The sequence below is a fragment of the Cellvibrio sp. genome (assembly GCF_039207905.1).
Classification (GTDB): Bacteria; Pseudomonadota; Gammaproteobacteria; order Pseudomonadales; family Cellvibrionaceae; genus Cellvibrio.
This window is the reverse complement of sequence record NZ_JBCECX010000009.1, coordinates 115343-166759: the sequence shown is the minus strand read 5'-3', so window position 1 is coordinate 166759 and position 51417 is coordinate 115343. Positions and strand designations below refer to the sequence as shown.

General features: G+C 46.9%; 51 protein-coding genes (1 of these 51 running past the window's edge). 22 read left to right on the top strand and 29 right to left on the bottom strand.

From position 1 onward, the window contains the following. On the top strand, positions 1–499 hold a 499-nt coding region (locus tag AAGC78_RS07590), incomplete at its 5' end, for a glycoside hydrolase family 43 protein (protein ID WP_435783459.1). A 73-nt stretch (positions 500–572) separates the two neighbouring features. Here the strand turns inward: AAGC78_RS07590 and AAGC78_RS07585 are convergent. From AAGC78_RS07585 to AAGC78_RS07550, 8 genes are all read right to left on the bottom strand, one after another. Then, complete coding sequence (locus AAGC78_RS07585) at positions 573–641, bottom strand: hypothetical protein (RefSeq protein WP_435783460.1); 69 nt, start codon at positions 639–641, stop codon at positions 573–575. A 29-nt stretch (positions 642–670) separates the two neighbouring features. Further along, a complete protein-coding gene (locus tag AAGC78_RS07580) occupies positions 671–931 on the bottom strand; it encodes a hypothetical protein (protein WP_435783458.1) in 261 nt (86 codons plus the stop codon). A 118-nt stretch (positions 932–1049) separates the two neighbouring features. Next, complete coding sequence (locus AAGC78_RS07575; protein ID WP_435783457.1) at positions 1050–1370, bottom strand: type II toxin-antitoxin system prevent-host-death family antitoxin; 321 nt, start codon at positions 1368–1370, stop codon at positions 1050–1052. A gap of 120 nt (positions 1371–1490) precedes the next feature. Beyond that, the gene (locus AAGC78_RS07570) at positions 1491–2987 is read right to left on the bottom strand and encodes an FGGY family carbohydrate kinase (RefSeq protein WP_435783456.1); all 1497 of its coding nucleotides are present in this window, start codon (positions 2985–2987) and stop codon (positions 1491–1493) included. Positions 2988–3049: 62 nt separating this feature from the next. Beyond that, on the bottom strand, positions 3050–3391 hold the full coding sequence (locus tag AAGC78_RS07565) for a DUF1820 family protein (protein WP_435783455.1): 342 nt from the start codon (positions 3389–3391) through the stop codon (positions 3050–3052). 172 nt (positions 3392–3563) lie between these two features. Next, the gene (locus AAGC78_RS07560) at positions 3564–5141 is read right to left on the bottom strand and encodes a DHA2 family efflux MFS transporter permease subunit (protein ID WP_435783454.1); all 1578 of its coding nucleotides are present in this window, start codon (positions 5139–5141) and stop codon (positions 3564–3566) included. Between the two features lie 56 nt (positions 5142–5197). Then, entirely contained in the window at positions 5198–6229 is a 1032-nt protein-coding gene (locus AAGC78_RS07555; RefSeq protein WP_435783453.1) for an HlyD family secretion protein, read from the bottom strand. Next, entirely contained in the window at positions 6226–6780 is a 555-nt protein-coding gene (locus AAGC78_RS07550) for a MarR family winged helix-turn-helix transcriptional regulator (RefSeq protein WP_435783452.1), read from the bottom strand. The genes AAGC78_RS07555 and AAGC78_RS07550 overlap by 4 nt, the downstream gene beginning before the upstream one ends. A gap of 227 nt (positions 6781–7007) precedes the next feature. Between AAGC78_RS07550 and AAGC78_RS07545 the strand changes: the two genes are divergently transcribed. Then, positions 7008–8384 (top strand): DEAD/DEAH box helicase, encoded by a 1377-nt coding sequence (locus tag AAGC78_RS07545; protein ID WP_435783451.1) that lies wholly within the window; start codon positions 7008–7010, stop codon positions 8382–8384. Positions 8385–8459: 75 nt separating this feature from the next. Here AAGC78_RS07545 and AAGC78_RS07540 read toward each other — a convergent pair whose 3' ends face one another. Together AAGC78_RS07540 and AAGC78_RS07535 are read right to left on the bottom strand one after the other, a co-directional pair. Next, a complete protein-coding gene (locus AAGC78_RS07540) occupies positions 8460–8789 on the bottom strand; it encodes a DUF6172 family protein (RefSeq protein WP_435783450.1) in 330 nt (109 codons plus the stop codon). A 75-nt stretch (positions 8790–8864) separates the two neighbouring features. Then, positions 8865–9290, bottom strand: coding sequence for a hypothetical protein (locus AAGC78_RS07535; protein WP_435783449.1), 426 nt, complete (start codon positions 9288–9290; stop codon positions 8865–8867). A 183-nt stretch (positions 9291–9473) separates the two neighbouring features. Between AAGC78_RS07535 and miaB the strand changes: the two genes are divergently transcribed. Then, on the top strand, positions 9474–10850 hold the full coding sequence (gene miaB, locus AAGC78_RS07530; RefSeq protein ID WP_435783448.1) for a tRNA (N6-isopentenyl adenosine(37)-C2)-methylthiotransferase MiaB: 1377 nt from the start codon (positions 9474–9476) through the stop codon (positions 10848–10850). Between the two features lie 92 nt (positions 10851–10942). On the opposite strand, the gene AAGC78_RS07525 is transcribed toward miaB, so the two are convergent. The 11 genes from AAGC78_RS07525 to AAGC78_RS07475 all read right to left on the bottom strand — a co-directional run bounded on the left by AAGC78_RS07525 (position 10943) and on the right by AAGC78_RS07475 (position 19650). Then, positions 10943–11149, bottom strand: coding sequence for a hypothetical protein (locus AAGC78_RS07525; RefSeq protein ID WP_435783447.1), 207 nt, complete (start codon positions 11147–11149; stop codon positions 10943–10945). Between the two features lie 178 nt (positions 11150–11327). After that, a complete protein-coding gene (locus AAGC78_RS07520; protein WP_435783446.1) occupies positions 11328–13256 on the bottom strand; it encodes a response regulator in 1929 nt (642 codons plus the stop codon). A gap of 76 nt (positions 13257–13332) precedes the next feature. Continuing rightward, positions 13333–13776 carry a response regulator gene (locus tag AAGC78_RS07515; protein ID WP_435783445.1) on the bottom strand — a complete coding sequence of 148 codons (444 nt, stop codon included), beginning with the start codon at positions 13774–13776 and terminating at the stop codon, positions 13333–13335. A 42-nt stretch (positions 13777–13818) separates the two neighbouring features. Continuing rightward, positions 13819–15348: a sensor histidine kinase gene (locus tag AAGC78_RS07510; protein WP_435783444.1), complete on the bottom strand. Its 1530-nt coding sequence runs from the start codon at positions 15346–15348 to the stop codon at positions 13819–13821. After that, positions 15345–15569 (bottom strand): histidine kinase dimerization/phospho-acceptor domain-containing protein, encoded by a 225-nt coding sequence (locus tag AAGC78_RS07505; protein WP_435783443.1) that lies wholly within the window; start codon positions 15567–15569, stop codon positions 15345–15347. Before AAGC78_RS07505 ends, AAGC78_RS07510 begins: the two co-directional genes overlap by 4 nt. A 9-nt stretch (positions 15570–15578) precedes the next feature. Next, the gene (locus AAGC78_RS07500; protein WP_435783442.1) at positions 15579–16901 is read right to left on the bottom strand and encodes a sigma-54-dependent transcriptional regulator; all 1323 of its coding nucleotides are present in this window, start codon (positions 16899–16901) and stop codon (positions 15579–15581) included. Between the two features lie 118 nt (positions 16902–17019). Next, positions 17020–17262, bottom strand: a complete 243-nt coding sequence (locus tag AAGC78_RS07495; protein ID WP_435783441.1) for a hypothetical protein — start codon at positions 17260–17262, stop codon at positions 17020–17022. Then, positions 17228–17734 carry a hypothetical protein gene (locus AAGC78_RS07490; protein WP_435783440.1) on the bottom strand — a complete coding sequence of 169 codons (507 nt, stop codon included), beginning with the start codon at positions 17732–17734 and terminating at the stop codon, positions 17228–17230. Before AAGC78_RS07490 ends, AAGC78_RS07495 begins: the two co-directional genes overlap by 35 nt. Positions 17735–17746: 12 nt before the next feature. Then, entirely contained in the window at positions 17747–18034 is a 288-nt protein-coding gene (locus tag AAGC78_RS07485) for a glycine zipper domain-containing protein (protein WP_435783439.1), read from the bottom strand. A gap of 91 nt (positions 18035–18125) precedes the next feature. Beyond that, positions 18126–18287 carry a DUF1328 domain-containing protein gene (locus AAGC78_RS07480; protein ID WP_435783438.1) on the bottom strand — a complete coding sequence of 54 codons (162 nt, stop codon included), beginning with the start codon at positions 18285–18287 and terminating at the stop codon, positions 18126–18128. A 250-nt stretch (positions 18288–18537) separates the two neighbouring features. After that, positions 18538–19650, bottom strand: a complete 1113-nt coding sequence (locus AAGC78_RS07475) for an AI-2E family transporter (RefSeq protein WP_435783437.1) — start codon at positions 19648–19650, stop codon at positions 18538–18540. A gap of 450 nt (positions 19651–20100) precedes the next feature. Between AAGC78_RS07475 and AAGC78_RS07470 the strand changes: the two genes are divergently transcribed. From AAGC78_RS07470 to AAGC78_RS07440, 7 genes are all read left to right on the top strand, one after another. Continuing rightward, on the top strand, positions 20101–20772 hold the full coding sequence (locus tag AAGC78_RS07470; RefSeq protein WP_435783436.1) for a BON domain-containing protein: 672 nt from the start codon (positions 20101–20103) through the stop codon (positions 20770–20772). A gap of 225 nt (positions 20773–20997) precedes the next feature. Further along, entirely contained in the window at positions 20998–22071 is a 1074-nt protein-coding gene (locus AAGC78_RS07465; RefSeq protein WP_435783435.1) for a PhoH family protein, read from the top strand. 2 nt (positions 22072–22073) lie between these two features. Next, positions 22074–22541 (top strand): rRNA maturation RNase YbeY, encoded by a 468-nt coding sequence (gene ybeY / locus AAGC78_RS07460; protein WP_435783434.1) that lies wholly within the window; start codon positions 22074–22076, stop codon positions 22539–22541. 21 nt (positions 22542–22562) lie between these two features. Beyond that, positions 22563–23438, top strand: coding sequence for an HlyC/CorC family transporter (locus AAGC78_RS07455; RefSeq protein ID WP_435783433.1), 876 nt, complete (start codon positions 22563–22565; stop codon positions 23436–23438). A 75-nt stretch (positions 23439–23513) separates the two neighbouring features. Continuing rightward, entirely contained in the window at positions 23514–25067 is a 1554-nt protein-coding gene (gene lnt, locus AAGC78_RS07450) for an apolipoprotein N-acyltransferase (RefSeq protein ID WP_435783432.1), read from the top strand. 88 nt (positions 25068–25155) lie between these two features. Continuing rightward, positions 25156–26121, top strand: coding sequence for a bifunctional transcriptional activator/DNA repair enzyme AdaA (locus AAGC78_RS07445; RefSeq protein WP_435783431.1), 966 nt, complete (start codon positions 25156–25158; stop codon positions 26119–26121). Between the two features lie 21 nt (positions 26122–26142). After that, the gene (locus tag AAGC78_RS07440) at positions 26143–27078 is read left to right on the top strand and encodes a DNA-3-methyladenine glycosylase family protein (protein ID WP_435783430.1); all 936 of its coding nucleotides are present in this window, start codon (positions 26143–26145) and stop codon (positions 27076–27078) included. A gap of 91 nt (positions 27079–27169) precedes the next feature. Here the strand turns inward: AAGC78_RS07440 and AAGC78_RS07435 are convergent, their stop codons facing one another. Next, positions 27170–27772, bottom strand: a complete 603-nt coding sequence (locus AAGC78_RS07435; RefSeq protein WP_435783429.1) for a DUF4142 domain-containing protein — start codon at positions 27770–27772, stop codon at positions 27170–27172. Positions 27773–28195: 423 nt separating this feature from the next. On the opposite strand from AAGC78_RS07435, the gene AAGC78_RS07430 reads away from it, so the two are divergent. Further along, complete coding sequence (locus AAGC78_RS07430) at positions 28196–30394, top strand: putative bifunctional diguanylate cyclase/phosphodiesterase (protein ID WP_435783428.1); 2199 nt, start codon at positions 28196–28198, stop codon at positions 30392–30394. 57 nt (positions 30395–30451) lie between these two features. On the opposite strand, the gene AAGC78_RS07425 is transcribed toward AAGC78_RS07430, so the two are convergent. Further along, the gene (locus AAGC78_RS07425; RefSeq protein ID WP_435783427.1) at positions 30452–31606 is read right to left on the bottom strand and encodes a YihY/virulence factor BrkB family protein; all 1155 of its coding nucleotides are present in this window, start codon (positions 31604–31606) and stop codon (positions 30452–30454) included. 210 nt (positions 31607–31816) lie between these two features. Between AAGC78_RS07425 and AAGC78_RS07420 the strand changes: the two genes are divergently transcribed. The 4 genes from AAGC78_RS07420 (at position 31817) to AAGC78_RS07405 (ending at position 35938) form a co-directional block, all read left to right on the top strand. Further along, positions 31817–32083 (top strand): DksA/TraR family C4-type zinc finger protein, encoded by a 267-nt coding sequence (locus AAGC78_RS07420; protein ID WP_435783426.1) that lies wholly within the window; start codon positions 31817–31819, stop codon positions 32081–32083. A 128-nt stretch (positions 32084–32211) separates the two neighbouring features. Next, complete coding sequence (locus AAGC78_RS07415; protein ID WP_435783425.1) at positions 32212–32559, top strand: DUF1428 domain-containing protein; 348 nt, start codon at positions 32212–32214, stop codon at positions 32557–32559. Between the two features lie 17 nt (positions 32560–32576). Then, positions 32577–32972 (top strand): MAPEG family protein, encoded by a 396-nt coding sequence (locus tag AAGC78_RS07410; protein WP_435783424.1) that lies wholly within the window; start codon positions 32577–32579, stop codon positions 32970–32972. Positions 32973–33280: 308 nt separating this feature from the next. Then, on the top strand, positions 33281–35938 hold the full coding sequence (locus AAGC78_RS07405) for a CHASE3 domain-containing protein (RefSeq protein ID WP_435783423.1): 2658 nt from the start codon (positions 33281–33283) through the stop codon (positions 35936–35938). 44 nt (positions 35939–35982) lie between these two features. On the opposite strand, the gene treA is transcribed toward AAGC78_RS07405, so the two are convergent. After that, complete coding sequence (treA, locus tag AAGC78_RS07400; protein ID WP_435783422.1) at positions 35983–37590, bottom strand: alpha,alpha-trehalase TreA; 1608 nt, start codon at positions 37588–37590, stop codon at positions 35983–35985. Positions 37591–37607: 17 nt separating this feature from the next. Then, complete coding sequence (locus tag AAGC78_RS07395; protein WP_435783421.1) at positions 37608–38948, bottom strand: PQQ-dependent sugar dehydrogenase; 1341 nt, start codon at positions 38946–38948, stop codon at positions 37608–37610. Between the two features lie 255 nt (positions 38949–39203). Between AAGC78_RS07395 and AAGC78_RS07390 the strand changes: the two genes are divergently transcribed. The 6 genes from AAGC78_RS07390 to AAGC78_RS07365 all read left to right on the top strand — a co-directional run bounded on the left by AAGC78_RS07390 (position 39204) and on the right by AAGC78_RS07365 (position 45705). Then, a complete protein-coding gene (locus AAGC78_RS07390; RefSeq protein WP_435783420.1) occupies positions 39204–40424 on the top strand; it encodes an acetate/propionate family kinase in 1221 nt (406 codons plus the stop codon). Continuing rightward, a complete protein-coding gene (locus tag AAGC78_RS07385; RefSeq protein ID WP_435783419.1) occupies positions 40405–42801 on the top strand; it encodes a phosphoketolase family protein in 2397 nt (798 codons plus the stop codon). The genes AAGC78_RS07390 and AAGC78_RS07385 overlap by 20 nt, the downstream gene beginning before the upstream one ends. Before the next feature lie 59 nt (positions 42802–42860). Continuing rightward, complete coding sequence (locus AAGC78_RS07380; protein ID WP_435783418.1) at positions 42861–43295, top strand: DUF1579 family protein; 435 nt, start codon at positions 42861–42863, stop codon at positions 43293–43295. A gap of 87 nt (positions 43296–43382) precedes the next feature. Next, the gene (locus tag AAGC78_RS07375) at positions 43383–43685 is read left to right on the top strand and encodes a hypothetical protein (RefSeq protein ID WP_435783417.1); all 303 of its coding nucleotides are present in this window, start codon (positions 43383–43385) and stop codon (positions 43683–43685) included. 86 nt (positions 43686–43771) lie between these two features. After that, the gene (locus AAGC78_RS07370) at positions 43772–44191 is read left to right on the top strand and encodes a group II truncated hemoglobin (RefSeq protein ID WP_435783416.1); all 420 of its coding nucleotides are present in this window, start codon (positions 43772–43774) and stop codon (positions 44189–44191) included. Positions 44192–44295: 104 nt separating this feature from the next. Then, positions 44296–45705 (top strand): DHA2 family efflux MFS transporter permease subunit, encoded by a 1410-nt coding sequence (locus AAGC78_RS07365; protein ID WP_435783415.1) that lies wholly within the window; start codon positions 44296–44298, stop codon positions 45703–45705. 245 nt (positions 45706–45950) lie between these two features. Here AAGC78_RS07365 and AAGC78_RS07360 read toward each other — a convergent pair whose 3' ends face one another. Beyond that, positions 45951–48905, bottom strand: coding sequence for a di-heme oxidoredictase family protein (locus AAGC78_RS07360; RefSeq protein ID WP_435783414.1), 2955 nt, complete (start codon positions 48903–48905; stop codon positions 45951–45953). Positions 48906–49661: 756 nt separating this feature from the next. Beyond that, positions 49662–50111 carry a MarR family winged helix-turn-helix transcriptional regulator gene (locus AAGC78_RS07355; RefSeq protein WP_435783413.1) on the bottom strand — a complete coding sequence of 150 codons (450 nt, stop codon included), beginning with the start codon at positions 50109–50111 and terminating at the stop codon, positions 49662–49664. Positions 50112–50241: 130 nt separating this feature from the next. Here AAGC78_RS07355 and AAGC78_RS07350 point away from each other — a divergent pair, with 130 nt between their 5' ends. Further along, a complete protein-coding gene (locus AAGC78_RS07350; RefSeq protein WP_435783412.1) occupies positions 50242–50646 on the top strand; it encodes a nuclear transport factor 2 family protein in 405 nt (134 codons plus the stop codon). A gap of 1 nt (position 50647) precedes the next feature. On the opposite strand, the gene AAGC78_RS07345 is transcribed toward AAGC78_RS07350, so the two are convergent. Further along, a complete protein-coding gene (locus tag AAGC78_RS07345) occupies positions 50648–50914 on the bottom strand; it encodes a hypothetical protein (RefSeq protein WP_435783411.1) in 267 nt (88 codons plus the stop codon). 253 nt (positions 50915–51167) lie between these two features. Then, a protein-coding gene (locus AAGC78_RS07340; protein WP_435783410.1) for a cysteine hydrolase family protein crosses the window boundary here: on the bottom strand, positions 51168–51417 show its 3' end. 455 nt of this gene lie beyond the right edge of the window; the window shows 250 of its 705 coding nt (coding positions 456–705); the start codon falls outside the window, past its right edge; its stop codon occupies positions 51168–51170.

Genomic DNA, 51417 nt, shown 5'->3' with positions numbered 1-51417 from the left:
CAATTCTGCTTATCGCAAAGCAAATACCAGCCAATATTTTGTTGTCTTCCATACCCGCTTCCCCGGTCGCGGTGAGGAACACGAAGTGCGCACGCATGAGTTCTTTTTTAATAGCGACGGCTGGCCGGTAATCGCACCATTACGTTACGCAGCAAAAGTGGATGCGAACGATGCAACCCGCAGCCACTCTGCACTGGAAGCAGTAGCTGCAAATGAGGTTGCGGGAACTTACCAATTAATTAATCACGGCAAAGATATTTCTGCGACGATTAAATCATCAAGCAATATCCAACTCGCCACTGGTGGTAGCATCTCCGGTGCGCAATCCGGTAGTTGGACATTCGATGCAAACACTCGCGCTACCACGCTGGTGTTGGGCGGCACTACTTATCGCGGTGTTGTCTCACGGCAATGGAACCAGGTACGCAATCGTTTTGAAATTACCTTTACTGCTTTGTCGCCAGACGGGACAGCAGTGTGGGGAATTAAATCGAATTAATTGATATTGATTTAGGGGCGCTGCTTACGGCGCCCTTATTTTCCAAATGAAGAATATAGATTGATAATTATTTTTACTCGCCTGCCAATTCCAACGCACTACCAACAAGCTGATCGCTAATGAAATAACCCGATGCAATCAAGTTTTCGATAACGGGTTTTATTGCTGAAATTAAATTTTTTTTTTAGCCAGCAATAAAATTCCGATTGCACCAATTATTTTTAATTGATGCGCTTTTGCTATACCCCGTCCGAGTTTTTCATCGATTAACACAATTGCATTATGTTGCAACGCAAACTCCAAAGCGGTTTGTTCACCAGGATCAAGCTGCTGGAGAGATGTACGGACAAGGGGATCATTAACCGGATGAAGCCAGCCGTTATTTACTGCTAGCTGTACTTGTTGCGCATCCTGTCGCTCGGGCTTGTGCATGCACTCCGCTAATACACTTTGCGTTATGCAAACTTTTTCAAATAGGAGAGGAAGGTTTTTTAAAAACCCAATCCGCGCTAACGAAAGTAATGGGCTTGTATCGGCGACCAATAATTGTTTAGTCGTTAAATTGTTCAAGCTCATCGATTAAGTCATCCTTGGAATAATCAGCAACCGGGATTTTACGTTCCGCCAAAAGATCCATCATCTCGGACGGTGACACACCCGCTATACGTGCAGCCTGAACAAGGCCGACTTTGTGATCAGCAAATAAATGCAATGCCATTGAAACCCGCACCCCGGATTGCAACAACACTTCATCAAAGGGAACCGCCACAAAGACCGGTTGCCCATGCTTGGTGACTAGCGACAAATGACCCAACTCAGCCTCGCGAATCAGCTCGCCAGTGCGGTTGCGCAGGTCACGAATAGTGAACATCTCCATAAAAACCTCAATTGTGCCTACATGTGTTGGCACATTTTGCACTCTTAGGTGGTTAAACTTCAAGCAAAAGAACGTTCTCCAGACTAATGGCCTAGGGCGTTGCTCATAGCGCTTTTATGCTAGCCATTCCTGCATTTCGGCTTGCCATCTGGTGAAGCGGTGCAATAACAGCGGGTTTTGTTGCGGGTTGAATACATCTTCATGCAATGCGGGATTCCAACTTTGGGGTAAACCGGCGGCCATGCAGGCGGCGCCTTGGACGGTTGCGTCGGCGTTGTCGCTGCGGTGGACATTGGAACAAGTAAGGTCGGCGATTTTTTGGCAGACGCTATCGGCTTTGCTGAAGCCGCCGCTAATAATTATTTTTTTCGCATCGCCCAGCTGATTCATTAATTGAACGTTGATGACTATTTGGAAAATTACAGATTCAATCCAGGCGAGGATTTTTTCGTGTGCGGATAAATTATTACTGAAGCGCGATTGCAAATCCGTTCGCCAGTAAGGTGCGCTTAGGCCGCCGACTGCGTTGAGGAAATAACAATCGCCAGCGGGATTTAAATCCAGTGCGCAATCCATTTCGTGCGGAGTAATTTCCAAACCTGTGTGTTGTTGGATAAAACTGATCGCCGCTGCTGCGCCATTTACGGTTGCTTCCCATGCGTAATATTTTTTGCTTGTTGCATCTTCTGGTAACCATAAGGGGCTTACCAGTAATCCTTCCGGTGCATTTAAATTTTCGCTCAGGCGCTGGATAAACGCGCCGGTTCCGATATTAACGTAGCAGGCACCGGGTTCTGGTAAACCACGGGCAAAAAGCGATGCACCTTGATCGCGGGCACTCGCAGTAAATGGAATACTGTGATCGCCAATTTTAAAATTGCCGAAATGACTGTTGTGATATTTGCAAATGGGCAAAACGGCACGCGGAATTCCGAAGGTGTATAACAGCGTTAAATCCCATGTGTTGCGCTGCAAATTCCACAATAAGGTACGCTGGGCGTGACCGGGATCGACATAAGCCTGTTGACCGCTATTTATTTTTTTATCGCACAAATGCCAAAAAATATAACTGACAATCGGGCCAATGCTCAGGCTGTTATTTTGTTGTGCCTGTGCGACAGCATCGCTGTGCTCCAAACACCAATGCATTTTGGTCGCGCCGTAATGTGGCGATAAGCGCAAACCAGTAAGTTGTTGGGTTTGCGTATGGGTCAGTGGAATATTATGCAGATAAGGTTCGCCACGAACATCTTGCCAGCTCAATACCGGAGTTAATACCTCGCCGGTTTTATTATCCCAACACAAGAGCGATGAGCCCTGCCCCGCAAAACTGGCCGCTTTAATTCGCGCGACATCACCCCCAAGCTGCTGGATTTTTTGCAGGCATGTGCGAATGCCGGCAAGAATTTCTTCACCATCTTGTTCGATATGTGGATAAGCAGAATTTTCTATCTGGCGATGTTGCGTCACACATGCGGCAGAGAAACAGCAGATTTGTTCACCCGTAGCCGAATAAACTGCAACGCGCGTGCTTTGACCGCCTTGATCAATTGCTAGAAAGAGATCAGTCGCGAGAAAAGTATTTGAGGGAGTATTTTGCTGTTGGGACATGACACTTGCTCAATAATGTTATTGAGCAAGTGTAGCGGGAAAATGAAATCTATTCGCTCCGGCTATTCACCTAAGTTGGGGTTGGGGACAAACCCGCCATAGGGGAATTGGGCGATTTTATCGCTGCCGCCTTTGATCTCGCTGATTTTAGCAGGACCTTCTTTTTCTACTTCGTCGATACGCACGATGGAGTGCATCGGAATGTAAGAGCGTTTTACGCCAGCGAATTCGGTTTTCAGTTTTTCTTCGGCAGGATCAATCAACAAACCGCTGCGCTCACCAAAGACAAACTCTTCAATCTCGATAAAGCCGTACATTTCGCTTTGGTAAATCGCCGAGCAAAACACTTCGTAAACCTGGGATTGGTTAAGGAAGATCACTTTGTAAACGGGTTTAACAGCCATAACTCTCTCTGATGTTTCGCGTTTGATAAACAGCCCCTAAGACGCGAGACGCGGCTTCTGAGGGCCGCGCAGAATAGCACATGTTTTGCCATTCTCGCCCCGCCCGATTGATTTTCATACAGCGCCATTAGTCGATTGCGTTATTACTGCCCCGGTGCTTTGCGTTAATCATCTAGTCACCGGCCATTTCTGGTGGTGGCGCAGCGCCTTTTTGCGGAGCCTTGAGCAATAACAACAATGGTAAGGCGGCGATAGTGACCCACATCATCAACTGGAAATCCTGCAAGTAAGCCAAAGTGGCCGCCTGCCGTTGGACTTCATTGTTGATCGCCATCAGGCCTTGAGTGGTATTGATATCCCAATGGCCGGTCTCGCCCACTTTTGCCAGTGCCTGATTGTAGGGGCTGATGTAATCCGCAAAGGCGGCGTGGTTTTTCTGGATGTTTTGCTGCAGCTCCGCCATCACCACTGAAATACCGATACTGCTGCCGATATTACGGGTCAGGCTAAACAGCGCGGTGCCCTCGTTGCGGAACCGCCCTTCCAGACTCGCAAAGGCAATCGCCGACAACGGCACGAAGATGAAGCCCAAACCAATACCCTGTACCACGCTGGTGCGGATAATGTCCCAGCTGGTAATGCTAGTGGTGAACAGCGTCATTTCCCACAGCGAGATAATCGTCAGCAGCAGGCCGAAAAACACTTGATGGCGTGGATCAACCTTGCCTGCGATCTTGCCCACAATCACCATCGAGAACATCACCCCCATACCGCGCGGCGCCATTACCAAGCCGACATCCACTACCGGATAACCCATCAGGTTTTGCAGGAATGGCGGCAGCAGCGCCATAGTCGCGAGCAAAATAATGCCGACCACGAACATGAAAATCAGGCCGACGGAGAAATTGCGATCCTTAAATATCGCCGGTTCGATAAACGGTTGTTTGTAGGTAAATATGTGAGTGATAAACCAGTAAAAACCCAACGCCATCAAAATACATTCGGCAATAATTTCCGGGCTATGGAACCAGTTCTGGCTTTCGCCGCGGTCGAGCATCATCTGCAGCGCGCCGATTCCCAAACTCAGGAAGGCGAAGCCGAGTAAATCGAAATGGCGGGTTTTATTGATCACTGTTTCTTTAACCGATGCCATCACGCCGAGGAGTGCAAGAATCCCCAAGGGTACGTTGATGTAAAACACCCAGCGCCAGCTGTAGTGCTCGGTCAGTAATCCGCCCAAGGTTGGCCCGAGGATTGGCCCAAGCACTACGCCCATCCCCCAGACGGCCATCGCCTGACTGTGTTTTTCTTTGGGATAGGTATCAAGCAAAATCGATTGGGACAGCGGCACCAGTGCAGCGCCGAAAATCCCCTGCAATAACCGGAAAGTCACTACTTGCTCCAGGTTTTGCGCCGCGCCGCAGAGCATGGAAGTAATGGTAAAACCGGCGATAGACCAGAGCATCAGGCGTTTACGGCCAAAGCGATCCGACAGGAAACCGGTCAGCGGCAGGAAAATCGCCGCCGCGACAATATAAGAGGTCAACACCCAGGAGATCTGGTCCTGGGTCGCGGACATGCTGCCTTGCATATGCGGCAAGGCGACGTTGGCGATGGTGGTATCCAGCGCCTGGATAATCGTCGCCAACATTACCGAGGCGGTAATCAGCGCGCGATTATTGGCTGAGACGGGGGCTGGAGCTGCTGGAATTGGATCTCCAGCAGCTTGATCAATCGTTGTCTGTGACACAAAAATTTACTCCACAGATAAAACGTAATAGGTAGAACTTACTAGATAAAACTTGGCTAAATAGAAACGCCTAACAGCGAGCGCTTGTAGCCGGTGTCGATCTCGATATCGGTACTCAAACCTGCTTGCAACGCCGGGGCATTTTTATTGGGCTTGATGCTGATACGCACTGGCACACGCTGGGCGATCTTTACCCAGTTACCGGTGGCGTTTTGCGCCGGGATCACTGAAAACTCCGCGCCAGTCGCCGGGCTGATACTTTGCACAACGCCTTCCCATGCAACATCGGGATAGGTATCCACATGCACTTTCACGGTTTGGCCGATGCGCACATGGGTCAAATCTGTCTCGATAAAATTGGCTTCAACCCACAGGTTATCGCTCGCCACCAATGACATAGCTGCACTACCTACCGCTAAAAACTCACCCACTTCTGGCGGCTTGGTAACAATGCCGTCTTTAGGTGCGGTGATGCGGGTGTAATCCAGATTCAACTGCGCTTGCTCAACTTCCGCTTTCGCAGCGCGATAACTCGGGTGTTGCTCCAGCGGTGCTTCGGCATCGCCACCCAAAGATTCGGCGATACGTTTCAGATCGCGTTCAAGGGTTACGACTTGCTGGTCACTCACTCGACGGGTGTGGCTCACTTCGTCATAAGCAGCTTTGGCAACCAACTTGCGCGCGGCCAAATCGGCTTGGCGATGTTGCTCGTTAGCGGCGTAATCGCGATTAGCCATCGCCAGTTGCAACTCGGATTGTTTCTCGTGATAGCTGGCATAAAGCGCGGCGAGCGTGGTGCGCACTTCGCCCTGTTTCGCTTCGGCTTTCGCCAATGCGACTTCGTAGGGTTTGGCATCCAACACCAACAGCAGTTGGCCGGCTTTTACATGCTCGTTTTCAGCAACCAGACGCTCGGCCACTGCGCCAGCAACACGCGGGCGAATATTCACAACATCGGCTTTGGTGTAGGCGTTATCGGTAGTCGCATAACGACCGCCCGCCAGATAGATCAGCAGCCCCAATACGGCGGCGACTGCGGGAATCACGACTAACAAAATCAAACGACGTGATGATTTGGCTTCACTCATTTCTCATTTACCTCTGATGAATCCTGATGTTCAGGAACGTCTTTAAACTCTTCTCCACTCACGGCCCCTTTGCTGATAGCCGTGAGGTTTTCACGCAATTTGTTTAGCCCAAGGAACAATGACGATTGCTGCTCCGGTGTAAAACCCGCCAGTGCGAGGGATTGGAACTCGCACGATGCTTCTTTAATTAGCGTTACTATCGGCGCTGCTTCCGGAGTCAGGTACAGCTGGAACGCGCGGCGATCCTTGGGATCTGGCCTGCGCTCTACCCATCCGTTTTCTGCCAACTGATCCAGCAACCGCGCGAGGCTGATCGGTTGGATCTCCATAAAGTCCGCCAAATCAACCTGACGAATCCCCTGCCAGCGGAACACGCCAAGCAAGGCGCGCGTCTGGGCGAGGGTCAGGTTATGTTGCTCGAAATAACGCGCCGCGATACGGCGAACCAAGCGCAGGTTGTCCGATAACAGAAAGCCCAAGCTCTCATCCTCGGGTTTAATCGCCGGCCATTTGGTAGCCAGCTCATCGGTATTGGGAGTGGAAGAACTCATAAACCATCCTCATAAGCAGTTACATATATAATATACATAGCTTATTAATTTACAAAAGATGGATTTGGTCTTGGCATGTCGCAAAAATGGCCTTTTGGTTATAAATGTGGATTACCTGAAATAGTCGTATTGAATGGCAAACCTGAGTCGGTAATTCGTCGGTTAGCCTGAATCAGTGAATAAACGGTATACTGCGCGCCCTTTCAGCTCTCCCTGTCGATTAGCTTATGAATTTCGCTTCCCTTGGCCTTGCGCCAGAATTGCTCCGCGCCATTAAAGTGATTGGCTTTAAAACCCTGACTCCGGTTCAGGAGCAAGCCATCCCCGCCGCACGCCGCGGTATCGACCTGCTCACTACCGCGCAAACCGGCACCGGCAAAACCGCCGCTTACGCGCTTCCCGTATTGCAGCAGATGCTGGAAAAACCAAAAGATTCGCAAGCAGGCTTTGTGCGCACCCTGATCCTCGCACCTACCCGCGAGCTGGTAGAGCAAATCGCCAAGGCAATGCAGGAGTTTGCGCAGTTCACGCCATTTAAAGTCGCCAGCATTTATGGCGGAGTAAAGGTGACCAGCCAAGGCGCCAAGTTGCGCGCGGGCGTGGATATCCTGGTTGCGACGCCGGGCCGCCTGAAAGAGCACGTCGAGCTGGAAAATGTCAGCCTCGCCAAAGTCGATTTTGTGGTACTGGATGAAGCCGACCGTATGCTGGATATGGGTTTTGTGGTTGAGATGCACGCGATCCTCACCAGTATCACCCGCAAACATCAAACGCTGTTTTTCTCGGCAACCAGCTCACCGCTGGTGACCAACTTGTCCAAGCAGGCGATGAATCGCCCTACCCTGATTACCGTGAGCAAACGCAACTCGGTCGCCGAGACAGTTGACCATGTGCTCTACCCGGTCGATAGCGATCGCAAATACGAGCTGTTTATTCATCTGTTGCGCAGCCAAAACTGGTATCAGGTAATGGTGTTCAGCAGCACCCGCGAAGAAGCCGAGAGTTTAACCAAAGCACTGAAAGTCGATAAAATCGATTCCGCTGTAATCCACAGTGAAAAGACTCAAGGCTCACGTCGCCGTGCGCTCCAAGATTTCAAAGATGGCAAACTGCAAGTATTGGTCGCGACCGAAGTGGCTGCACGTGGATTGGACATTCAAGGCTTGGATTACGTAGTTAACCTCGACCTGCCATTCTTTACCGAGGACTATGTGCACCGCGTTGGCCGCACAGGTCGCGCCGGTAAAAAAGGTGTGGCGATTTCGTTGGTAACGCCAGCGGAAGAGCACAAGATTTCGCTGATCGAAGAAGTGATCGGCACCAAAATCAAACGCGAAAAAATCAAAGGTTTTGAAGTCACCGAACAAGTCGTCAAGTCGGTTAGTAAACCAAAAAGTGGCTTACTGAAACTGGCAGCAAAACCGGCAGGCAGATCCAAAGCAGGCGATCCAAAAAAATCGGCCTTTGCCAAACCCGGTTCATCAAAATCAGCAAGCAAAACCGCTGGAACCACAAAAGCTGCGAGCAAACCAAAACGCGCCGGCTCAAAAGATGCGCGCCCAGCCAGCACATTAGGCCGCTCGACTCGCCCGAAAAAGAAATAATCCCGCACTGACGGGCATTAAAAAAGCCGCTCCCGATTGCTCGGGAGCGGCTTTTTTGTATCTGAAGCAAAGAGATTAATCGTTCAAGTCTTCGTCATCATCAAGACTGTCATCACCTTCTTCACGCGGCTTGCGAATGCCGTGGGCGGCGAGGATTTCAACGTAGAAGCTTTCGCCACCTGCGGTAGCTACTTCATCCATCTTTTTGGTGAGTTCACCAAGACGAACTACTTCAGCAGCTTCTTCTGTTGCACCGAATTTGCAGTCAAACGCCCAGTAATCGACACCTTTGGGCAAGGTTTTGCGGCGCTCGCGTTTTACGTATTTGCGCACATCGTGCTTGATCGCCTCCAGAACGCGGTCGCTGTTTTTACCTTCGATATGGAGCTTGAACGTCTTTTTCATGTTTTACCTGTGATCTCCCACTAGGGGCAGTGCAATTAAGAGTAACGGATTGAACCGGGCGCGCATGGTATCACGCTACGCATCGGCAACCTTACGTTTCGGCAAGAAGCGATAGAGTATCGCGATTCCCACACCAATCACTGCGACAGTCAAGCCCATATCGCCCCAAGAGTGATAACCGAGATAGAACATGAGTTCCATATAGGCCAACAGACTGCCCGCCATACACACCCAACCCAAGCGGGATTGCAGACCGGTGCCGATAAAAATGACCAACGCCAGTGCCAAGGCCGTGTGGGTGGAATAGTCTAACCCGAGCAGCGCCCACAGCTTCAGGTAGTAATCCAGCAGCATTACGCTAAACACCAAAATGGCCGATGCGAATAATTTGACCCAAAACCAACGGTAGCCCCGCATTATTTCAAGGGTTCCGACACCGAGTGTGACGAGCAGTAGGAATGGGATGTAATAGTCGGCGACCAGGGTTAGGAGTTGATTCATAAAGCGTGGCGTCCAGAATGGTAAAGTCCGGCAGGCTAATTCATCGACCACCGAAAGCCAAGGGCTTTCTATAGGCTTTACCCCATAAGATAGCTATAATGCGCGCCTCATTTTTCTGCGTGCTTTTTGATCAACAATTAGCGCCCGCAGCGATTAGCGTCATTCCAAGCAGGTAGTAGTTCGATGTCCACCACCACTGAAGCGCCCATTAAAAAGCTCTATATCAAAACCCATGGCTGCCAGATGAATGAGTATGATTCATCGCGCATGAAGGATTTGCTGGGTGAATCGCACAATATGGTGCCGACCGAAGACCCCGAAGACGCCGACGTAATCCTCATTAATACCTGCTCCATTCGCGAGAAGGCGCAAGAGCGCCTGTTCCATGAATTGGGCCGCTGGAAAAAACTCAAGAAGAAAAATCCCGATCTGGTTATTGGCGTAGGCGGTTGCGTTGCCAGTCAAGAAGGTGCAGCTATTGCCAAACGTGCGCCCTATGTCGATTTGATCTTTGGCCCGCAAACCCTGCATCGCCTGCCGGAAATGATGGAGACCAAGAAAACCAACGGCGTTGTTGTTGTCGATGTGAGCTTCCCCGAAATTGAAAAGTTCGACCGTTTGCCGCAGCCAGATGCCGATGGCGTGAGCGCGTTTGTGTCGATTATGGAAGGCTGCTCCAAGTACTGTACGTTTTGCGTAGTTCCTTACACTCGTGGCGAAGAAGTGAGCCGCCCGGTAACCGATGTAATGGCGGAAATTATTCACTTAGCCGGCCAAGGTGTGCGCGAAGTGAATTTGCTCGGCCAAAACGTAAATGCCTATCGCGGTGACAGCGATGACGGCACGGTTATCGATCTGGCGGAATTGATTACCTATGTCGCTGCAATTGATGGTATTGACCGCATCCGCTTCACTACTTCACATCCAGTTGAATTTACTGATGCGTTGATCGAAGTTTATAACCATGTACCAGAATTAGTGAGCCACCTGCACTTGCCGGTACAAAGTGGATCGGATCGTATTTTGATGGCGATGAAACGCGGACACACTGCGATTGAATACAAATCCAAATTGCGCCGTATTAAAAAGAATCGCCCGAATATCAGTTTCTCATCTGACTTTATTATCGGCTTCCCCGGTGAAACCGATGCAGACTTTGAAGCGACTATGAAGCTGATCCAGGATATGGATTTTGATACTTCGTACAGTTTTATTTACAGCGCCCGCCCCGGCACACCAGCGGCAGATTACCCGGATGACACTCCGGAAGAAGTGAAAAAGCATCGCCTCGCGATATTGCAGGATCGCTTGATCCAGCAAGCCTTGGCAATTAGCCGTCGCATGGTAGGCAACACTGAACGTATTCTGGTGACGGGTTATTCGAAAAAAGATCCTGGGCAACTTTGCGGTCGCACTGAAAATAATCGCGTGGTGAATTTCCGTTCTGACGATGCTGATTTAATTGGCAAGTTTGCTGACATACTGATTGAAGAAGCACTCACCAATTCTTTGCGTGGCACTCTGTTGAGTTCCGAGCTGGATGCTGACTGGATCAAATAATCGGCTGGCTGAAATAAATAGCAGGCAAAAAAAATCCCGCGCTGCAGTACCAGCGCGGGATTTTTTTATTTCCCTGAACTGAGTTTTACAAACTAGCAGTTCTCATCGGTTGCTTTTTCACAAGCATCCTCAACACCGTCCTTGATTTCGTCCGCAGCATCGTCCAATTTATCGCGCGCCGAGTCCGTAGCTTCGTCCACATTTTTACCAACCTTTTCAGCTGGGCCGTCATTTGAATCACAGGCGGCTAAAGGCAGAACTAAAAATACCATAAGAAATAAACGCTTCATCAAGTCCATCTTAAACTCCTTAGCTATTTTCATACTGGTATAAACTATATAGCGGAAAACGTGCCAATTTCGCGTAAAGCAGCATTTACGCGATATGCAGAAAAATAAGAGGGAAATCAGGAGCGACAAAGCGGAATATTTTGCAGAATTTACACAACTTTTTACTATTAAATTACAAGCAGACCAGCTAACGGAGCGCATCTTCCAATTGTGCAAGTGATACCGGCTTTAATAAACAGGCGGACACACCAGCATCGGTTGCACGCTGGCGATCCACTTCTTCACCACTGGCGATAATGATCCGTACATCGGGGTAGGATTCATGAATTTGCGCCGCACACAAATAGCCACTCATATCCGGCAAATTCAAATCGATCAACACTGTGTGGGGATTATGCTCTTTAACATCACGTAAGGCGGCAGCGCCAGTCTGCACACCAATCACTTGCCATCCCAACAGTGTGAGCAAACCTTCCATAGCCGCCAGCGCATCCGCATCATCTTCCACCACAATGAGTGTTTTCACTTTTGCGGAAACCGGTGGCAAACCTTCTGCGCCCGGTAAGAAACGCATCAGGCAATCGTACAAACGCGCTTGATCCAATGGCTTACCCAAATAGGCAGTAAAACCGGATTCAAAACAGCGGTCCATATCACCTTTCATATGCGCCGCAGTCAGTGCAACCAATGGCTGGGTAAAACCTTCTGCACGTAATTGTTGCGCGGCCTCATGGCCATCCATCACCGGCATGTGGATGTCCATCAAAATAAGATCAAATACTTTACCTGCCTCGCTCTCTGTTTGAACGATACGAACGGCATCAGCGCCGTCTTTGGCATACACCACTTCGATACCTGTAAGCTGGACAAAATGTCCGATCAGCAAACGAATATCGCGCAGATCATCAACAACCAATACGCGACCGGAAAGGTGCGGAACAGCTACGGCCGCTTTCGGACCGGACGCAAAATTCAAGCGCAATATTTCAGTGTTGCTGCGTTCGAAATCTTCCACATCCATAGTGAACGCAAATTCACTGCCCTTGCCTTCTTCGCTCGTAACCTTGATGCTACCGCCCAAACGCCCCACCAATTCTTTGCTGATTGTGAGACCTAAACCTGTGCCCGCGCGCGGGTGTACTTGCGCATTTTTGGATTGCACAAACGGCTCAAAAATAACTTGCATGGTTTCCGCGCAAATACCTATGCCGGTGTCGCGCACACTGAAGCGAAGTTTTTCGCGCTGCTCCTCTTCAACCCAATCAATTTTTAGCACTACACCACCCTGGTTAGTGAATTTAATTGCGTTGCCCATCAGGTTTAACAAAATTTGCCGCAGGCGCATGGGATCGGTGCAAAGCGTGACAGGCAATGGTTGGGGAGCATCCACACTCAACTGCAAATTTTTATCTAACGCAGCGCCCTGCATTAAAAAATAAATATCGGTAATGAATTCAGACAGCGAAATGGATTGCCGCTCCAACTCCAGCTTTCCAGCTTCTATTTTGGAGAGATCGAGAATATCGTTGAGCAGCCCCAGCAAATGTTTGCCATTGCGATGGACGATGCGCAAATGGGCAGAGCTTTCAGAGTCTTCATCTTTATTTAATAGCAATTCGGTAAAGCCCAAAATGGCTGATAAAGGTGTGCGCAATTCGTGACTCAGGTGTGCGAGAAATTCACTTTTGGAGCGGTTCTCTGCTTCTGCCTTTAAGCGCTCCACACGCTCACGTTCCACTTCGCGTCGCGCAAGGGCGTAGCGAATCGAGCGCGCAAGATGCTCTGCGGTTAATTTGGATTTAACAAGATAATCAACCGCGCCCGCATGCAAGGCTTGGCGGTCAACTTCGATTTGATGCATGCCGGTGAGTAAAATAACGGGGCCGGAAAAGCCAACTTCATGCGCGTATTTTAAAAGTTCAATACCATCATGCGCACCGAGTTTGTAATCCATCAGACACAGGTCATGCCTGTCTTCACGCAACAGTTGTTGACCGGCCTCATAAGTAGAAGCCCAATCCAGAACACAAGTTTGACTAATATCAGCCAAGAGATCCTGCACGAGGAAAAAATCTTCCTCGTCATCGTCAATAATCAACAACCGTACATTATGCATGTGATAAGGCGCCTGCCTAACGCCCAACGTAACTCTTAACACTAAGTAGCTTTAACAACTAAGGCACTTTCCAAACTTAAGGCAACTCTACAAACTGCACCCAATACTTGCCCAGGGTGCGCATCAATTCTACCAAGGCATCAAAAGTGACAGGTTTGGTGATGTAGGATGCCGCGCCTAAATCGTAACCTTTCATTTTGTCTTCTTCCGCTTTGGATGTGGTCAAAATCACCACCGGAATACGCCGCAACCGCGGATCAGCCTTGATCTGTGCAAGCGCCTCGCGCCCGTCCATTTTCGGCATATTCAAGTCGAGTAAAATCAAACCCGGCATGGGATAACGTGTGCGATCGTGATAATCACCATCGCCCCGCAGATAATTTAATAATTGCACGCCATCTTCAACAAAGTGTAGATCGTTTAACACACGGCTTTCGTGCATGGCCTCTTGAGCCAACAGACGATCATCCGCATCGTCGTCTGCCATCAGGATAATGAGGGTCTTATTGGGAAGATTCATAACTACATCCTTAGAGTTTGTCGGTGAAACGACATCATCTTGCTATGGAGCATCCGCCAGAAGGTTTGTCAGAGGTTCAATTACCGCTTGGGTCATGGGAAGATAAATTGTGAAAACCGCTCCAGCACCAGGTTCACTTTGGGCCGCAATCATACCACCGTGCCGCTCCACAATTTTGCGACACAATGCCAAACCTATACCAGTTCCTGAATATTCATCACGTCCATGTAAGCGCTGGAACAAACTGAAAATCCGTTCCGCGTACTGGGTCTCAAATCCAATTCCCTGATCGGCAAAACGCAAACAACACCAGGCGCGCTGGTCATCCGCCAAGGGTGACAAGACATGCGTCTCGCAAGTGACAGTCACTCTGGGACGATCATCTTTGCGGTGAAACTTTATGCTGTTCACAATCAAGTTCATGAACACTTGCGCCATTTGTGGCGCATCGGCGTCAATTACCGGCAAAGGATCAATGTGTATCTGGGCGTTTTGCTCCTCAATAGAGAAATCCAGATCATCCAGGACACGGTGCATCACTTCGTTTAAATCAACACTGACAAAAGGCCGTTGCTTGGTGGTGACACGGGAAAAGCTTAATAAATCATCAATCAGGATCGACATACGCTCGGATGCAGCTTGCATACGCGCTACGTATCCTGAACCCGCCTCGCCAAGTTCATTACCACATTTTTGTTGCAAGCGATCACCAAAGGCGCGAATTTTACGCAGCGGCTCTTGTAAATCGTGCGACGCAACAAAAGCAAACTCTTCCAGCTCCCGGTTACTACGCTGCAACTCTTCCGAATATTGCAGCAGCGCCTGGGTGCGCACACCCACCTTTTCTTCCAAATCTGCGTTGGCATGTGAGAGCGCGGTATTAAGCTCGGCAAAGCGCGTGGCGTTGCGATACCAAATATAAAAAACACCCAGCGATAGAAAAAGGCCAACGCCGTTTGCCATCAAAAAAGCAATTAAAATAAAACTGCGGCTTTCGGCGGCAATTTTTTTATTACTCTCTAATAACAAGTTTTCATCGCGCTCCATTTCCTCTATCAATCGGGAAATAGTCCGCATTAACTCCAAGCCTTCATCCGTTTTGATCTGGCGAACCGCTGCGCGCACCTCTTCTCTGTTCGTCAGGGCGACAATACGCTGCATCTCACCAATTTTTTGCGTGACATTGGAATAAAGTAATTTGAAACGATCTTGCTGCAACAAAGAATAGGCAGTGGCATCTTCAAGCTTATCAAGCAAGTCATCCACAACAGCGAGGGTCTGGTGATAGGGTTGTAAATACTCAGGATCTTCCGTTAGCAGATATCCCCGTTGACTGGATTCTGCGGCGGCAAGCTCCCGATTTAAATCTTTGATGTAATTGATTGTTTGCAGGGTATTGTTGATGCGGACATTATTTTCAGTGATCACATTAACTGAACGATAAGCCTGAACCGAACTTACCGCAAAAAAAGTAATTGCGGCTGATAACACCATCACCCACACATAATTCGGAAGTTTATTAATACTAAACCTATCCAGCGAATTATCATGCGCCGATGGTGCATCGCTCACTGATCTTCGTCCTCATTAGCGCGCACGAAACGGGTATTCTTCAAGCTATCCAAAATAGTGCTGCATTGGCGACACTCTGCAAGAATCGTTTCAAACACCGCAATCGCCTTGCGCACATCACCTGTGCGCTCCAGCGTGAGCTTGCCCAATTCTGCATTGATCGAAATTGTGTTTAACGGATTGCGCAAGTCATGTACAAACCGGTTTTTTTCACCGTCCATTTCCAGATCCTATATTTCAACGTCGCCGTAACTATTCAGACGGTTGTAAAGGGTTTTCAAACTGATCCCGAGCATCTCGGCAGTTTGTCGTTTATCACCGCCAAAATGTTCCAGCGTTGAGGCTATAAGTTCACGCTCCACTTCTTCAACCGTTTTACCAACGCGAATACCGGCAGATGCCTGCGGTGTTACTTTGGAAAATGGCGAAGATAACTTCTCCGGTAGTACTAAAAGATTTTGATCCTGATCGGCCATGATGTAAGCACGATGGACAACATGGCGCAGCTCACGCACGTTACCTGGCCAATCGTATTCCATCAGGCGTTGTAATGACGCATCGCTAACACCGATGTCACCGCCATATTCCTGATTAAATGCAACCAGAAAATGTTGCACCAATAACGGGATGTCACTTTTGCGCGTGCGCAATGGAGGAATATGGATTGGGAAAACCGCCAGACGGAAATATAAATCTTCACGCAGACAACCTTGTTGCGCCAGATCCTGTTCGGTACGGTTAGTAGCGGACACTACACGTCCTTCGATATCAACGCTGGTCGTTGAACCTAAACGGGTAACCTTTTGGGTTTCCAATACACGCAACAGATTGGTCTGCAGATCAATCGGCATCTCGGTAATTTCATCCAAAAACAGAGTGCCTTTATTCGCCTGCTCAAACACGCCAGCTTTACGATAAGTCGCACCGGTAAATGCGCCCTTCTCGTGACCAAACAATTCGCTGTTAATTAATTCGCGTGAAAATGCCCCACAGTTGGCTGCAACAAAATCGCCTTCAACTTCGCTGGCAAAATGGATAGCTGCAGCCACCATCTCTTTACCGACACCACTCTCACCCATCAACATAACGTTTGCTTTGGTAGTGGCAACACGCTCAATCATTTCGTAGACGCGCTGCATCGGTTCGGACTCGCCAACCAGATAATTGAAATGCAATTTAACTGAGGAGGATTTTTTATCCGATGATTTTTCATCTTCAAAAAGTGATTCCAATTGTTGCAAATCAATCGGTTTAATCAGATAACTGATATTTGAACCATAGAGATTTTTTACAATGGATTTTATTGAAGGATGGCCGGTGATCAGCGTTATTTTTGTATTGCTTTTCGGCGGCAATGCCTCAAGGATATGAAGACCACTACCATCAGGCATGATCAAATCAAGAATCATATGTGTGTATTGATTCTTGCTCACTAATTCACGTGCTTGCGCTACAGAATCAGCAGCAGTAACGCGGTGACCTAATAGTCCCAATAATTGTACAGTCGCTTCCAAAAACCGCTTATCGTCATCAACTAATAAGACTTCAGCCACAATCCAAATCCTCATGCGTGAGAGCTAACTATTATCGAGCCTCATTCTAGCACCAGTCGGAGAGTAGAAAGCAGCATCTATAAAAGAACTTAGCGAAGATTTCACTAATTAGGGTTAATTAAAACAATGTCCAACGCCGAAGCTCTGGAAAGATAATGCGCAACACATAGCGCGCCTTCATTCCGGTATTTCCTGGTAAAAGCCTGATCGCCGCGCCCATGATAAAAGGGGCCACAATAAAGGTAACCAGAAACGATCTAAACCCGGGTACTTCCACTCGAGCTTCTATCTGTTGTTGCAACGCAAGGCCTTGCACCAACAATTCACTATTCTTTAGTTTTACTCTGGTGGCCAAATCCATGCTGTACGCTCCGCACAAAATTATCAACTTGCACGCGTGTATTGGGCAAGCTCATCCGCGCGCGGTATTTAATGAATAACCAACGGCAAACCAGCAACAATAAAAGCTGCTGGGCAAAGACCGTAAAAATGCCCCAACCCAGTTCGCCAGTCAGCGCATATACGCCCCAACCAGTAAATACCGAGAATGAAACCCAAGTCAGCAATATAACCGGCATCATCAATAGCCAGAGCATCAACACTTTAGGAAAAGTGCGGATCGCCAACAACGCTTCCATACGAGCCAAATCGACAATGCCACCTAAAAAGGTAACAAACTGATCCCCTAATTTAAGGGTTTGTTGCATGTCGTCTGACCAACTGGGGTTCTTGCCTGCTGCATTTTCCGCGGCAGGGTTATTCTCAAACAAATCCTCCTGAAGCTTTTCAGCCGCAGGAGGAGTTTCAGTCGGGGTCGGGGTATGAAGACTCATGCCCGTGCGCCACTAGCGGCGATGCAACAAGTAAGACACCAACCAACCAGCTGCGAACGCAATCCCTACTGTTGCCAGAGGGCGAGCGCGAACCGCTTCTTCCGCCTGCTCTTCCAGCTCAATCGCACGAGCTTTACCTTCGTTCAGGCGCACTTTAGCGTTAGCTGCTGTAGCTGATCCAATCGAACCAACCGCATCGTAGATGCTTGAAGTGGCTTCTTTGAACTGGGCAATTGCCTCAGCCATTGTAATGTCATCAACTTTACTGTTTTCTTTATTCACTGAAGTTTGAGTAGCCATGATGTTTCCTCGCGTTTATTGAATAAAATTTCCAAATTGACAATGCATCATTAAAAATTACATTTACCTGATTACCGCAATTACTTAAATACTATAGTCGACGTCTGCCAAAAATGAGGGACAAGACAAATAGCACAATAAAGATAAAGAACAGGATTTGCGCTATACCGGATGCCGCACCTGCAATACCACCAAAACCCAGAAGACCGGCAATAATGGCAACGACGAAAAATACCAAAGAATAATAAAGCATAGGATTCTCCTTCTTGATCGTTTGTTCACTTAAATACACTCAATGACCATGCCAACTTTTAAATTTTTATTCTTAAGACTTAAACCTCGGTCAACACTAATCGAATTGGATCAATATCCTAAAAGAACGCAGAATAAGAGGAAAATAACCTGCAAACAGCCCGATTATTTTCATGGCTGTTCGTTATTTGGGCGGATTTAGAGAGGCAATCAACAGCGGCCTTTGCAAAGATTGCAAAAAAGGGAAATCCTTACACCTCAGGACTGGCGTTATCTATTTTATTGTTCGAGGTATCGCCATCGAGAATATTGATCCAGGCACCAATCAAATCCAGTTGCGATGAGAGTATTTTAAAACAGACGAGCAATGGGATAGCGATCAACAACCCAATCACACCCCATACCCAGCCCCAGGCAAACATCCAAAGCACAACCAGAAGTGGATTCAAATTAAAACGTTGCCCCAATAATTGCGGGGTCACAAACTGTGACTCAATGAAATTCAAGATTAGAAATGCCCCGGGGATCATCATCGCCTGCCCCAAAGATTCGAACTCAACTAACCCAACTCCGGTCAAAATTATGGTCAATACCAACGGACCAACATAAGGGGCGAAATTTAAAATAGCGGCCAGTGCGCCCCACAATAATGGATCTTGCACTCCAAGTGCAGCCATTGCACAAAAAGTCGCTATGCCCAGCCCGATATTGATAATAAACATCAGTAAAACATAGTGGGATATATCATCCCGCACTGTTTGAAAAATAATAACGGCTTTCTTTTTTTCTGAAAAAGATGACTGGGCACGCACAAAATTGCGCATCAAATTATCGCCATATACCAGAAAAAAATAGGTGATAACAAACACCGCAAAGACCTGAACTAAAAACATCGCCGTGGTGCCTGCAACCACTGAAAATGCCGAGAAAAAAACCGTTTCCAACGCGCTGGAAACGGCATTATTTTGCCCATCCGCATCGGCAATCATTTGCGAGCGCAGCATATTAAATCGTGTGGATAACACATCCATTTGCACAGCCAGTTTATCACCCAAGGCGGGCAAATTATCGAGCCATTCTGCCGCTGGCTCCACCAGCAAAACAAAAGAAGCACCCAATGCAAAAATTAAAAATGCCACTACAAAAGCGGCGGCAACAGCTTGCGGTACACCACAACGTGCGATATACCGCACTAATGGGCTTGAGAATAATGCGATAAATGCAGCTACAAATACCGGAAGTAACAAAGTACGGCAAAAGTACATGGTGTAAAGGACTGCAATTATCACCAAAATATTTAATGCCAATGCAATCGCACCTTCTTTACGGCCTGTGGCTGTGCGGATAATCAACGGGCTATTCATTTTTAATCCTTATTTCGAGGCTTTGTCTCGCGCTTTGTTTTAAAGCCTTATTGCTGCATCTATTTACCTATTGTGTGCCTCCTTGCCATTTTCATACCAGCAGCCTCTTATCCCAAAAACACCTTAAATTTCGGCAAAATACGCGATATTTTCCAGCAGCACCTATAAAAAATTACAACTTTTGTATTTATTTCAAGTAAATTTTTTAATTTTCCCCACCGAGAAGATAATACTCACGCGCAATAAAAATGATTTACAGATAAGAGGTTGGCTAAGCACCAGCTATTACGCGGGCTTCGCTCCTAAAGAAATTCAACTGGCATAAAACCCGCAAGCTGATCCATCACCACATTAAAAATGTGGGTGGCTTAGAAAAGAAATTTTTAAGCGCTTATGTTGTTATGAAATTGATGTCGAGACAGCAACAGTCTGGACAAAAAGGAGAACACCATGAAAAAGCCATTATCCAATTCCCTAGTCACATCATTCGCATTGCTTGCGCTATCTGCCTCTATGGCAGTTGCCGCGAACACTGGCAACTCAGGGCCAGTAACAGAAACCTACAGCGAGAAAAAATCCTCGGAGCAGTTTTGGGCTGACTTTAAACAAGACAGCAAACAAACCTGGCGCGATAGCAAAGCAGCCTTTAAAGACGGTTGGATTGAAAGCAAATTAGGGACGGCAATCAGCCTCAACAAATATCTCAGCCCTTATGACATTGATATCAAGGTGGATAACAACCAGGCCACACTGGAAGGGAATGTCTATTCGGATATTGATAAGGAGCTCGCCGGAAATATTGCGCTGGGCGTAGAAGGAATTGATACCGTTTCCAACAACTTGAAAGTGGTGCAAAAACCCACCAATTCCCACACGCAATTACCGCAAGGGCGCAGCTTCGCCCAGTATGTCGATGATGCGACGACTACCGCTGCAATCAAGACTGAATTGCTCGCATCAAAAAACATTAAAGGATTGGAAATTGATGTGGATACGCTGAATGACAAAGTGACTCTTTCAGGCAAAGTCGATACACCCGAACAAAAAGCTTTGGCACAGGCAATCGCGGCAAAACATGACGATGTGAAAGATGTCGTCAATAACTTGCAAGTAAAATCGTAAGTTGACCCGCGCAGCAACTTTCAGGGAGCAAATTTTGCTTCCTGATTTCTTACTGAATTTTGTTAATTTAAAAACACAATAAATACAAAGCCTTAGCGACCACACTTAAACCAATTCCAAATTTATACAGGCATTCAGGTTAGATTCAGATGTAATTTAGGCTTTATCCCACCCGCTGAATGGTTTAGTCTTACTTTTCCTTCGTAAAAAGAGCTTACTAACCACTTGAACACCCAGGTTATAACCCCTCCGGAAATCGCCTCCCAGCCGTTAACGCTGGAACCCAGTGATAGTCGTCGCCTCGCCAGTCTCTGCGGCCTTCTCGGCCAGCACTTACGCCAGATTGAAGAGCGCCTTGAGATAGAAATCCGCAATCGCGGTAGCGAATTCGAGCTTATCGGCCCACCCGCTAAAATCCGTGCCGGCGCCGAATTATTGCGCAACCTTTACCTGACGACTGAGAAAACCGAACTCACTCCCGATGAAGTGCATCTCGCACTGCAAACCTCTGGTATCGAACAACTTATGGAACAACTGGATAACGCTGAAACCCAAGCGCTTGCTGGCGAAGCTATAGCTCCCGCAACCTCAGACAATAGCGGCGATGAGGGTGGCATTACCCTGATCCGCACCAAGAAATGCACGATCAAACCGCGCGGTTTAAACCAACAACGCTATGTGCGTGCGGTACAAAAGCACGACATCAACTTCGGCATAGGCCCAGCCGGTACCGGTAAAACCTATTTGGCGGTTGCCTGCGCGGTAGAAGCGCTGCTGAAAAACGAGATTGAACGCATCCTGTTGGTACGCCCGGCGGTTGAGGCGGGAGAAAAACTCGGCTTCCTGCCCGGCGATCTAGCCCAGAAAGTTGATCCTTATTTACGCCCGCTCTACGACGCCCTGTTTGAAATGCTGGGTTTTGATACCGTTGGCAAGCTGATGGAACGCGGTGTTATTGAAGTTGCGCCCCTCGCCTTTATGCGCGGTCGTACCCTGAATAACTCGTTTGTTATCCTCGATGAAAGCCAAAACACCACCCGCGAGCAGATGAAAATGTTCCTGACCCGTATCGGTTTCGGAACTACAGCCGTGATTACCGGAGACCCAACCCAAATCGATTTGCCGCGCGGTATGGCCTCCGGCCTGCGCCACGCTATTGAAGTGCTCGATAACGTCAACGGCATCAGTTTCACCCATTTCACATCCAAAGATGTGGTGCGCCACCCAATCGTGCAGCGCATTGTTGAGGCCTACGACGCGTTTGAACAGAAACAGCCAAAGCCGGACGATGCACGCTAATCATGGGCTACCAAATTGATATCGAAAGCAACAGCCAAAGCCAGATAATTCCGGCCTTGGCGGAGTTGGAAGGCTGGATTAGCGCCGCATTGCAGAGTCAGGAATTTGAAGACGCCGAAGTCAGTGTGTATATCGTTGACGAGGAAGAAGGTCAGGAACTGAACGCCCAGTACCGCGGTAAAGATTATCCAACCAACGTGCTCTCCTTCCCCGCCGATATTGCCGAGGAAGTAGGTATACCGCTGTTAGGTGACTTGGTGGTATGCGCGCCGGTAGTGGAGCGTGAAGCGCAAGAGCAAGGCAAAACCCTGCAAGCACACTGGGCGCATATGCTCATTCACGGCACCTTGCACCTGGTCGGCTTTGACCATATTGAAGACGACGAAGCAGAAACCATGGAAGCCTTGGAAACCCAAATCGTAACGGGTTTAGGGTATCCTGCCCCTTATCAAGAAATCACTGAAGAATAAAAGACCTTGGGAAATTACATCATGTCGGACGACCATCCGAGTAGTACAACTACTGAAAAAAACGAACGCCCTGAAAAACATGAGCGATCGTGGCTCGATAAATTACTCCACGCGTTCAGTGCGGAACCAAAATCCCGCGACGAGCTGCTGGAAATTATTAAAGATGCTGCCGACAACCAACTGTTGGATCAGGAAGCCTTAAGCATCATCGAAGGTGCATTGGATGTATCCTCCCTGCAAGCACGCGAAATCATGGTGCCGCGCTCCCACATAGTGGCGATTCGCCTTGAAGATTCCCCCAAAGAATATTTGCCGCAACTGATCGAGTCCGGTCACTCGCGCTTTCCTGTCATCGGCGAAAACATCGACGATGTAAAAGGTATTTTGCTGGCAAAAGATTTATTACCGCTTGCACTAAAAGGCACCGACAACTTTAATCTTGAAACCGTTTTGCGCCCAGCAACCATTATTCCGGAGAGTAAACGCGTCAACGTTTTACTGCGCGAATTCCGCGAAAACCGCTATCACATGGCATTGGTGATGGACGAGTATGGCGGCATCACCGGCCTGCTAACGATTGAAGATATCCTTGAAGAAATCGTGGGCGAAATTGAAGACGAAACTGATGAGCAAGAAGAAGCGACTGATTTCATCAAGCGCGTCAGCGAAAATGACTACATCATTAAAGCGCTAACACCGATCGAAGACTTCAACGAATTTTTCAACAAAGAATTCAGCGATGAAGATTTCGATACTATCGGCGGCCTACTCATGCAAGAGTTTGGTCATCTACCCAAGCGCAACGAAGTTGTGCAAATGGACAATATGCAATTCCGCGTGCTCTACGCCGATAATCGCCAAATCCATTTGTTGCGCCTGACGATATTAGCCGATTAAGCTGTAACAAATGTATTTGATAATAATCCCGCCAACCGGCGGGATTTTTTTAACCGGACACATAAGACAAATTCCATGCCCGATAAAATATTGAACCTTTCCCAGCCGCTTGCATTACTCATCGCGCTTATTAGCGGCGCCCTGATCACCTTCAGTTTTGCGCCGTTTAATATCTGGCCGATTGCGATTGTCAGCTTGATCGCCTTCGCACTCCTGCTTAAAGAGCAATCATTCAAAACGATTCTGTGGCGCAGCTTTGCATTTGGTGTGGGCTTTTACGGGGCTGGAATTCATTGGATTTACGTCAGCATCCATAATTTTGGTGGCGCATCACCGATACTCGCGGGATTTTTAGTTTTTATCTTTGCTTGCTTTATGGGCGCCGTTTTTACCGCGCCTTTTTACATTGTTGCGCGCTGGTTTAATCGTCACGCCCTCGGATTAATTATCGCCCTGCCCGCTTGCTGGTTATTGGGTGAATGGGTTCGTACCTGGCTGCTCACCGGATTTCCCTGGTTATTTTTAGGTTATGCGCACTTAACCACACCGCTTGCCGGCTGGGCGCCCATCACCGGTGTAATGGGCATTAGTTTTATTATTGTATTCACCGCTGCTGTATTGGCTGAATGGATCTGGAGAATAAAATCGCTACCGGCAAAAAAATCATTCCTGATTGCAGCCAGTATTTGCAGCGCTCTTTTTTGGATTGCCGGCGCCGGTTTTAAAAATATTACCTGGGCCGAACCTGATGCAGCACCAATAAAAATCGGCATGGTACAGCCTAATATCGACCAAAGCACCAAACTCAGTTTCAATCAAGACACTACCATTGCAGCACTTAATCAACTGCGCGAGTTGAGCACAGACTTGTGGAGCAACGATTGGGTCGTTTGGCCAGAAGCAGCGATTCCAACCTCGCTGACCTATCACGATGCATTGCCCTTTTTGGAAGAGATGAACACCATCGCAAGCCAAAACGACGCAGCCCTATTCACCGGTGTCATCTATGACGATCGCGACAAACAAAAATATTACAACTCAGTTGCGGGACTAGGACAAGGTTACGGTTTTTATCACAAACGCCGCTTGGTACCCTTTGGTGAATATGTGCCACTCGAAGACCAACTGCGCGGCTTGATTGAACTTTTTAATCTGCCCACCTCCTTTATTCATTTGGGGCCACAAGACCAACATGGATTGATCGCCAAAGGCGTGCGTATCACACCAGCAATTTGTTATGAGATTGTGTACCCGGATTTGATCGCCCAGGCAGCAAAAGAAACCCAGGTGTTATTGAGTGTGAACAATCTTGGTTGGTTTCTCGATTCAATCCAGTCAAAACAATTTTTGCAAATGGCACAGATGCGCGCCCTCGAAACTGGCCGCTATCTAGTTTACAACACTAACAATGGCCCCAGCGCAATCATTGATAACCACGGCAACATCCTCAGCCGCAGTTATTCATTCAAGGCGCAAACCTTTACCGGTGTGATTCACGCGGTAAAAGATTGGACCCCTTTTATGGTGTACGGCAGCGGCCCCCTGGCAGTCATCGCCACCCTGCTGTTACTGAGTCTTGCCCTGCCACAATTGCTCAAACGCCCAACTGTGCCCGCAGAAGGGCAATAATTATTTCGAATGTAATAGCAATATTTGGGGTGTAGTGCAGCGGATTTATCGTTAGAGTAAAACCAACACCATCATCCTTTTTATTGCTATGAATACGACAACTTCAAATACCATTGCTGATCCACGCTGGCCGCTACTAGGCGATGCCAGCGCTGATGGACAATTTGTATACGCTGTTATCACCACCGGAATTTATTGTCGCCCCGGTTGCCCATCGCGCCGACCAAATCCTGATAACGTCCGTTTCTTTGATAATCACACCGCAGCAGAAGCGGCAGGTTTCCGCGCATGCAAACGCTGCCATCCACAGCACTTGAGCGCCGATGCATTACAAACACAACGTATTACCACTCTGTGCCGATTTATTGAAAACGCGGCGCACGAACCCAGTCTTGCGGAACTGGCGGAATACTCCGGCATCAGTAGTTATCACTTGCAGCGATTATTTAAAGCCTCAACCGGATTGACACCTAAGGCTTATGCCAAAGCCCATCGCCAACAATTTGAACAGCAACGCAGCGCTACCAACCTGAGGAAACAATCAGCAATGGAAATCTCTTTTGCAGTGGATAAATGTTCCCTCGGCAATATCCTCGTCGCGCAAAGCGAACATGGGATTTGCGCTCTGCTATTAGGTGATGAGCCGCAAATATTAATCGATGATTTACAACAACGCTTCCCAAAAGCCACATTAGTTGCCGGTAATGCTGATCTCAAAAAAAATCTGCAGCAGATTATTAACTTGGTAGAAAAACCGCAGGGCAACATCAGCTTGCCATTGGATATTCGCGGCACACTATTTCAACAGCGCGTTTGGCAAGCGCTGCAACAGATCCCTGCTGGCGAAACCCGTAGCTACAGCGAGATTGCGGAGGCGATTGGATCGCCAAAAGCCGTGCGCGCCGTTGCTGGCGCTTGTGCAGCCAACGCGATTGCCGTCATCATTCCCTGTCATCGCGTGGTGCGCAGCGACGGCAATTTATCCGGCTATCGCTGGGGAACTGAACGAAAAAAAACATTATTGCAGCGTGAAGCGGAACTAACGAAGTCATAAACCTCGAACGAATTAATCACTATGCCGACCATAATCGAAACCAGCATTTCACTGCCGCGCAATTTCCGGCTCGCTGATTTTTTGGCATTTCATCAACGCGATGCGCAAATGCTCGCCGAGGCGGTTACCGAAAAACAATTGCAAAAAGGGATCGTCTGGCAAGCTATGTCCGCCTCCCTCACGTTTAATTTTTCCAACAAAAAACAAGCTGATGTAAGGCTCCATATCGATTCCGGCCGGAAAAAACTGGATGCGGAAAAACTAAACTCCCATGTGCAACATCACGCGAAACACATGCTCGGTTTAAACCAAACAATTAACGAGTTTGAAAAATATGTTGCTGTTCATCCCGAGCTGGAACAATTGATTAACAAGCAATCTGGCCTACGCGTCCCTCAAGCGGCCACCACTTTTGAAGCACTGACTTGGGCGATCATCGGTCAACAAATCAGCGTCAGCGCCGCCGTATCTGTGCGCCGAAAATTTATCCAGCATGCTGGCGTACAACACTCGTCCGGAATTTGGTGCTATCCAAGCGCTGCACAAGTTGCTCTGCAAACAGAAGATGATTTGCGTCCGTTAGGTTTTTCACAAACCAAAGCGCGTACCATTGTTGAGTTAGGCAAGATTATCGAGCGAGGAGAACTTCCACTCGATAATTGGCTGAGTGACTACTGGCAAGGCAAGGCACTCCCAGCACAGGATATTTACAACGCACTTATCCGCGTAAAAGGTATCGGCCCCTGGACAGTTAATTACGCTCTTCTACGCGGATTCGGCTGGCTTGATGGTTCACTACATGGTGATGTTGCCGTGCGCCGCAATCTGCAATGGCTATTAGGTAGATCGGAAAAAATGAGCGAAGCTGAAACGCAGGTGTGGCTCGAGAAGTTATCGCCTTGGCGCGCACTGGTTGCCGCACATTTATGGGCGATGCAAAAGCCGGAAGGATTTTGATCGAACTAACAGTTAGAAATAATAATTAAAAGTAACGTTAAAAGAGCGAGCGCGGCATTAAAGCAGAACCGCCGCGCGCCCCTACAACAATCTAATGCTTTAGTGAATCTGTTGGATAGTTCGGCTCTTCCACAAATTTGGCACTATTGCGAATAACATCTTCGTTCGAACTGGTGGGGATTGCATTACTGCGAAACGTTGACTCCAATTCCTGTGCCATACGCAAGTGATGATTGAGCTTATCCAAAATAAAGAACAGGAACTGTCTTACCTCCTGATCATTTGAACGAGCTGCGGTACGGAAATGATCTATTGCATCTTTATGAAACTGCAATTGATGATTGACGTAATCTTCATCAAATGCGCTTTCACTTTCGACCGACAATAAATACTGTCTGGCCGACTCCAGCAAATGTGCATCGTCAGCAACCGCTAAATGTTTGCGTCGGGCGATTGCCAACAATTCCTGATTAAGCGCTATATGGTCATCAATCATCAATTGCGCAAAAATTTTGATATCAGTTGAGGCGGTTTTCTGTAAAGCCAACTTAGCGGTTTCCACTTCAGCAATGCCTTTGGCTACTGCCTCTTCGATAAACTCTGCAAGATCAAAGTGCTGTCTTTCGCGTGCGCTGGTCAATGCATACCCCGCCGCAAACGCGGCACTAACCAATAATACGTCGGTAGCTTTCATTGTATATACCTCGCGTAAGTAATGTTTATTTAAACCTTGGTTATATTGGGACAAGCAAAAAATCATCCAGTTTTAAAAATAATTAATATGCAGACTTAAGCACTGCTATGACGATTTATACGAACAAAACCGCCATTGATTCACGATATAAAACATAAATGTAATTAAATTGACGCTTAATATTAAATTTAGTTAAGAAGCATTTAGTTGTGGAAAGTGATTAATGCAATAGCCTTATATAATTTTTACCAGACCGTTAAAGCACGGGATACCGTAATGATTTGTAATGGAAAAAACAGTTAAATAGCAGTATTAAAGAATAATGGCATCTATAGCCACATAGTGATCCTGTGTTTTTTTCTTTTCCTATACTCAACTGGTAACGGCGTTTTATCAGGAAAAAACAAATATGAGGACGCATAGATGAAGTGCCCCGCAATATTTCCCAATGAGTCAAAAAGGTTGAAGGCGCTGTCTGATTATGGGCTCGACGATGAGCAGATGCTCAAGAGCCTTGACCCTGTTGTTCATATCGCTTCGCGAATGTTTGATATGCCGGTCTCCGCAGTCAATATGATTGGTAGTGATCATGTTTTTTTTGCGGCAAGTGTAGGCGTAGGCGAAGTTGACATGAGCCGGGATGTTTCATTTTGCGCACATGCCATCACCCAATCTGATGTAATGGTTGTGCCCGACGCGCGATTAGACGAACGCTTTCACGACAATCCGCTAGTCACCGGTGACGCTAACCTGCGCTTTTATGCCGGTGTTCCGTTGATGACTCCCGATGGGCTTGCACTTGGCGCACTGTGTATTATTGATGATCGTCCGCATTTTGATTTTACGCCGGATGACTGCCAACGTTTACAAGAATTGGCAAAGATGGTCTCCGACCGGCTCGAATTGCGGCGCATAGAAGTTTCTGCCGAGCGCACTCGCCCACCTTTTCAAGAGTATGCAGGCAGCTCCCTTACTCCGGTTATCTGGTTCGATGAACATCTGCAAATTGTCGAGTGGAATCAAGCTGCCGCGACTGCCCACGGTTATGAGCTTATCGATAAAGTCGCACTGCATTTTGATCTATTAATTCCTGAACGCGAACGTGAAGGCTTTCGCCAGCTCATTGATCAAGCCATAACAAGTGGCTCGCTTGATAAAGCCGTTATTCCACTTGAAATGAATGGACTGCGTAAAGATGGCAGCGAATTTCGATTTGGTTTTGCTCTGTTTGGTTGGCGCGTTGCTGGCCGTATGCAATTTGAAGCAGTGCTAAAAGATTTAACGCTGCAACAGCGCGAGGAGCAGGAATTACGCCAGCAAGCAAACATTGATGGACTCACCGGTCTTGCCAACAGGGGAAAATTTTATCGCTGCGTAGAAGATACGCTTACCAGCCCTGCACCAGCCGCCATCCTGATGATCGATCTCGATGGCTTTAAAGATATCAATGACACCCTTGGTCACACACTCGGCGATGCCATTTTGCGCGAAGTGGCCCGTCGCCTATCAAGCCTCGCCAGTGCCGACGATGTTGTTGCGCGCATTGGTGGCGATGAGTTCGCCATCATGCTGGCGGATGTGACTGAATCCAATACCGCAATGCAAATCGCCAGCGTAATGATCACTGCAATCGCACAACCGATTAAAGTAGATGGACATGAAGTGCGAGTGGCTGCAAGTTGCGGCGTCGCCCTCGCGCCAACCCAAGCGCAGGAAGCATTGGAATTGGTAAGCGATGCGGACCTAGCATTATTCAAAGCCAAAAGCATCGGACGCGGGCGTTTATTTTTATTTGTTCCCGCATTGCGGATGGAAGCAATGGCACGTCGGCTTTACGGTTTGGAATTGCATCGCGCTGTCGATAAAGGCGAATTCATGCTGTTTTATCAACCGCAAATCAATATGGCCAACGGCGCAATTATCGGCGCCGAAGCATTAATTCGTTGGCATCACCCCGAACGCGGAATTTTATCTCCCGCCGCATTTTTACCTGCGCTTGAAGGCGGCCCACTAGCCGCAACCGTCGGCACCTGGATTATTAACGAAGCCTGTTCACAGGCAGCTTACTGGCGACGCAACGGCGTACCCGAATTTCGCATCGGGGTAAATTTATGCAGCGCGCAATTCCGCGTAGGCGATTTAGCCGCAGAAGTGATGGAAACACTGGAGCGCCATGGATTACCGCCTGCAGCGCTGGAACTCGAAGTAACTGAAAACATTGTGCTCGACAACGACGATATAGTGCTGGATACATTACAGCGTTTGCACGACCAAGGAGTCGGCATAGCCTTCGATGACTTTGGTACCGGCTACGCATCGCTTAGTTTGTTGAAATCCTATCCGCTATCGCGCATTAAAATTGATCAATCTTTTGTACGCGGGATTCTCACCTCCAAACGCGATGCCTCCGTTGTGCGCGCCATTCTCGATATGGCTCGCAATTTTGATTTGGAAAGCATTGCCGAGGGAATTGAGACAGAAGCTGAATACAAATATTTACGACTGGAAAATTGTGACGAAGGGCAAGGTTATCTATTTGGAAAACCAATGTCCGCACCACAATTTGAATTACTGTTGGGAATCGCTGGTGCTAATAAGGAGGCCGTGTCAGCACGAGGATAATATTTTGTGTTGCTTGCAGATGTAAAAAACCCTGTATTTACAGGGTTTTTTGTAGCTTTATTTTTCTTGCTTATTGCTAGTGACCAAAAACTCCAGCCCTACTCCTGGATCTTCTTCACCACTAATTGACATACTTTCTGGGCTTGCCGCTGCACTCGCCTTGTGACCTAACACCAAATCTTTATTTACCGGGTAAATAAGATCCGTCGCTGGTGCATCATGATTTGCTGACGCGGCTCGGCTATTAGTACCCTCATGAGCAGAAAGAGCAGCTTCTGTATTTCTATTCGGGTTCACAGTTGAATCCTCCGTTGCATCCGCATCGCAAGTCGACACAGCAAATTCCAGGGGTTTGATCCGCTCACCGCGGCGGTCAGCATAAATACGCGTGAACTCTGCTCCAAACAATACAATTAAACCCGCGTATGATACCCACAACATAATCAAAATAATGGTGCCGGCAGCGCCGTAAGCAGAGGCAGGATTGCTATGACCAAAATAAAAACCTAACCCGAATTTCGCCAGCACAAATAGCAATGCCGTCACCAGCGCGCCGATCCAGACATCGCGCCAGGGAACTTCCGCATCGGGTAAAAATTTAAAGATAGCGGCAAACAAAAAAGTGACGACGGCAAGTGACAAGGATATATCCAGCAACCGGAACAATACATTAAACGTTTCTGAAAAATAAAATGCTACCCAGTCACTCAATACGGTCAATACCGCCGAAAGAATCAGCGATACCAACAGTAAAAAACCGACAGCAAGAATTAACCCAAACGAAAACAGCCTATCCAATATCATTTTCACAATAACGCGTTTCGGTTCAGGCTTTACCTCCCAAATCTGGTTCAAGGTCTGCTGTAATTGGTAGAACACACCTGTTGCACCAAAAATTAGCGTAGCCAGACCAACAATCGAAGCAAAGGTAAAATCCTGATGCACGCTGGCATTGGCAATTATTGCTTCAATATCTTTGGCTGTATTCCCACCGATCATACCTTCTATTTCAGAACTGATGCGGCGAGTGACCGCCTCCTCGCCATAAAAATAACCAGCGAGGTTGATGATGATCACCAACAATCCGGGTAGAGAAAAAATAGTATAGAAAGCGATTACCGCAGTACTGCGGAACGGTTCCCTATCTAACCATTGATTAAAAGTATCGCGAAAAATAAACGCTAAATCTTTGAGCTGGCCAAACAGCGTCATTTTTATATCCTTTTACAATAAGGATGCTATATAGATGTTGATTTATTGTTTCTCGTCACCCGCATTTTGTATGTGCGTTTGCACACCATTGCGCTTGCTATATATTTGAAAAGATAATAAGTGGCAGCAGCGCTCTAACCTGAACTTTTTATCTGGTTAATAGCCAAAACCTCACACTCATTATTTATCCAATTATATTGGGAGAACATTATGGCAAGCGGCTGGGCGCACGACGGCGCCGTTCAAGACCAAATTGATGCCAGTATTGAAGATGCTGTTAAACAGGCCCGAAGCCGATTGCCGGAGGGACAGAGCTTGACGCACTGTGAAGAGTGCGGAGTAGCAATTCCCGCCGAGCGCCAGAAAATAATTCCGGGCGTCCGCCTCTGCGTTAAATGCCAGCAATTATTGGATGAAGAGGAAATAAATTATTCGCCCATTAACCGACGCGGTAGCAAAGATAGCCAGTTACGCTAAACAAATTCTGCAATATCACAAAATCCGTCCTCCGCAAATAATGCCAAAGAAACCCGCTTTGGTTGTTTAACGCACTTAAGCCACGAAAAAACCATGTTATAAAAACTTACATTTTCGAGGACAGTGCTATGAATTATGTAGATGGTTTTATAGTTGCGGTTGCAAACGATAAAAAAGAGGAATACAAACAATTTGCACTGGATGCCGCCGCAGTCTTTAAGGATTGCGGGGCTATGCGCGTTGTTGAATGCTGGGGGCATGATGTCCCGGAAGGAAAGTACACGTCCTTTCCAATGGCAGTCAAATTGGAAGCCAACGAAACTGTAGTATTTTCCTGGATTATTTGGCCGAACCAGGAAGTGCGGGACAAAGGCATGGAAAAATCTATGGACGACCCACGCATGCAATCCAGCGGAATGCCATTCGATGGAAAGCGGATGATTTTTGGTGGTTTTGAAATGATGATCGACGAATAACCAGCGGATAACAATGAATGAAAACTGCCATCATCGTTTTACTTTGCTTGTGCCTCATGCCCTACCTGCTGGCCTGCGTATCAGGCTACTACCGACAAAAACAGCTGGGTAAAGTCGACAACCAAAATCCACGCCTGCAATACACTCAGCTAGAAGGAATAGGCGCGCGTGCTGTGGCGGCACAGCAAAACTCGTGGGAAGCATTACTAATCTACAGCGCCGCCTTACTTGCCGTAGTTGCATCGGGAGTGATCGTAGAACATTTGGCCCTGGCTGCACTCATTGTTCTGCTCGCTCGCTTGCTCCATGCACTATTTTATCTCACCAATTTGGACAAACTGAGAACACTGTCATTTGCTATCGCATTAGCGCCCTGCTTTTATCTTTTTTACATGGCAATAGGCTATCTATAATCGATAGCCTGCTTCGGAATACTCAATCGTGAACTGAGAAATGCCCAGCATCTCGATGCCTATAGACAATATCCAAGCTTACATTTGTAACCCATCGCCAATCTCATATCCAAATTCAATAACAAATCCCTCGCATCCAGCTAAACTAAAATTGCAGTATAACGAGGCCTTAAAGCGCAATTGATACAAAATCCTTCTAGTAGGCAAAAAGCAACCTTGCTCTTGCTTAACAAGCCAAGTGTTTATTTGTAATTGGAATACTAAAAAATGCAGCTGAAGTTACGGGATGACAAGAAGGGGCATAAATTATGAAGAAAGCACTGCCCATAATAATTCCTTTGGGGTTTATGTTCGGGTTGATCATCTTGGTGCTAAGTGCTGCCTTGCCCTATCGCAACTTTCAATTGTTAAGAAGTGGAGAACAGTGGGTTAATCACACCATGGAGGTACTCCACGCAGCAGATGCACTGAGAATCGCGGTGACTGATGCCGAATCAGGCCAACGGGGATTTCTACTAACCCAGGAGCCAGAATATCTCGCCCCCTATGAACTGGCTCGCGAAAAAATATCCCGACACTTGAAGCATTTGCTCTCACTGACGGAGGATAATTCGACCCAATACCAATACCTCATCAAAATAGAACAGCTGACCAAGGCAAAATTCGAAGAACTGCAACAAACCATTGATCTACAAAATCAGTCAAAACGCGAAGAGGCATTAGCGATAGTATCCAGCGACCGTGGCAATAATTTGATGGAGCAAATACGCAGCCTGCTGGACAGATTTCAAGAGGGGGAGCGCACTTTACTCAATGAGCGTGTCAGGGACACCAATGATCACTTCCAAAATGCGCTCTACAGCTTTCTATTTATCACCTTTGTAAACTTCTTATTATTCTCCGGGCTTTATTTTTTTATTGTCAAAAACTTCAAAGCACAACAAGAGGCTGAGCAAAAGTTGAGGATGGCAAAACAGCAGGCCGAATTAGCGAATAAAGCAAAAAGTGATTTTGTTGCCAATATGAGCCATGAAATTCGCACACCAATGAATGCGGTTTTAGGTATGGCGCAATTGCTGGAGCGAACCGAGCTATCAAAAGGACAAAAAAAATATCTGGATATGATTATTGTCTCGGGAAAATCTCTCCTGAATATCTTGAATGACATTTTGGATTTTTCCAAAATTGAAGCCGGGAAAATGGAAATAGTTGATTTGCAATTTCGTTTGAACGATGTCATTCATTCCCTCGCCACTATTATGAGCATGGCGGCAGATAAGAAAAACCTCGAACTAATTATTCATACAGATCCCAGCATCCCCCCTGTTTTAATGGGTGATTCCCAACGCCTGCAACAAATACTCGTCAACCTCGTCAGTAATGCCATTAAATTTACCGAATCCGGTGAAATAGTGGTATCCGTTAGCTGCAAGGAAACCAATGATGATCAGGTCGCTTTGCAATTTGCAGTAAAAGATAGCGGCATTGGAATGTCGCAAGAACAACAAGATCGTCTTTTTTCGCCCTTTACCCAGGCCGATTCATCGGTGACACGAAAATTCGGAGGTACCGGATTAGGGTTGACAATTTCGCGCCGACTTGCGGAATTAATGAACGGCTCGATTGCGATGACAAGCACACTTGGAGAAGGCAGCGAATTCACTTTGCACATTCCATTCAGCATTTGCAAAGATAAAGCCCTACAAAGCAGCCAACCTGGCCCTGCACAACAATTTCGCCTGCTGGTGATTGATGCAAATGAATCAGCACGCAATGCAATCATGAACAGCATCGCAACATGGCATTGGAAAGCAGACGCCGTCGCCTCATTAAATGAGGGGCTAAAATTGCTACGCAAAATGCAAGCTAACAACGGCGCTTACAGTGCACTGCTGTTGGATTGGCAAACACCGGACATTGCAGAGACCGATACGTTGCTATCAATGCGTTCCATCCTGTCATCAAAGACGCCGATCATTTTGATGGTAAATATGTATGGGCGTGAAAAAATAGAAGATAACGATTTACTCAGCGAAGCCATTAAACCCGATAGCTATTTAAGCAAGCCAGTAACCTCTTCCAGCCTCTTTGACACTCTCAATGAATTATTTGGTTCAACCGAACGGGAGCTGGATCTCTCCCTGCAGGCAACATCAATCAGTCAAGAACTCAGTGGCATTCACTTGCTTCTTGTTGAAGATAATGAATTTAACCAAATTGTTGCACGGGATTTATTGGAACACTCGGGAGCAACTATCGATATTGTCGACAATGGTAAAATGGCAGTAGACCTGCTGCGGGATCACGCACAGAACTACGCAGCCATTTTAATGGATGTGCAAATGCCGGTAATGGATGGATTTACCGCAACCCAAATTATTCGCAACGAATTAAAAATCGACCTACCCATTATTGCCATGACTGCGGGTGTGACGGAATTTGAAAGGAAATCCTGCATTGAATCAGGCATGGATGATTTAATCGCCAAACCAATTGAAGCAGAAAAAATGCTGGAAGTGATTAGCAGGCATACTTCCACAACAAGGCTAACCGCCAACTTGGTGCAACCGACAAAAATAGCGGAAATAGATACCGAAAATGATGGCATTTTTGATATAACCAATCTGCTAAAAATGGGCGAAAATGTGCCGGGTTATCTGAAAAAGACGACGCTGCTTATCGGCAACCTTATTAATAACAGCGAGCTTTCTTTGGAGAATGCACGAATAGCACTAATAGCAGAAGACCATGATGAGGTAGCAAGAATACTGCACACTTTGCGCGGTAGCCTTGGGATCATAGGCGCACGGAGATTTTCTGATGTCGCCTACAAGTTTGAAATGGTGATTAACGATAAGGTAAAAACCAAAGGCTTCGAGCTTATTTTTCCTGAAGTGGAAGCCGAGTTCAGAAAGGCTGCCTCTGCCGCAAAAGAATGGATACAATCAAACGCAGAAATACAATAGCTTTTATAACAAGCGAAACCGCTTTGTTAAATTATTCAACGCGATTATTTTTCTAGCAATTTTAGCAGCACACCATTAGTCCAACCAAAACCATCCTGAACGGGATACTCCCCTCCTCCTGCCTCTAGACCTAAATCGTAAACATTGTATTTTTCCACCATTTTTCCGGTGTTTTTATACACGCGCAGATTTACCGCAATCCAACGCTGCTTAATCGTATCTGCCAATGTGTTTTGTTGATAATTTTGCAAGCCTTTAATAGTGACCCAGTGTAATGGAGCCCAGCCGTTGGGTGCATCCCATTGTTGATGGGTGTCATTTAATGTTGTGGTGACTCCGCCCGGCTTTAAAAATTCCTGTTGGATCATACTGGCAACACGCTTGGCCTGTTGTTGTTCCGCCATATTAAAGAAAAGTGGAAACATAGCAGCGAGCGTTTTATTTTGGGTTGGACGCTTGGCAATAAAATCATAATCATGAAAAAAACCATCGCGCTCATCCCACATATAACGTTGCAATGCTTGCTTTCTTTCCTCTGCTAGCTGGGCGTATTTTTTTGCAAGCAGACTATTTCCTGCTTGCTTGTAAGCTTCAGCTAATACTTGTTCGTGGTGATATAACAACGCATTCAGATCAACAGGAAGTATTTCCGTAGTATGGATTGTGGTCATCTTCGCGTGGTCTTTAAACCAGCGTCCACTAAAATCCCAACCAGATTCTGCAGCTGCGCGAATGTCGCGGTACCGTTCAACAGGTATACGGTGTGCCTTCACCAACTCAATATCTTCGATATAAGACTCAGGGCGCGGTGTTGCTTGATCATCCCAATAACGATTCAAAATAGCGCCGTCAGGTAACAACACTACGCGCCTGTTCGCTGGCATTTCATGGGTTAGTGTCGCAGCTCCATCCATCCAAAAATCGTACTCTTTTTGTAACTGTACAATGTATTTTTCTAAAATTCCTTTTCCACGCTCACTCGCCAGTAACTTCACCATTAGCGAATAAAATGGTGGTTGAGAGCGAGTAAGGTAATAAGTGCGATTACCATTGGGAATAAAACCGAGCGTATCGATGAGATAAGAAAAATTTTCCACCATGTCTTCGATCAGATCTACGCGGCCAGAAGCCTGCAATCCGAGCATGGTGAAATAACTATCCCAATAATAAATTTCGCGAAAACGACCGCCGGGAACCACGTAAGGTTTGGGAATCGGAATCAAAGTGCCGGTATCAACTACCGCACCGGGCTGGCGAACAAGCACATCCCATAGAATATGCATATGCTCGGCAGCGGTTTTGGATGAATCCGTCGTGAAGTTCGAGGTATCCTGCGGAACAATAAAATTGTCGGAAACAAACTCTTTTAAGGTAAATCCGGGCAGGTTTCTACGGTATTCATAACTTGCCAGGATTTCATCGTCAGAATAAAGCGGAATCGCATCTACAAATGTTTTCGAATCACTGAATATTCCCGACATTTGCACCGCGATAAATAGATCGCCAAAGCGTTCATCGGGGCCAGCCAGATTTACTGAGCGCGTATCGGTATTAATTATCGGCCCTTCTGAATTTACAATCACTGTAGGACTACAACCAACACAGAGTATTTGCATAGCAAGGCACACAGAGCAGATGAATTTAATGTTCATACACACGCCCTAATTAGCTAAGGCGCAGTAGCACTGACTCGCCAAATAAGATTGCCAACGTCATCGGCTACCAGCAGCGCACCTTTACTATCAAGGATAACACCAACCGGACGGCCAAACGCATCACCATCTTTGCTTAAAAAATCACTTAGCACATCCACTGGTGGCGCGCCGGAAGGTTTGCCCTCTGCAAAAGGAACAAACACCACTTTATAACCACTGCGCGGTTCACGGTTCCATGAGCCATGCTGGCCGATAAACATGCCGTCAGCGAATCGCGCTGGTAATGTATTGCCCGCAGAATAAGCAAGACCAAGTGATGCGGTGTGCGCACCGAGTGCATAATCAGGTGCAATCGCCTGCTTAACTAACTCAGGATTTTGTGGCTTCACCCGTTCATCAATATGCTGTCCAAAATAACTGTAGGGCCAACCATAAAAGCCACCTTTTTTAACCGAGGTCATATAGTCAGGCACCAAATCATTACCCAACTCATCGCGCTCATTTACGACCGTCCATAATTCTCTAGTGGCAGGATGCCACGCCAAGCCATTGGGATTACGCAAACCGGATGCATAAATACCACGCTTGCCTGTGGCTATATCCACTTCCAAAATTGCAGCCCGTTCTTCCTCTGCAGCCATCCCTGCTTCACCAATATTGCTGTTGGAACCGACGGTCGCATAGAGTGTGCTGCCGTCAGTGTTGGCGATAATATTTTTAGTCCAATGATGATTAATAGGGCCACCAGGTAAATCGACTAGCTTGGTGCCGGGTGAAGTAATTTTGGTATCACCGGTGTTGTAAGTAAAATGAACAATAGCATCAGTATTAGCGACAAAAAGACTATTGCCCACCAATGCCATACCGAATGGCGAATTTAATCCCTCCAGCAACACCGAGCGAAAATCTGCCACACCGTCATTATCACTATCGCGCAATAAAGTAATTCTGTTCGCGCTCTCACCTGTTGAACCCGCCTTCTTCATAAATAAACCCGTGACCCAGCTGCGGAAACCTTTTTTCCCTTCACGCGCAGGCGCGTTGGTTTCGGCAACCAATACATCGCCATTTGGCAATACATATAGCCAGCGTGGATGCTGCAAATCTTTTGCGAAAGCGACAACTTGAGTTCCTGCAACAGCCGTGGGTTTAGCATTTTCAGGCCACCCTTTTGCTGGCGCCACATTCACCGTAGGAATCAGACTGGTCTCAGGTTTGGGTAATTCAGGATTGAGGCCGTAGCCCACTTCCGACGATTCGTTAGCTTGGGCGAATGTCACTGTCGTAAGAATTGAGAATGTCATGCCAAAAAAAACCGGCACAAAACAGTGAATAATTTTTGTTTGATTTTTCATAGAGTTGACCCTGACATCAATGTCGATAATAGACATCGTAATAAGCTTTCCGATTAAAAATAGTATTTGCCGCAAGAAGCCGCCTATTCGGTGCGTTTGCATACATTGGTTCAGAAAATGAGAAAGCGGTTCCATTATTAATGGGTAGCTAAGTTAGGTAGCTAACAAAGCGATGAAGATAACTCACTTATGATTGTCCCGGTCTCATTCGAAAAAATTCTCTCCACACCAATGATTTATCAAGAAAGGTAATGTATGGGATTAGCGAAACAGTTGATATTGGTGGTGAATGGCGGTTCCTCCAGTATTAAGTTTGCGGTGTTTGAATCCGGAAACTATTTACGCAAAATCCTGACCGGCAAGCTGGAAGGCATTGGCTCTGCCGAGGGGCAATTTTCAATCAAAGCGGAGGACAGCGACGCTTCTACCAAAACCATTGCCGCAAAAAATTATGCCGATGCCACCAACATCGTAATGGATTGGCTAAAACAATTTGGCAAGGATCATAAAATTACTGCCATCGGGCATCGCATAGTGCACGGCGGTAACAATTATTCCGAGCCGCAATTTATTGATAAAGAGGTATTGAAAGAGCTGCGCCGCTTAAGCTCACTCGATCCCGATCACTTGCCTGAAGAAATATTACTCGCAGAAACTACCGGGAGATTATTTCCAAATATTCCACAAGTTGCCTGCTTCGATACTGTTTTCCATCGCGATATGCCCACCATTGCCCAGCGCCTGCCGATTCCACGACGCTATTTCGATATGGGAATTAAACGCTACGGTTTTCACGGTTTATCCTGCCAGTATTTAATGAATACCTTAAGTGAATTAGCAGGTACCGAAGCAGCGCGCAATAAAGTGATACTCGCCCACCTCGGCAGTGGCGCCAGTGTCACTGCTGTTTACGGTGGAAAAAGTGTCGATACCAGCATGAGCCTTACGCCCTGCTCCGGCCTGCCGATGAGTTCACGTTCCGGCGATATTGATCCGGGTCTGGTATTACAACTGAAACAATTGGAAGGTATGAAAGCAAAACAATTCCACGATATGGTTAACCATGAATCGGGATTAAAAGGCATTTCCGGCTCCAGCGAAAACATTAATGAATTACTCGCGCAAGAACAGAAAGATACACACGCAGCAGAAGCAGTTGATTATTTTTGCTATCAAACCCGGAAATGGATTTGCGCGCTGGCTGGCGCCATGGGCGGAGTGGATACACTTATCTTCAGCGGTGGGATTGGAGAAAATCTCGCGGAAATTCGTGCACGCATTTGTGAAAATCTGAATTTCATCGGAGTCGCTATAGATCTGGAAAAAAACCAAACTAACAATCTTATTATCTCCTCTCCTAAAAGCCAGGTCACAGTGCGTGTCATCAAGACCGATGAAGAACTCGTCATCGCTAATAATGTTGCTACATTTTTAGATCAGCACAAAGGACTACATCATGAACGATCTCAACGCTGAACATGCTACTAATTCTGGACCACTCGCCCCTGACTTGCTACACAAGATAAATAATTACTGGAACGCAGCCAACTATTTATCGGTAGGACAAATTTACCTCTACGCCAATCCCCTGCTCAAACAGCCCCTTCAAACCGAACACATCAAACCGAGATTATTAGGCCACTGGGGGACAACCCCCGGCCTTAATTTTATTTACGTACATTTAAATCGCGTTATTAAACAATCTGATCTCAATATGATTTTTATTGCCGGACCGGGACATGGTGGGCCAGCATTAGTTGCCAACACTTATCTGGAGGGAACCTACAGCGAAATCTATCCAGATATCCCACAAAATGAATCCGGCTTGCAGCGCTTTTTCAAGCAATTCTCATTTCCCGGTGGAATCCCCAGCCATGTTGCGCCGGAAACTCCCGGTTCAATTCACGAGGGGGGCGAACTCGGTTACGCACTTTCACATGCCTACGGCGCAGCATTTGATAACCCCGATCTTATTGTGGCCTGTGTTATCGGAGATGGCGAAGCGGAAACAGGCCCCTTGGCAACCAGTTGGCACTCGAACAAATTTTTAAATCCCGCGCGCGACGGTGCGGTGCTGCCAATATTGCATCTCAACGGCTTTAAAATCGCTAGCCCGACAATATTAGCGCGCATACCTCATGCAGAACTTGAAGCACTTTTTATCGGCTATGGTTATGCACCCCACTTTGTCGAAGGCGACGATCCTTTGGTAATGCATCAGCAAATGGCAGCAACCTTAGATACAGTGATCGCGAAAATAAAACATATTCAGGATAACGCACGGAATAATAAAGATATGCAACGGCCACTATGGCCAATGATTATTTTACGCTCACCAAAAGGTTGGACTTGCCCGCAAGGTATTGACGGCAAGAAAACCGAAGGTTCATTCCGCGCACATCAAGTTCCTTTGGATGATATGAAGAACGCAGATCATATCGCGGTGCTTGAACAATGGATGCAAAGCTATAAACCACAAGAGCTATTTGACGAATCCGGAAAACTTCATCAAGAGCTTGCAGAACTTGCTCCGCAAGCTAATCGACGGATGGGAGCCAACCCCTATGCAAACGGCGGCTTGCTGCTTCAGGATTTACATCTTCCCAATACGCGCGAATATGCCGTTAAAATTTCTCAACCAGGATCTGTAGATGCTGAGTCTACAAAAATAATGGGCGAGTTCCTGCGCGATGTATTAAAGAAAAATAGCCAGAATAAAAACTTTCGTTTATTCAGCCCCGATGAAAACAATTCCAACCGTTGGCAGGATGCTCTCGATGCGACCGGACGAACCTGGCTTGCAGAGCACTGTGATGATGACGAGAAGTTAGACATCAACGGCCGCATTATGGAAGTGCTGAGTGAGCATCAATGCCAAGGTTGGCTTGAAGGTTATTTGCTTACTGGTCGACACGGATTTTATTCATGCTATGAAGCTTTTATCCACATTGTGGACTCCATGGTAAACCAGCATGCAAAATGGTTGAAAACGGCAAACCACATTAGCTGGCGTAAACCAGTTGCCTCGCTTAATTATTTATTGTCATCGCATGTGTGGCGACAAGATCATAACGGCAGCAACCATCAGGACCCAGGCTTTATTGACCATGTTGTTAATAAAAAAGCAGAAGTTGTGCGCGTTTATTTACCACCAGATGCAAACACCTTGTTGTGGATTACCGAGCATTGCCTGAAGAGTTACAACAAAATTAATGTAGTGGTTTCAGGCAAACATAAAGAACCGCAATGGCTCGATATTGACGCGGCCGCTCAGCATTGCGCTGCGGGTATCGGAGTGTGGGAATGGGCAAGCAATTGCGCCAATGCTGCGCCGGATGTAGTTATCGCCAGCGCAGGCGATGTCGCCACATTGGAAGCCCTTGCTGCAGTGCAATTGCTTTGGACTCATTTTCCTGAGCTGAAAATCCGTTTCGTCAATGTAATAGATTTGATGAAGCTTCAATCTGCCGGCGAACATCCGCACGGGTTAAGCAATAACGATTTTGACCAACTATTTACCAAAGATAAACCGATCATTTTTGCTTATCACGGTTATCCGACATTAATCCACAAACTCACGTACAAACGCACCAACATCAAAAATCTGCATGTACACGGATTTAAAGAAGAAGGTACTACCACTACCCCATTCGATATGACCGTGCTCAATCAACTCGACCGATTTCATATTATGAAAAACGTCGTTGAACGAGTATCTAAACTATCAAAAAGAAAACCTTGGGTAGCAGATTTTGTTAACCGCAAACTTGCGCAGCACAAACGCTATATTGAAGAACACGGTGAGGATTTAGCGGAAATTCAACAATGGAAATGGACAGGTGAAAAACCTTAATCGCAAACCGAACTGTTCCCTGCCCATATTACCGGGGGATAGTCGTAAGGAAATTGTTTATGGCAAAAAATCGAATCGCCCATCTGGAAATATTTATCGGCACTTGGAACACAAATGGCGAAGTGCTCGCTACCAAGACTTCGCCTGCCACAAACTTAATTGCTACAGATACTTATCAATGGTTGCCAGGAAAACATTTTATTATCCACCAGGCCGATGCTCGCTTTGGTGCCTCACCCACCCGCTCCACGGAAGTAATAGGCTACGACCTAAGCAGCAAAAAAATAATTTCACGCTCCTATGATGATCAAGGAGTATCTGAAGTTTTTGATGTCGCACTTGACGGGAAAAGATGGCGCATCAAGGGAAAATCCGTTCGCTTTGATGGCAAGTTCGACGCAAAAGGTAACAAGCTAAGCGGTTTATGGGAATTAAAAGAGCCGCAAAAAGGCTGGCGCCCTTGGATAAACTTAACACTTGTACGTGCCGGATAGCTTTTAGGATTAACCAGTCTTTATTGACTCACATCAAATTAATTCAGCCTGTAACTGCTTTAATGGTGCAAACCAAAGGAGTCAGGCATGAAAGAAAGAATTTACAAAAAAATGGCGGGTACATCCGCCATTTTTATCCCCGCTGATTACGCAAGCTCCTCACCTGTTGAACGCGATGGTTTGGCTTGGACTGATGCCGAGCTGAGTATGCCGTCAAGCCCGCAATCCTTGCGTTGGCAACCACCACTGGAAAGCACTTTGGCATTGGAAGGGCTGGAGGAATATAACCCGGCAAATGACGGTGATGCCCGCTACATCAACAATCTTGGTATTGCGCTTGTTTACATCGGCAAAATTCGCGGTTGGGTAGCGCTGACTGATTACGCCTAAGTATTGGATTGACGAGTGTCACTGTATTCGGCAACGAAATCCTGCAACAATATCGCTTTATTATTTCTAGAATGCAGGCAAAGAAATTGACCGACACATCCCTTTATGGTTTTTCAGATAACTCTTTTCAGGCAGCAGGCGGTTTGGATGGAATCCGCAAGCTGGTTGATGATTTTTATCAAGCAATGGATTCACGGCAGGATGCAGCAATTATCCGTGCAATGCACAAAGAGGATCTTACTGAGTCGCGCGATAAGTTGACGTTATTTCTATCGGGCTGGTTAGGCGGGCCACGGAATTATCATGAAAAATACGGCAATATTAATATTCCCCGCAGCCACGCTCATTTGCGTATTGGCGAAAATGAGCGCGACGCATGGTTAATTTGCATGCAGAGTGCTATCGCAAAACAAAATTATTCGCCAGAATTCTCACGCTATTTAATCGAACAACTTAGCATTCCAGCGGAGCGCATTTTTGCGACTAGCCGTAAACCACTTGCTTAAATCAGTGACAATGTGACGATCTTTGGGATAGTCACATTGTCCTCCTCGTAATAAATACCCTATTATCCTTATGTCTCTTTCTTGAGTAACAGGCATTCAGGTTAATGGAAAACTCGACGGTAAAACGTTATTTGCCATGGGTAGTCGCAATCGCGCTATTCATGGAACATTTGAATGCGACCATCCTCAACACCGCTATTCCGGCGATTGCAGCCAGTCTTGATGTCACGCCCTTAAGCCTCAAAGCGGTCGTAACCAGTTATGTCTTAAGCCTTGCCGTTGGTATTCCCGTTAGCGGCTGGATGGCTGATCGCTTCGGCACCCGGCGCGTATTTGGTGCTGCCGTCGGTATATTTACCCTCGCCTCAATCATCTGCGGGCTTGCATGGAATGCGCCTATGCTGGTGGCTGCACGCATACTCCAAGGTATTGGAGCGGCGATGATGCTACCCGTTGGACGCCTCGCGATAGTTCGCACATTTCCCAAATCAGAATTATTAGCAGCGATGAATTTCGTCATCATTCCTGCGCTGATAGGACCATTATTGGGGCCAACAATCGGCGGACTGATTGTGCACTGGTTGCCTTGGCAGGCTATTTTTCTGGTTAATGTTCCCGTTGGATTGGTAGCGCTGTGGATGATCAAAAATCACATGCCGGATTATCGCTCCGGCAATTCTCCGCCGCTGGATATTATCGGGCTCGTGCTGTTTGGTTGTGGTATCGCGCTACTGTCCTGGGTGCTCGAAATATTTGGCGAACACTTTTTAGATGCAACCCTGGTCGGCATTTTGCTGGGTTTATCTTTTAGTTTGCTTGCTGCGTACGGCTGGCATGCACGCCACCACATTCATCCACTGCTGCAGCTGTCGCTGTTTAAAACCAGAACATTTCGCGTTGCAGTTGCCGGCGGATTTATTACGCGGCTCGGACTTGGCGGTATGCCGTTTTTATTGCCATTGTTTTATCAAATTGGCTTGGGATTTCCCGCGTGGCAATCCGGTTTGTTGATGATGCCCGCCGCTGCCGCTGCGATGTTTATGAAAGTTATTTCAATTCGCTTGCTCAAAAATTTTGGATATCGCTCGGTGCTAATTGTGAACACCTTAATGATTGGCTTCACCATTATGTTGTTTGCAACTGTCGATCAAGCCACTGCCATTTGGTGGATAGTTGCCATTAGCCTTGCACAAGGCTTTTTCAATTCACTGCAATATTCCAGCATGAATTCTATGGCCTATGCTGACGTGTCCGACGAGCAAGCCAGCATGGCCAGCACCATCGCCAGTTCGCTGCAGCAGTTATCAATCAGCTTCGGGCTGGCCTTTGCGTCCATTGTCGCTGGCTGGTATCTGGGCGATGTATCACAATCAAATCAACTTGCTGTCACTAATGCATTGCACTATGCATTTATCACACTCGGCTGCCTGACAATTATCTCCTCACTCTCCTTCTGGTCGCTGCGTAAAAATGACGGGGATAATGTGAGTCGAGGTGTTAATCAAGCTGACTAATTCCCCTAGCATCAAAAAAAAAACCTAGCCTCTATTTCCTATCATAGTTAGAAATGGAACGCGTCTTCATGAAATGCATGCATGCATGAATAATTGAATAGATTTGTTGTAAAAATGCATATAGATCCCCTATTACCATATGAGAACATAAATTAAATGAATTAGTTGGCCGTCCAGTATTTGCATCAAAGCAAATCAGAGAATCCGATTTGCTTTGATGCCCCGCCAGATTTTGCTATCAAGTGTTACAACGATTGCAGGAAAGTTAACAAGTCACGGCGATCTGTCGCCGACAGTGATGCAAATCGATCACGCGATTTTGCGCCTTCACCGCCATGCCACATAATCGCTTCAGTTAGGTTACGCGCACGGCCATCGTGCAAATAACCCACTGCGCCCTGGTTTTCCATCACCTTGGTGGTATAACCGATACCCCACAAAGGTGCCGTGCGCCACAGGTGGCCCGGAGCCATACTTTCGATAAAGTTGTCGGCCAAACCAGGCCCCATGTCATGCAGTAGAAGATCGGTGTAGGGTTTGATCGTCTGATTACGCAGCTCCTCCAATTCATGTCCGCCTCCCGTTTTCATCTCAGTGGTGTGGCAACTGGAGCAGCGTATATCTGTAAAGATTTTTGCACCGGCTGCTATCTTCACAGGATCAACATCAAGGTCAGCTAATGGCGCCACTCCTTTCGGAAAGCCACTCACCAAACTGCGTTGCGCGGGTACGGCCACAAGAGCAACATAACGATAGATTTTTTGCAGTTCATCCTCAGAAAGACCTTCATCCAGATTCCCGGTTTTGCACGTTGCCGGACCAGCCAGACACTCAAGACTTGGATAGATGGGAGAGGTCACTGACATATCCTGCAACGCTGCAGCCGCAGATTGATGGCGAAGGCTAACCTTGCCCGCCTTCCAACCGAAGCGTCCTAAACGCACATCACCAGTTTCCGGATCGAATACAAAATTCGCCAGCCCCTTCACGCCATCCTGGTCAGGCGTGCTGCGAACGCGTGCCAGAATGTCCGCTTCGGGAACAGCTTCAAGTAAACCAGTACCAATAATTGGCTGAGCTGCACGCAGGGACGTTATTTGTGGCACAGGACCATCAAAAGACAACCTGGGTTTACGCAACTCTACAACCGTGCCATCGGCAAGGTTGACGGTTTGCACATCAAAACCCGCTAGCCTTACGCTATTACCTGTGTCTTGCAGCTCGTTATTGAGCCCAAGACGGTTCATCTGCACACCCAAGCCATAACGTGAATCCGGTAACTGTTTACCATTGGTGATCATTGCTGTGCGAATTGCCATCTTGTCCAGACGTTGATTGATTGTCGCTGGTGCCGGACTACGACCGTTGTTGATATGGCAGCCAAAACAGGAAGATTGGTTAAAGGTTGGCCCTTGTAAACCTATCACGGCATCGAGGCGATCATTGCCAGGCTCGTTGTGCTCACCCGTCGTCATATTGCTATGCAGCAAGCGACGACCGTCAACGAAGCGCTGCATATTTTGAATACCAATATTGTTTTGCTGTTGTTGAAACATCAGGTGGCCATTGTCAGCATAATCATAGGAAACCGAACCAATCCCACCCTGCAATACCTCATCAGGTAGAGGCGCATTATTCAAGCGCGGTTGTATTCCGTACCACGGGCGCAAACCCACACCGACGACATAGCTTAATTCCGTTGTGTAGTAGCGATTGCCGCCAGTATCAGGCGCCATTGCCTTGGGTTTGGAGAAAAAAGACGAGGTAACTTCAACAACATCACCAACTTTCAACGGCCGTTTTTTTATGTCTGCCGTTGCGACTGGAAGGCCGGTGGTCAATTTACCGGTAGCAGGATCAAAGCTCACACTGTAGTCATAAAACTGTGTGGCATTGGGTACCTCTTGCAGGCGTGCGAGCACTCCATTGGCATCAGGAGTTAAACCCGCATGGCTGGGATAACCTTGCACTGTCGCACTGCACCCATCGTTCAACACCGTATCCGGGCGCAGTAATCTGCCGTTAGGCGGCAATGGCACCACGCGGCAGTTAGTAATCAACTCACCATCCGCATCTCGTTGTCCATATAAACTTTGGTCCGCCAGTTTGCCGGGTGACATCCATCCAAAAGCGCTAGTACCTGGCTGGGAAAAAGCACGGAAGAAGCCTCGACCACCAGGGAGCTGATCCTGCTGAAAATATTGGTTTATTCGCAAGGTTGGATCAGTCACACCGGCGACGCGACTGTTATCAATAATCTCAACACCCCAAGTACGCTTCTTGAAGTAGTTCTTCACAAAATCCAGATAGTGGCCGGGGCCCTTATCGAAAGGGTTACCTGCAGCATCAAAGGTCTCATTTCTACCGTAGCCGATTTCATTCCAGGCCTCGCCACGTTCCCGTGCGTGACGATGGCGGCCAACCACGCCAAAGCGAGTGACTAATGTGCCATCAGCTAAAGTAAATCGAGTGGATTCCAATGGTTCTTGAGTGACAGGTAATAGCGGCTTTAAACCATCGCCACTGGTTGGTGCTTCCAGTGCCGATGTGTTGAGTAAAGGAAGCTCTTGTTTAGGCCCCGATGAAGAAACGGACTGCGCAGAAGATGACGACGATGAGGTCGGTAATTCAGGCTGATCCTCCGGTGCATCCGGCCCTAATAAGCCATCATCCGACGATGCTGTACTGCTAACCGATGCTGACTGCGCACTGCTGGACAAATTACCAGAACCATTAACCACACCCAGAGTTTTAATTTCAAAAATGGAATACCCGGATTGCGATGATCGTTTGAGGCACAACACTCTTAGGTATCGGCCGGTTCCGACTATATCTATAGACTCAACGCCGCCAGCAGATCCATTTACCGCTTTCAACGTATTCCAGTTGTTTGCATTGGACGAAACTTGAATCTGGTAATTTTTCGCATAAGCACTCTGCCAGTAAAGCGTGACATTACTGAAACTAACACTCTCACCGAAATCCAGGTAAATCCATTGATCATCTGAAAAGCCGCTTCCCCATCGTGTACTCAAATTGTTATCAAGCACCTTATCCGCGCTGAGATTTCCCCTCTCAACACTCGATGCAACTGCTTTTATTGGTGTTAACACCGCGCCTGATGAGCCAGCCGCCGCACTAATTAACGTCAATGCGCCAAAGCCGAGCGCAATGCACTTCACTATTAAATATTTACGCATACTTATAAGCCCACGGTTATTTCTTGCATTTTTTATAACTAAATATATTCCGTATTTTTTGCATGCCGATCCGACTATATTTAGCGCCGTTGAAAGATCACTAGTGAACAAGATGATCCGTGAACAACCGTAGCTTACAAAATGTTCAGTCAAAAAAAATTATCGAGTATTTTCAATTAACGTTTATCGCCTCACAAAACAAAGCAGATGCGTGTCGCAAATCGACGGCGCATAAATTATTTTTATCCAATTAGAAGGAGCATGAGAATTTTTTGTACGAAGAAAAATGCACTAGCAATGAGAGTATTGATTTTAAATTGCAAACGTGTGAGATAGTGTTTTTTTATTAAAATTGCGCCAGAAAAAAATCGTTCTATATCGCCGGGTTTCTTAATAAGATCAGTTCGCCTGAATATTGACAGAAAACATTTTTCCCACTCTTTAATATTTATAAACAGAGATTATCCAATTATTGGGGCACTCAAAAAAATATTAATCAGCAACGAGCAGATAAAATTCCGTTGAGATAATTTACGAAGGTTATGCTACTCACATTGCTTATCGCGCGGCAGTAGTAATAACTTGAGGCGTGTTTGAGGTGATTACCTTATATCTCAAATGATCATATTAAATAAAATGTTATTTTTCTTAACCAAAACAAATCAAACATAAAAATTAGCGTTTTTGCCATATTGAGAAAGGTTAAAATTTCAATGTAGGGCATGAAAAAATTAATACGCTATTAGCCTTTCTTACCTACTCCGCGCTTGCACCTGCGATTTGATCAAGATTGCTGATCAGCCGTGTAAGCAGATGAGTCAGTTGCTTTTTTTCTGCATCCGTAAATCCGCTCATCGCTTCATTGTTTCCCTGAAACAACATCGCCATTGCTTCTGGCATGCGTTCCTGCGCCGTTTGTGTCAGCACTATGTGACTGCTGCGACCATCGGCCGGATCGCGTGTTCGCTCGATCAAACCATCGCGCTCCATACGCGTAAGCATCTGCGCCATTGGCGGTTGTTCAACCTTGGCGAAGCGCGCCAGATCGCGCTGGGTATTCGCATGCCCCTCCTGCAATGCCACCAACACCGGCAAGTGGCCAACGCCAAATCCAAGTGGCTTCAGACGCGACTCACTCAGGCGCGCGAAACCCCGTGCGGCAATGCTTATCAGATGCCCCGGCGTAGAAAGTACGTTATCAACCATTTCTTTTATTTCTCCTGGATTCACTTGTTTGACAAATATACATATGCACATATATATTTGCACAACATCAAAATACATATGTGCATATATACCAAAACTCAGAGCAATAAACGACAACTTAATGGAGCAAATGCTTCATTCAATTCATATCGGAGATGTAACTATGTCGGACAACAAAGTTCGGATCATCAAAGCGATTTATGAGTGCTTCAACGCGCGTGATATTGACGGCGTGCTCGCAGCACTCGCCGATGATGTGGCTTGGGCAAATGGCATGGACGGTGGCCATGTACACGGACATGATGGCGTACGTGAATATTGGACACGCCAGTGGGCGATGGTTAATCCACATGTTGCGCCCGTAGCATTTCGGCAGGTAGACGAGGTTATTTCGGTTGAAGTGATCCAGACAGTATTTGATCTCAATGGCCAGCCGTTAAGCGGGCAAACTCACGGTTTAAAAGACAAAACCGTAACGCACATTTTTCGTATGGACGGCGATAAAATTACTCGCTTCGATATTGGTGAGGCGTAAATTATTTTGTGAGATGTCGATCTAACAGATAACCAATGACCCCGCCAACGGCGATGGGCACCAGTGCATAAATTGGAATAAATATAAGACCAATCGCTGCTTGAGCATCTGAGGACAGGTCATACATGCCATGCACTAATGCCAGAGGCACAAAACCAAATAGCACGGGAGCAATCGCCGATAGTTTGTGTTTGTATAAAAAAGTGCAGAACAAAATTGCGCCCCACGCAATTGCGTTAAATGAGCCGAAGAATAAAAAACTGGACATGCCGCCGCTAGTGTATTGGTTCAACCAACTTGAACCTCCGGGTATTCTCGCAAAATAAGGAAGCAAGATACCAAAGATCACAATTGCGATACGTATTTTTAGCATTTTTATTAAGTCTCAGCAGCGAATGAATACTGGCATAGATAAAGTCCAATACTAACGTTTAAAAGTAAAAGACTTATAGGTAACGCATAAAAAAAGCGACCATCGGTCGCTTTTTCTGGTGAACGTTTTATTAATCGCGCGATTCAAGTTAATCAGGGAATTTTCTTTCTATTTCACCAATCAGTTCATCGCTATCGCAATAAGCACCAAAGATTCCGCCTTCGCGTTCGATGCTGGCAAGAACACCCAGATGAAGCTGCTCGGTTGCAGCGCCACAACAATCTTGTAGCAACACACAATCGAATCCTCGGTCATTCGCATCACGCATTGTTGAAGATACACAAACATCTGTAGTCACACCCAGTAACACAATGTGTTTGATGCGTTTTACACGCAAG

Bases quoted from the DNA above. Each gene is read 5' to 3' on its own strand.
- AAGC78_RS07580 (WP_435783458.1), bottom strand. From the start codon at position 931: ATGCACAAGCCCGAGCGACAGGATGCGCAACAAGTACAGCTAGCAGTA.
- AAGC78_RS07575 (WP_435783457.1), bottom strand. From the start codon at position 1,370: ATGTTCACTATTCGTGACCTGCGCAACCGCACTGGCGAGCTGATTCGC.
- AAGC78_RS07570 (WP_435783456.1), bottom strand. From the start codon at position 2,987: ATGTCCCAACAGCAAAATACTCCCTCAAATACTTTTCTCGCGACTGAT.
- AAGC78_RS07565 (WP_435783455.1), bottom strand. From the start codon at position 3,391: ATGGCTGTTAAACCCGTTTACAAAGTGATCTTCCTTAACCAATCCCAG.
- AAGC78_RS07555 (WP_435783453.1), bottom strand. From the start codon at position 6,229: ATGAGTGAAGCCAAATCATCACGTCGTTTGATTTTGTTAGTCGTGATT.
- AAGC78_RS07550 (WP_435783452.1), bottom strand. From the start codon at position 6,780: ATGAGTTCTTCCACTCCCAATACCGATGAGCTGGCTACCAAATGGCCG.
- AAGC78_RS07545 (WP_435783451.1), top strand. From the start codon at position 7,008: ATGAATTTCGCTTCCCTTGGCCTTGCGCCAGAATTGCTCCGCGCCATT.
- AAGC78_RS07540 (WP_435783450.1), bottom strand. From the start codon at position 8,789: ATGAAAAAGACGTTCAAGCTCCATATCGAAGGTAAAAACAGCGACCGC.
- AAGC78_RS07535 (WP_435783449.1), bottom strand. From the start codon at position 9,290: ATGAATCAACTCCTAACCCTGGTCGCCGACTATTACATCCCATTCCTA.
- miaB (WP_435783448.1), top strand. From the start codon at position 9,474: ATGTCCACCACCACTGAAGCGCCCATTAAAAAGCTCTATATCAAAACC.
- AAGC78_RS07525 (WP_435783447.1), bottom strand. From the start codon at position 11,149: ATGGACTTGATGAAGCGTTTATTTCTTATGGTATTTTTAGTTCTGCCT.
- AAGC78_RS07520 (WP_435783446.1), bottom strand. From the start codon at position 13,256: ATGCATAATGTACGGTTGTTGATTATTGACGATGACGAGGAAGATTTT.
- AAGC78_RS07515 (WP_435783445.1), bottom strand. From the start codon at position 13,776: ATGAATCTTCCCAATAAGACCCTCATTATCCTGATGGCAGACGACGAT.
- AAGC78_RS07505 (WP_435783443.1), bottom strand. From the start codon at position 15,569: ATGGACGGTGAAAAAAACCGGTTTGTACATGACTTGCGCAATCCGTTA.
- AAGC78_RS07495 (WP_435783441.1), bottom strand. From the start codon at position 17,262: ATGGATTTGGCCACCAGAGTAAAACTAAAGAATAGTGAATTGTTGGTG.
- AAGC78_RS07490 (WP_435783440.1), bottom strand. From the start codon at position 17,734: ATGAGTCTTCATACCCCGACCCCGACTGAAACTCCTCCTGCGGCTGAA.
- AAGC78_RS07485 (WP_435783439.1), bottom strand. From the start codon at position 18,034: ATGGCTACTCAAACTTCAGTGAATAAAGAAAACAGTAAAGTTGATGAC.
- AAGC78_RS07480 (WP_435783438.1), bottom strand. From the start codon at position 18,287: ATGCTTTATTATTCTTTGGTATTTTTCGTCGTTGCCATTATTGCCGGT.
- AAGC78_RS07475 (WP_435783437.1), bottom strand. From the start codon at position 19,650: ATGAATAGCCCGTTGATTATCCGCACAGCCACAGGCCGTAAAGAAGGT.
- AAGC78_RS07470 (WP_435783436.1), top strand. From the start codon at position 20,101: ATGAAAAAGCCATTATCCAATTCCCTAGTCACATCATTCGCATTGCTT.
- ybeY (WP_435783434.1), top strand. From the start codon at position 22,074: ATGGGCTACCAAATTGATATCGAAAGCAACAGCCAAAGCCAGATAATT.
- AAGC78_RS07455 (WP_435783433.1), top strand. From the start codon at position 22,563: ATGTCGGACGACCATCCGAGTAGTACAACTACTGAAAAAAACGAACGC.
- lnt (WP_435783432.1), top strand. From the start codon at position 23,514: ATGCCCGATAAAATATTGAACCTTTCCCAGCCGCTTGCATTACTCATC.
- AAGC78_RS07445 (WP_435783431.1), top strand. From the start codon at position 25,156: ATGAATACGACAACTTCAAATACCATTGCTGATCCACGCTGGCCGCTA.
- AAGC78_RS07440 (WP_435783430.1), top strand. From the start codon at position 26,143: ATGCCGACCATAATCGAAACCAGCATTTCACTGCCGCGCAATTTCCGG.
- AAGC78_RS07435 (WP_435783429.1), bottom strand. From the start codon at position 27,772: ATGAAAGCTACCGACGTATTATTGGTTAGTGCCGCGTTTGCGGCGGGG.
- AAGC78_RS07430 (WP_435783428.1), top strand. From the start codon at position 28,196: ATGAAGTGCCCCGCAATATTTCCCAATGAGTCAAAAAGGTTGAAGGCG.
- AAGC78_RS07425 (WP_435783427.1), bottom strand. From the start codon at position 31,606: ATGACGCTGTTTGGCCAGCTCAAAGATTTAGCGTTTATTTTTCGCGAT.
- AAGC78_RS07420 (WP_435783426.1), top strand. From the start codon at position 31,817: ATGGCAAGCGGCTGGGCGCACGACGGCGCCGTTCAAGACCAAATTGAT.
- AAGC78_RS07415 (WP_435783425.1), top strand. From the start codon at position 32,212: ATGAATTATGTAGATGGTTTTATAGTTGCGGTTGCAAACGATAAAAAA.
- AAGC78_RS07410 (WP_435783424.1), top strand. From the start codon at position 32,577: ATGAAAACTGCCATCATCGTTTTACTTTGCTTGTGCCTCATGCCCTAC.
- AAGC78_RS07405 (WP_435783423.1), top strand. From the start codon at position 33,281: ATGAAGAAAGCACTGCCCATAATAATTCCTTTGGGGTTTATGTTCGGG.
- treA (WP_435783422.1), bottom strand. From the start codon at position 37,590: ATGAACATTAAATTCATCTGCTCTGTGTGCCTTGCTATGCAAATACTC.
- AAGC78_RS07395 (WP_435783421.1), bottom strand. From the start codon at position 38,948: ATGAAAAATCAAACAAAAATTATTCACTGTTTTGTGCCGGTTTTTTTT.
- AAGC78_RS07390 (WP_435783420.1), top strand. From the start codon at position 39,204: ATGGGATTAGCGAAACAGTTGATATTGGTGGTGAATGGCGGTTCCTCC.
- AAGC78_RS07385 (WP_435783419.1), top strand. From the start codon at position 40,405: ATGAACGATCTCAACGCTGAACATGCTACTAATTCTGGACCACTCGCC.
- AAGC78_RS07380 (WP_435783418.1), top strand. From the start codon at position 42,861: ATGGCAAAAAATCGAATCGCCCATCTGGAAATATTTATCGGCACTTGG.
- AAGC78_RS07375 (WP_435783417.1), top strand. From the start codon at position 43,383: ATGAAAGAAAGAATTTACAAAAAAATGGCGGGTACATCCGCCATTTTT.
- AAGC78_RS07365 (WP_435783415.1), top strand. From the start codon at position 44,296: ATGGAAAACTCGACGGTAAAACGTTATTTGCCATGGGTAGTCGCAATC.
- AAGC78_RS07360 (WP_435783414.1), bottom strand. From the start codon at position 48,905: ATGCGTAAATATTTAATAGTGAAGTGCATTGCGCTCGGCTTTGGCGCA.
- AAGC78_RS07355 (WP_435783413.1), bottom strand. From the start codon at position 50,111: ATGGTTGATAACGTACTTTCTACGCCGGGGCATCTGATAAGCATTGCC.
- AAGC78_RS07350 (WP_435783412.1), top strand. From the start codon at position 50,242: ATGCTTCATTCAATTCATATCGGAGATGTAACTATGTCGGACAACAAA.
- AAGC78_RS07345 (WP_435783411.1), bottom strand. From the start codon at position 50,914: ATGTCCAGTTTTTTATTCTTCGGCTCATTTAACGCAATTGCGTGGGGC.